A 56,065-nucleotide genomic window follows, 5' to 3' on the forward strand; every position below is an offset into this window, starting at 1 on the left:
AGGAAAAGGTCAGGGAGTGGGATTACCCGGTGAGCTGCCAGGTCAGAAGGGTTACGAAAAATGGTGCATTACGGTGGCGATCGACCAAGTGGGTCATGGTATCGACGGCATTAATTGACAAACATGTTGGACTGGAAGAGATTGGTGAGGGAATATGGCGAGTGTATTTTCGGCAAAAGTTGTTAGGATACTTTGACGAAAAGAGCCTTCGAATCCAGGATGAAAAAGGCCGTTTAAAGAGAAACTATGTGTAAGCGATGTGGTGACATAGTTGTAAATGATGTCCAGTACTGAACAGGGCTGGCTGGCTGGAATGCGCATTGCCGAGTGCTCTCTGCGCAAAGAGGGAATCAGTGTTCTCGGGATCAACCGGGTGCACGGAGAGTATTTGGGCGTACCCGACGGCGATACGGTTATCGAGGCGGGCGACACCCTCGTGCTCTACGGCAGAGCGGATACCCTGCGCAACTTGAGCCAGCGCGAGGAAGGGTGGTCGGGCGATATCGAGCACGAACAGCAGGTGCAGGAGCAGAAAACAGAAAAAAAGGTCGAAAAACAGAAGGATGAATCAAGGCAACCGGAAGCTGAAAACAAAAGGTCCTGAGGTTTACGGCCTGAATGGTTTTCGCTCCGATATACGACGTCCAAACCGATTTAAAGGGCGCGAAAGGTGATGACAATGCAAAAGGTCGATCTCAAAGAAAAGTTTACACTCTTTACCGAGCAGTGGCGGCCGAAGATTGTTGGCGAGTTGAACGGTCAATATGTGAAAATCGCCAAGTTGCAGGGTGAGTTTGTCTGGCATCTTCACGAAGACGAAGATGAATTGTTCTTCGTCGTGCATGGGCAGCTCACGATTAAGTTGAAAGATCGGGATATCGATCTGTCTGAGGGGCAGTTTTTCATCGTACCCCGGGGAGTCGAGCATCTTCCTGTCGCTCATAGCGAGTGCCACGTCATGCTGTTTGAGCCGAAAACAGTGCGCAATACGGGCAACGTGCAGAACGAAAGAACGGTCGAGCACAGCGAGAGGATCTGATCTCGACTGGCCAATGAGTGCTTGGTACGTGCTTGTTCATGAAGAAGCTAAGGGATGTCGCTGTTGCACTCATGATGTCGCAATGAGACCCGAGCTTCCCGCCATGCTATTTTTCGGACTTGGCCTGATAGGCCTGAGCCAAATAGTAAAAAGGAAAAAGAACACTCCTCAACAGTTCTGAACAACATCTCTGCAGCAGTTTCTATCCCGCTCCTCGTTCGCACAACAGGCGGCAATAAGGGCTCCTTTTTCGGTAGTTCGTTCCAACATTCAGCGAACGATGATACCAGGAGATGGTTGCTCGAGAGCGATTGGGATCGGGTAAGGCGGATCTCGATGCAGAGGTATATCCAAAACAGCGTTTATTCGTCTTCATCGCCGGCCACAACGATAAAGCTACGAATCAGTCTGGATATTTCCGTCGGAGATGCCTAGGGTATGGCGGTAGAGGGTCATTTCCATTCGTGGACTTGCGGGAATGGCAGAACGGGATCGATCAACGCTGCCGACAGCAGGATGAAACCGCAGTACCTATGTCTGTGCATCTCTTGTTTTGGCAATCGCGGAGGAGATCATGGCGAACTATCGAGATATAGATGAACTGCTCCTGACAACCAACAAAGGCTCATTCGAGGCCGGTCCGGATCCGGGCGATGGTGTCGTGGTTTCTTTTGTCGGTCGGGGCGTGCGCGAGATACTTGTCCATTATGTCGACCGCGCTTCCAGAGTGTGCCGAGGAGAAACACGGGACACGGTGTTTGGCGGGGATGGTACGCAGCTGCTGGACAAGGCAGATTACGTGCAGTTCTCGATTTCAAAGATTGCCGGCATCAACCGGCGCTAGAGGCTTTATGGCCCCATCGGCTAAATCTTGTCCTGCCATGGCTCTTTGCACCAGAGAGCGAATTCCTCGCACAGAACATGTTTCGTGTTCGGTTGGAAAGACGAGGGATAACGTCTTCCCCTCATGTCCGGTTGTTACATAAGGGGAGCATGAAAAATGTGAAAGGAGATACGAGATGAATATTTTTCGATGTATAGTTTTGGTTGCAGGACTTATCCTTGCCACGACCGTTTTCGCTGCCGACGGCTTGATTACCATGAAGAGTCAGCGCAGCGCCCCGGAGACCATGGACCGGCTTGAAGAGATCGTCAAAGAGCGTGGGCTCAAGGTTTTTGCGCGCATCGATCATGCCGCCGGTGCGGCCTCGGTCGGCAAGGAGCTTCGGCCGACCGAGGTTATCATATTCGGGAACCCGCAGGGCGGTACTCCGTTTATGGAATGCGCCCAGTCAGCGGGAATCGATCTTCCGCTTAAGGCGCTGGTATGGGAGGACGAGTCGGGTCAGGTGTGGCTTGGTTATAACGATCCGGTGTATCTCGGGGAACGCCATGGTGTCGGCCAATGCCCGGTTATCGAGAACCTGGGCAAGGCGCTTGCCGGTATTGCCCAGGCGGCAGTGACACCCTGATCTCAGCGAATCATGAAAGCGGTTGTGTTCCATCTGTCGTTGCTTGTGCTGCTGGTTGTTGCCGGTTGCCGGGATGCCACGGCGGCTACATCGCTTGAAACAGCCTGGCAGGCACTCCGCCAGGGTGAAGCGGTGGCCTTGATCCGCCATGCCGTCGCACCGGGGATCGGTGATCCGCCGAACTTTAAGATCGGTGATTGTGCCACGCAGCGCAATCTTTCCGAGCAGGGGCGAGTCCAGTCCCGTCGCATCGGTGATGCCTTTCGGGCTCGGGGCATCATTGAGGCAACGGTATTTTCCAGTCAGTGGTGCCGCTGTCTGGAGACTGCCGGATTACTCGGTTTTGGACCCGTTGACGCGGTCCCGGCCCTTAACTCGTTTTTTGCCGAGCCGGCGCGGGCCGAGGAGCAAACAGCGGCATTACGAGATTTTATCGCGGAACTACGGCCGACTCGGCCATCGATCCTGGTGACCCATCAGGTCAACATAACCGCGTTGACCGGTGTTTATCCCGCATCCGGCGAGATCATTATTGTTCGAGCCGACGGCGAGCACGAAGTGGTGCTGGGTCGGGTCGTGCCGTGAAATACATCTGCAGTTCGGCAGCACCGGCTGCCGGAAACAACGGACAGGTGATGCGATGAGCGACAAGGTGATGATCGTTACCGGCGGCAGCCGCGGTATCGGTGCGGCCACTGCGAAACTGGCGGCGGTGCGGGGGTACGTCGTCTGTGTCAACTATCTCAGCAACCGGACTGCGGCAGATGGTGTGGTTGAGGAGATCACCGCCGCCGGCGGGCGGGCTCTGGCGGTGGCCGCCGATGTGTCGCAAGAGCCTGACGTTATGGAGTTGTTTGCCACGGTCGATGGCCGGCTCGGCCGGCTCTCCGCCCTGGTCAACAACGCCGGTATCCTGGAGCGGCAGAGCCGAGTCGATGAGATTGACGGCGATCGATTGCAGCGTGTCCTGGCGGCCAATGTGGTCGGTCCATTCCTCTGCTGCCGAGAAGCGGTGCGGCGGATGTCGACCAGGCATGGCGGGCGTGGCGGGGCGATCGTCAATGTTTCGTCGGCCGCGGCTCGCCTCGGATCACCCGGCGAGTATGTCGATTATGCTGCCTCGAAAGGAGCTGTCGACACCCTTACCATCGGGTTGTCCCGGGAAGTGGCTGCCGAGGGGGTTCGCGTTAATGGTGTTCGTCCCGGCTATATCCATACCGACATCCACGCCAGCGGCGGCGAACCGGGCCGGGTCGAACGACTGCGGACATCTCTGCCGATGCAACGGGGCGGACAGCCGCACGAGGTAGCGCAGGCGATTCTCTGGCTGCTCTCCGCCGAGGCGTCCTATGTTACCGGCTCGTTTATCGATGCGGCGGGCGGAAAATAACACCGATTGTGAACGGTTTTATATAAAAATCGGCGGCACAGGTTTTAACCTGTCCCCCGCTGACTTTAAAAAACCAACCGGCCCTTCCGACCAGGAGCCGATTTTCATTGTTTGTTGTGACGTCCCGTCATGGGGGGTATGATACAATCGGTGCAGGTGGGTGATGGTTGCCCATCATGCTCGAGGTACCCGTCGGGCGAGAGATGGTGTGAGCAGGGAACGATATGAAGCGCATCTATTCGGCACAGCACTCGCCCGAGGCGTATTACGTCAAGGGCTTGCTCGAAGAGCAGGGAATTGCCTGCGAGATTCGGGGCGAGTCCCTGTCCGCCGCCCAGGGTGGGGTGCCGATTACCACGGAAACGGCGCCGACTGTCTGGATTCGCGACGGTGAACAGTATCAGACGGCCCGGGCGATCATTGCCGACTACGAGCGACTGCAGCGCCGGCCCGTTTCTTCCGGGCCGACCTGGGTGTGTCCCGCCTGCGGTGAAACATGCGAGGCGCAGTTCGGCCAATGCTGGAACTGCCTTGCTCCACGAGATGACGGTTAAGTGGGGGCTGCTGCCCGGACGGTGCGGAACGGCACTGTGCAGGGGGAGAGGCTCTCCACCGGCCATGATCGAGACAGAGGGGGCGTGACGCGATGAAGACACTCTTGTTGCCCGGCCTCGGAGCGGATGCGGCGATGTATCCGAGCCGGGACTACTCCCATCTGGATCAGCTTGTTATTGCCGAATGGCCTGCCTACAAAGGGGAAAAGTCGCTGACCGCAGTTGCCAGACGGGTGATCGACGAGCACGCTGTCGGGCCCGAGATGGTGGTCGGTGGAGCCTCTCTGGGAGGCATGGTGGCCTTGGAGATTGCCAAGATTGCCGGTAATCGCACGGTTCTGCTGATCGGTAGCGCCACATCGCCAAGCGAGGTCAACCCGGTTCTGCAGAAGGTGAGCCACCTTGCCGATTATACGCCGATACGGATGGTCCAGGCCCTGGCCGGCAAGATCAACGATCATCACGGCAGCGAACTGCTGGCAATGTTCGAACGGGCCGACAGCCACTTTGTGACGGCGATGTGTCGGGCCATCTTCAACTGGGAAGGCCGGGCCGATTATCGCGGCGCGGTTTGCCGAATTCACGGTCGGAAGGACAAGGTGATCTTGCCGCCGAAAGATGACGGCAAACTGATCGCCGATGGCGGGCATCTGATCTCCATGACCCATGGCCCCATCGTTGCCGCTTTTGTCGAGCGGTGTACGGCAAACGTCGCGTGACCGGCCACCGGTGATTGCCGCGACAGAAGCATCGACCTGCCGGGACGAGATCATCATGGATTCATCTGTTCATCGTGCATGCCGGGAACTAGTGCAGCAACCGCCGGAGCCCCGCGTTGTGGGAATCGGTGGCAGCCCTCGGCACGGGGGTAACTCCGATCACCTGCTCCGCTCGATTCTTGCCGGGGCGGCGCCTCTCGGCCTGGTCGCCGAGGCCGTGTATTTGCGGGATTTCCAATTTCAGGGGTGTATCGGCTGTGAACAATGCAGAGCGGCGGGCATCTGCACCGGTCTGCGGGACGGGATGGCCCTGATCTATCCGGCCGTTATTGCTGCCCGAGGGCTGGTACTGGTCTCGCCGACCCATAACTACAATGTGACCTCGTGGATGAAGGCCTTTATCGATCGTCTCTATTGTTTTTATCAATTTGACGACGATCGGCCGCGCGGCTGGTCGAGCCGTTTTGCCGGCCAGGGACGAAAAGCCGTCCTGGCGGCTATCTGCGAACAGCCGGACGAGCGGGATATGGGCTTTACCCTGCCGGCGATGCGCCGGCCGCTTCAGGCGTTGGGCTACGAGATCGTCGGTGAGCTGGCGGTTTTCGGCATCTTTGACCGGGCCGGGGTCAAGGAGCGGGGCAATGTCCTTGACCGTGCGGCACAACTCGGTGCCGATCTCGCTGAGGCAACCCGTTGATTTTCTCAGTGGTTATGCTGGCCGGTGGATACCGGTCTCCAGGCAATGATCTCTTTTTCAGCACCGGACTTGATTCGTTGCTTTTTTTCGACAGCACTGCGAAATAGTATCCAATACATTTCTCACCTGCCGCCTTCTTGTGGTAAGCTAACGTCTGACACGCCGATGGATGGTTAGCCCGCACGGCTGACTCCCAATCGGTCGATCTGCCCGTTCATCGCTCAAGAATGCACTGTTCAAAGCACTTCACTTCGACAGGAGCATCAGAAGATATGGAAACGTTTTTTGCACCTGCAGAAAGAACGACCGACGATCAGCTTGCCGAAGAAATCCAGATTATCAGCAACAACCCCATGATTTCCGGGTTGCTTCAGTCCGCCGGCGGCATGCTGGCGGTTCTCGATGAGCGCCGACAACTCGTGGCGCTCAACGATTCGCTGTTGAAACTGCTTGGCGTGGATGACCCTGCCCAGGCCTTCGGGCTGCGTCTCGGTGAAGCACTCAATTGCATCTACGCTGCCGAGGAACCGGCCGGTTGCGGTACAACCAAATGGTGTTCGAGTTGTGGCGCGGCCATCGCCATCGTCGCGAGCCTATCCGACAACCAGCCTGCCGAAAGGATTTGCGCACTGTCGTCTCGCCGGGGTGCGCGCCAGGAAGATCTGGCCCTGCGCGTCAAAGCGCAGCCCTTTTCACTTACCGGCAGCAGATACCTGCTGATTTTCATCCAGGACATTACCAGAGAGCAGCAGCGGGCAGCGCTCGAGAGAATATTTTTCCACGACGTCAACAACCTCTTGTGTATGCTCGTCGGCGCCAGTGAATTACTGGTGACCAGAGACCCCTCGGAGCTGGCTCTGACGATCAACCGCGGAGCCCACCGGTTGCACAAGGAAATAGCTATTCAGCGCTGTCTGTCAGAGGATGAAGCTCATAGCTACCGGCCGCTCAATGAAGAAATCTCGCCGACTGAGATGTTGGCGGAGTTGCAGGCGCAATTTGTCAATCATCCGGCGGCTGGCAACAGGAAGCTATGTTTCCAGAATGGTCCGTCGGAGGTGACGATTTATACCGATCGATATCTGATCTCGCGGATCGTCAGCAACATGATAATCAATGCGCTGGAGGCATCTCATGAACAGGACCCTGTCAGCGTGTGGGCGGAAAGGAAAGAGGGACAGGTGGTGTTTAGCGTGTGGAACGGTCAACAGATCCCCGAGTCTGTCGTCGGCAGAATTTTTCAACGTAATTCCAGTACCAAGGAACAGCCGGGAAGAGGGGTAGGCACGTATTCAATGAAGTTTCTCGGTGAGGATGTCCTCGGTGGCAGTGTTTGGTTCACTACGTCTGCACTGGACGGCACCACCTTCAGGTTCGCTCTTCCTGAAGGGGAAGGGAGCTGTTCCAGATCGTAATGCGGGTTTTAATGTTCGATCCGGTATTAACAGCACATATGTGATGAGATGAGCGGCAAAAAACACCTCTATGTCCTGTGGACCAGTGACAACCGGATTACTGCCGACAAGATGGTCTTCATGTACACGGTCAATGCGCTTGCATACGGTTGGTGGGAGCAGGTGACCCTGATCATCTGGGGAGCGGCGGCCAAATTAGTGGGAGAAGACGAACAGGTGCAGGCCATGGTCGGGGAGGCGATTGCTGCCGGAGTCCGGGTTTCGGCTTGCAAGGCCTGTGCTGACCAGTTGGGCGTGGTGGAACTGCTGGAAAGCCTCGGTGTCGAAGTGATCTATTGGGGCAAGCCGCTCACCGATATTTTGCAAAAAGATGAAAAACTTCTCGTCATCTGAATGGCGCTGATTACAGGACATGGACTGACTATGCTTTCTGCCGGAGCGTTGTGGCCGGAGAAGAGGTCGATTTTTGCAGCCTGATGAAACGGCCTGTTGCGATTGCCTGGGTCACGCCGGCATATTTTGTGCAAAATAGCGTTTCAGGAAGTCGTCAAAGGACAGATCGTCGCCCTCTTCCAGCTCTTTCTGTTTGGCGTGGGAGCGCTCAGCCATGTCCCGGAAGGTTTCCCTTCGTGCGGGATCAAGCCGGCGGCTGCGGAAATATCGTTCATGTTCGGCGGACATCTCCAGTGCAAAGGAGGCATAGGAAGAGTTCTTTTCTCTCATGGCGCGGAGCATGGCCGCTGAAGGCGTCAGTTCCGGATTGTGCACGGCATCGCGTTGCTGAGCGAGGCTGGCGGTATAGGGCCTGTTGCTGTTGTCGCCGTCGAGCAGCGTGCAAATCGGTTCCATCTCGGCAAAAATCCGTTCCGCCCAATCCCGCAGAGGGATTGGTTTGCCCGCCGACGTCAACTGCAGCCCCGGTTCGCGGCCCCGCCGGGCGACAGTAATCAGGTTGGTGTTATTGGCGCGCCGTTCTTCACCGGTGGTCAGCGGGCTTGATTCGAGCAGGCAGGAGAGCAGGAGTGCCTCTACGAAGCGGGCCGTCTGCCGGGATATGCCGACCGGGCAGAACGGGTCCAGATCCAGCGAGCGTAGCTCGACATAGCGGACGCCGCGGCGCTGCATGGCCAATGATGGTTTCTCACCGGAGCGCGCGATTTGCTTGGGTCGGACGATGCAGTAGAATTCGTTTTCGATCTGCAGGATATTGCTGTTGAGTTGGCGGTATTCTCCGTTCACCTTGACGCCGATCTCCTGGTAGGGGAGGAATGGAGTCTTGGTGGCGCGGTCTAGTGCGGCGACATAATCCGGCAGGGAGTTGTGGTTGATATCGAGAATCGCCTGATTGTCGCTTTTATAGCCGATATCGCTCATCCGCAGAGATGTCGCCCAGGGATGATAGACGGTATGTGCGTCGAATTCATCAAAGCCGTTCATCAACTCCGGGCGACTGCTGAAAAAGCGTTTGCAGACGGCGGACGAGCAGCCGAACAGGTAGAGGATGAGCCAACCCCGTCGCTGCAGGTTCCGGATCAGTGAAAAATAGCCGTCGGAGATGAATCGACTGAGCTCCAGCGGACTGTTTTCCATCCGGTGGAGCTGTTGCCAGAGCCGCTCCGGTACCGCATAGTTGAAATGGATACCGGCGATGGACTGCATCGCCCGACCGTAACGATACCAGAGCCCGCGGCGATAGATATGCTTCATCCGGCCGATATTTGACGAACCATAGTCGGCGATCGGGATGCTCTCGTCGTCGTCGATGCCACAGGGCATACTAGCTGCCAGCAGCAGCTCTCCGTCGAGTTGTTCGTAGACGAAGCGGTGAATGTCACACAGGAAGTGCAGGGTTTCGTCGCAATCAGTAAACGGCGGCGTGATGAATTCCAGCAGGGCTTCGGAGTAGTCGGTGGTAATGTGCGGGTGCGTCAGTGCCGAACCGAGCGCCGTCGGGTGCGGCGTCTGCGCGATCAGCCCATCCCGGCCGATCCGCAGGCTCTCTTTCTCGATGCCGATCGTGCCGCCGCTGAGCAGATCACCGGCACCGCGGTCGAGCAGACGGGACAACCGTTCAGGCAGTGATGATTGATCTGTGGCCATCGTTGATTGGTACGGCGGTAAGGAGTTGTTTGGTCGTCCGGCTCAACGGAGCAGGGGTGCCGGTTCGGCTTACCACACCCCTTTGTTTTCCATCGACGCCCACGGCTCGGTGACCGGAAGGCTGTCGCCCTGTTGGAGCAATTCGATGGAAATCTGATCCGGCGTACGGATGAAGGCCATCCGGCCATCGCGCGGCGGCCGCAGGATCGTTACCCCTTTGTCCATCAGTCGCCGGCAGTAATCGTAGATATTTTCCACGCTGAAGGCGAGGTGGCCGAAGTTGTTGCCGACGGTATAGTCGTCTGTTTGATCCCAGTTATAGGTCAATTCGATTTCCGGTTCTCCGGGGGCCGTTGCCAGAAAAACGAGCGTGAAGCGCCCCTGCTCATACTCCTTTCTTCTCGTTTCCACGAGACCGAGTTTGCTGGTAAAGAAATCGACGGAGTGATCGAGATCCTTGACCCGGATCATGGTGTGCAGAAATTTCATAAAGCTGCGCCTCCTCACTGCTTCATATCTGCAGCTTTCTCTTTGACCTCTGTGGCTGCTTTCTCGGTGGTCGAAGCAGCGTCTTCAGTGACCTGGGCGGCCTTATCTTTGACGTCGCCGGCGACTTTCTTGGCGGTTTCTGCAGCCTCTTCGCCGATCTGCACTGCTTTGTCTTTCGCTTCAGCTGCGGTTTCCTTGGTGGCCGATACCGCGCTCTTGCTGATTTCAGTTGCCCGGTCGGTTACCTCGGCAGCTGCCTGCTTGGCGGCCGTTACTGCTTCTTGGGCTTTTTCGGCGACGTTTTCTTTGTCTTCGTTGCTGCAGCCGGCAACAATCAGTAGCGCGATGACGGCAACGACACCTAAAATCTGTTTCATGGTATCTCTCCTTGCATGAAAAGAGCAGATGCGCCACAACGAGCGATATCGTTGAGCTCGTTGCGCCGCCTGCTGGCGGGAAGATTATTCCGTCCCTATCAACAGGTAGACATTGATTGGGACAAGTCAAGTCGAGACCAGGCCGGCCTGTCCGGGTGACTGTCAGGCCAGGGGCGGCTACCGGCGCGAGATGAAGCGCGATTTCATCAGAGCTCTGCTTGTTTCGGCTGGTTCTTCGGATCATGAATTCAATGACAATTCGATCGTTGAACGGTAACATATGCCGTGAGACAAATGTGGTGCAGTTTGCAAGGAGTTTTTACGTGCTGGATATTTATGTCGATGCCGATGCCTGCCCGGTCAAGCAGGAGGTATACCGCGTTGCCGAACGTTATCGGTTGGCAGTGACCCTGGTGGCCAATAGTCGGCTGACTGTCCCCAGAGAGCCGTGGCTTACACTTGTCGTTGTCGATAGCGGCAGCGACGTGGCCGACAACTGGATTGTCGAGCACTTGGCAGAGGGCGATATCGTGGTTACCGCCGACATCGGACTGGCCGACCGCTGCCTGAAGAAAGGGGCGCTGGTGATCGGGTCGACCGGAAAGCCGTTTTCCGAAGACATGATCGGGGTTGCGCTGGCGACTCGCGATCTGCTTTCCGATCTGCGTGGCGCCGGTGAAGTGACGGGTGGACCGCCACCATTGACCAAACGTGATCGGTCCCGATTTCTTCAACATCTTGACCAGGCCATCCAAACGATCAGGCGTCGCCGACCGGAGGCACCATAGATAGCAGCGAAGCAAGAGAAGAGCGACAGCGGCACCGCTATAGGGAACCTTGAAAAATTGTCATTCCATCCAATCTCATCGTTGCGCAATCAAATTTTATCCTCGGAATATCATGTATATTCCTGCGGAATTTTTTTTGCGCGCTTTGATCTTGAACGAAATTCCGATTTTTTCAAGCTCCCCTTTCGATGGACAACAGTTCATAAGCCTGTGGAGGAATCATGAAGATCGCAGTGATGGGAAGCGGAGGCGTCGGGGGTTATTTCGGGGCAAAACTCGCCGCCGCTGGCTGTCAGGTGACTTTTATCGCCCGTGGAGCGCACCTGGCGGCGATCAGACAAAATGGCCTGCTGGTGCGCAGCCCGCTGGGCGAGGTGCTGATCGAGCAAGCGTCGGTGGTGGAAGACCCCCGGGAAATCGGTTCCGTCGACCTCGTCCTGTTCGGGGTGAAGTTGTGGGACACCGAAACGGCCGCCGAGGCGATCAGACCGCTGATCACCGGTGATACCGGCGTCATCTCATTTCAAAACGGGGTAATCAAGGACGATATCCTGGTGGAGATGTTCGGTCCACAGGCCGTCGTCGGCGGGGTCTGCTACATAGCCGCCACCATTGCCGAGCCCGGTGTCATCGCCCATACCGGCACCATGCAGAAGCTGGTCTTCGGAGAGTACGAAGGACGGCTTTCCGAGCGAGTCAAACGGTTCTACGAGATGTGCCGGCAGGCCGGGATCGACGCGGAAATCAGCGACGACATCCGCCGTTCGATCTGGGAGAAGTTCGTCTTTCTCGTTGGTTTCTCGGCGGTGACGGCGACCACGCGCTGTCCGATCGGTATCGTTCGGGCCAACCCGCAGGCCCGGCACCTGCTGGCAGGGGTGATGCAGGAGGTTGTCGACGTCGGTCGGGCCGAAGGGGTACCCCTTGCACCAGGTTTTGTCGAGGACCGTATGGCCTTTTGCGATCAACTACCGGAGTCGATGACCGCTTCGATGCATCATGACCTGGAGCGGGGCAACCGGCTGGAGGTCCAGTGGCTCAGTGGCGATGTCAGTCGGCGCGGGGAAAAGCTCGGGGTTCCGGCACCGTTCAACACGGCGGTGTACGACATCCTGGCAGTCCATGCGCAGGGTCTGGCCGTTGCTAAAAGTTAGTGGGGGACAGGTTAAAACCTGTCCCGCCGTTGGTTATAAATAGTAGCTTGGGATACAACCATGGCCGAGGACAACAAGATCGCACTGTTGATCGATTGTGATAACGTCAGTCACCGTTCCGTCGAGGGGGTGATCGACGAACTATCCAAGTATGGCAAAGTAAATATCCGCAACGCCTACGGTAATTGGAAAAGCGAGAACATGAAAGGCTGGGAGGAGAAACTGCACCCGCACGCCATTAAGCCGATCCAGCAATTCGCCTATACCACTGGCAAAAATGCCACCGATGCGGCGATGATCATCGACGCGATGGACCTGCTCTATACCCAGAAGCTCGACGCCTTTGCGCTGATGACCAGCGACAGCGATTTCACCCCGCTGGTCATGCGGATTCTTGCCAACGGCATCACCGTTTATGGCTTTGGTGAAAAGAAGACGCCGGGAGCTTTCGTCCGCGCCTGTTCGCAGTTCATCTATACCGAAAATCTCGAACCTCTCGATGATGAAGAGGAAAAGCCGCAGGAAAAGGGCGGAACGAAGAAATCGCGTAGCGAGTTGAAGCAGGACGCGACACTGGTCAAGCTGCTCAGGACGGCGGTCGAGCAGGCGGCAGACGAGGACGGCTGGTCCCATCTCGGCCGCATCGGCCAGTATATTTCCAATAAGACATCGTTTTCACCGGTCAATTACGGTTATAAGAAACTCGGCGACCTGATCAGGGCCATCGATCTGTTCGAGATCAAGATGAGGCACGACAATTCGGTGATGTATATCAAGGATTCGCGGAAATAATAGATTGCTCGAACGGCCGGACTGTGCTCGCAGTGTCCTGCGGCGATCGGCTGCCGCCCTCACCCTTCCCGTCAATCCTCTCTGGTGCAATCGGCGAGAGTATGGTACGATATTGTAATTGAGAATTTGTCTCAAATATTTGTGCTTGTATTTTCGGGATGATGGAACTATTCTGAGCTATTTCTTTGTCAAAGGAAAGAAGCCAGGACCTTCACCCGGCATCCGCATTGTGGACACGGGGACAACCAGAATCAGTGGAGGAGGGATACATGGAAGACATCCATGAAATCCGTAAGCGTCGAAGGACGTTACAGGAAACGATGAACTTCATGGCGGCGCTGTCGGCCGGTATCGAGCCGATCCTCGGTCGGGGGGCCAACAGCATGACCATGTCCGCCGGTCGCAACCTCGGCAGGAAATTTTCCGAGAACGCCGCAAAGACCGATGATTTACTGACCGCGATCAACGAGGTTCGCCGGGTTCTCGAGGAAAACCACTGCCTGTGGGGCTTCGAGCCCTTCCAGCCGAGCGGGCAGCAGGATATGATCACCACCAATGAAAACGGTGAAACGCAGCTACTACTCGTCTTCAAGGACTGCATGATTCGTCAGTCCCTTTTCCGTTTCGGACATCCCCAGCAGGGGTCGCTGTGCAACATGATGTATGGCTTTTTCGCCGGCGCCCTGGAGAATATCATGGGTAAGAAAACTCGGCTGGACATCAAGCATGCCGGAGAAAACGCCTGCCTGAAGGTATTGACTGTTACCGCCTGAATCCGGGCACAGAGAATGAGGAATCCATCATGAGTGGTGAAAAAATACGCCTGAACACCGAGTGGCTCTGCGATTGCGGCGGCTGCCACGTGGCGCTGGTGGATCTGCACGAAAAGATCCTCAATGTCCTCGATTCGGTGACCATCCAGCACTGTCCGGTTCTGACCGACATCAAGGACTATCCGGAGGCCGATATCGGCATCCTGACCGGTTCGATCCGCACCGAGCATGACCGTCATGCCGCCGGAGAGATGCGCAAGAAATGCAAGACGATCATCGCCTTTGGCACCTGCGCCGTTTACGGCGGGCTGCACGGCGCCGGGCTGGCCCATTCCCGGGAAGAAATCGTCGACCGTGTCTATCGGCACAACCCGACCACCCGGACCGACACGGTGCCCGACAGCGAAGTGACGGAACTAGCCAAACTGGTGACGCCGGTTGATGAGGTGATCGATGTTGATCTCTACCTGCCGGGCTGTCCGCCGCATGCACATTTTATCTTCGAGAGCCTGGCCACCCTGATTGAACAGCGTGCGCCGCGAGTCACCCAAGACACGGTCTGCGCCCGGTGCAATCGTCAGATGGTCAAAAGCGAGGTGAACGCCATCAAGAAGTCTCTCGACGGTGTACCGGACGACAACATCTGCTTTCTCAGCCAGGGCTATATCTGCCTCGGTTCGGTGACGCTTGACCGCTGTCTGGCGCCGTGCCCTAACCACGGCGTGGCTTGCACCGGCTGTGCCGGACCGACCATGCAGATCCTGACCGAACCGAATCGCGATATCAGAACCGAGGTCAGCGACCGGATGTCGCGGCTGACCGCGATCGATGGCGAGACCATCAAGACCCACATGGAACGAACGGCCAAGACCCAGTACGCCTACGCGATGGCCACCAAGATGATCGGCAACAAGCCGACCTTCCTGATCAAAAAATGGATAGCTGACGTGGAGGCAGGAGCACATGGCTAAAACAATCAATATCGATCCGGTAACACGGATAGAAGGGCATGCCCGCATCCTGCTGGAGTGCAACGATGCCGGCACCGTTGAGGAGGCCTTCTTCATCGTTAACGAATTGCGCGGTTTCGAACGCATCCTGGTCGGCATGGAGGCACACACCATGCCGCAGGTGACGGCTCGAATCTGCGGGGTCTGTCCGACCGCTCATCACCTGGTTGCGGCCAAAGCGCTGGACAATGCCGCCGGCGTCGAGCCGCCGCCGGCCGGCCGGCTGCTCCGCGAGCTGATGTATATGGGGCACATGATCCATTCGCACAGTCTGTCTCTCTATGTTCTTGCCGGTCCCGACCTGGTCTTCGGACTGGGTGGCGCTGCGGCTAGCCAGAACATCGTCGGCATGGTCGAGCATAACCCCGAGTTGAGCAAAAAAGGACTTCGTTTGCGCTCGCTCGGTCAGAAAATCAACGAGGTGATCGGCGGACGCGGCATTCATCCGGTTACCGCCATCGCCGGGGGCATTGCCGCCAAGCTCACCGACGCCCAGTTCGACCGCCTCAAGGAACTCACCGACGAGGCACTGACGCTGGCCTGTGAACTGGCACCGGTGACCAAGGAGCTGCTCTTCAGGCTGTTTGACGATAACCCGGTGCTGCTCGACAAGCTCAACGTGCCGAGCTGGTATCTCGGAACGGTTAACGGCGGCAAGCTCAATGTTTATGACGGCACCCTTCGGGCCATGGATGAAGATGGCCGGATCCGTGCCGAATTCAACGCCACTGACTATGTTTCCTATCTGGCGGAGCGGACGGTCAAGCGCAGCTACGCCAAAGAGGTCTTTCTCAATGTCGATGGCGCCGAGCATATGTATCGGGTCAGCACCCTGGCCCGGATGAATGTCGTCGACGGCATGGAAACGCCGCTCGCCCAGAAAGAGTTCGAGGAGTTCCGCAATCGTTACGGCCGGCCGAGCCACAATGCGATTCTCCAGATGTATTGCAAGTTGGTCGAGTTGGTCTATTGCTGTGAAAAGGCTGGCGAAATCATGGGCAACCCTGAATTGCGCGGACCGTCCCGGGTCGCTGCCACTATTAACGGAAAACACGGTATCGCCCATATCGAGGCGCCGCGCGGCGTGCTGATCCATGACTATAAGATCAGCGAGGACGGCATTATCCAGGCGGCCAACATGATCGTGGCCACCCAGCAGAACACCGCGGCGATCAACAAATCGCTCAAGGAAGGGGCGATCAATCTGCTCGAGGGCGGCGATGACGAAAAGATGCTCAACGGGCTCGAATTCGTGGTCCGCTGTTATGACCCGTGCCTGGCCTGCTCGACCCATGCGATCGGTCACATGGAGTTCGCTGTGGAAGTCAGGTGCGGCGGGCGGATGGTTCGACGTATCAGGAGGACGTGATCATGGTGCAGATGGAAATTCGAGAAAAAGCGTGCCGGGGCTGCAAATTCTGCATCGATGTCTGCCCGACCGACGCGTTGGCCTTTGACGAGGCTACTCAGAAAGCAGTGGTAAAAACGGTTGAAGATTGCATCGGTTGTCTCAGTTGTGCATATCTTTGCCCGTCCGGGGCGATCAGCCACAGCGGCCATCACGTGGTAAAGAATTTCTACCGCAATCTCTATTTCAGCCAGCGTATGGAGAAATTCCTATGATTGATACCATCGAATTACGACAGACCATGGAGGATCACGACAAGGCCTTTGTCGAGGTATCCTTCCTGCTCGATATGTTCGTCGACACCATCGAGACGTTTGTCGGCAAGTCGACCCCGTCGCTGGCGGTGGCCGCTGGGCGGAAAATGGCGAAGAATATGCCGATCTACCTCGATGAAGCCAACGCTTCACTGGCCTTGAGCGAGATGGTTCGGGTTTTTTCCGAGGGTTTTGATATCACCGGCAGTTTTGCCGGCAAAGAGGCGACCATTACCATCGATCACTGCCCGATAAACTCCGTCTGCAAGGAGCGTAATCTGGCACTCGACGGTCCGACCTGCCAGATGTTTCACTACTATATCGCCGGTATCATGGCCGAACTGACCGGCAGTCCGGCTCGTCCGACGACGGTCGAGGCCGGCGACCGCTGTGTGTTCAAGCTGGCGTTCAGCGGCCTGAAGGCGTGACGATGCGGACGCTGGTCGTCTGCATCGGCAACGACCTGGTCGGCGACGACGGCGTCGGGCACGAGATTTTTAGACAATTGAGCAAACGCGCACTGCCGTCCGGCGTGCGCGTTTGCTTGTTGGGCCTTGGCGGGATCGATATCATCGACCATCTCGACGGAGAGGAATTGCTGATTGTCGTCGATGCCGTGCAACTCGGCCAGCCCGCCGGAACGGTGCGAGTCCTGCCGTGGGAAGATATTCCGGCGAGCGACCTGCGCCCGGTTTCAGGCCACGGCATCGGTATCCGGGAGGCGTTGCAGGTCTGCCGCCGGCTCTATCCAGACAAAGCGGCCCAAAACGTCTATCTGGTCGGGGTCGAAGGAAGCTGCTTCAACGAACTCGGCACCGGGTTGACCGATATTGTTCGGCGGGCGGTACCGGAAGCGGTTGGGCGAGTCGTTGAATTGATCGATAGCGGACCGGTCGATCAGCCTGCTGACCGGTAGCGGGGGACCACGTACGGTCCTTCCGGAATGACGGCGATCTCGCTGTCTCCCTGCCGGTGGACACTTTCCATGATCGCCTCGCGCAGATCGGTGACCGGCTCGATACCGGTTCGGGCCAGATCCCCTTCCGAAAGCCCGGTCGTATAGAGCTGAATGGAACCGTGGCGGAGCGGTTTGATGAGCATCTCCGTCTGCCATTCGTCGATCAGGGCCACGCTGCGCCTGGCCAGCATTTTCATGAAGCCGTCTGTGCCGCGGCGGCAGAACTCCTCCTGGGCGGTGACAAATTCCCCGCTGCCCATGCCTTCCGAGCATTCGCTGGCAATGATGATCGTCCCGCCTTCCTGGAGGATGTCCAGCGGGCTGACCATACCTTTGACCGTCTGGTAGTATGTTCGATCAAGCGGATAGCCGCCGGCCGATGTGATGATGGTGCCGAACTTGCGGTCGACGTCCACCTCGGCATAGCGCCGCATGAACCTTACTGCCTCGAGGTGGCTCGTCTCGATTTCGCCGAAGGTGATCCGGCCGAGCAGCCGTTTGTCGTCGATTGCCACGTTGACGGCGTAGATTTCGCCGATTCTCCGGATGATCTCGATCTGCGCCTCATGCAGCGGGTTGCCGTCCATCACGCAGTTGACGGCTCGGGGATGTTCAAGCACGTGCGCCGTGTGGAACGATAAAATGGTGTCCTGGTAGGCGACGCCGGGAGCGACGACCTTGCGGCCGCCGGAGTAGCCGGCCATGAAGTGCGGTTCGACGAGACCGGTGACCAGGCGCAGATCGGCCTCGACGAAGCGACGGTCGATACCGATCGGGATGCCGGCTGAAGTAACACCGAAATCGACGTGAGCTTCACGGTCCCGGGCGAAGTGATTCTCGATGCGAATCGAGGAGAAAATTTCATCAGAACCGATTAACTCGCGCAGTTCCTCGCCTTCGTTGGGGCGATGCAGGCCGGTAGCCACCAGGATCAGAATCTGCTCGTGATCGATACCGGCCTTGATCAGTGTATCGATCAGCGGGGGTAAAAGGCGGCCGTTGGGGACCGGTCTGGTAATATCACAAATCAGGATACAGGCGTTTTTCCTGCCGCGGGCCAGTTCGGACAGCGGCTTGCACCCTATTGGGTCGGCAAAGGACTGGAGAATCGGGCCGTCGCCGTCCTCCACAGTCGGCATCGGATACTTGACGATCTCACGAATGCCGATCGATGGCGGCAGGTTGATAGTCAAATCGGATCGGCCGTAGAGTAAGCTGAATTCCATGGTTTTGTTCCTTGTTAAAAGAGTGCTGCCGTCGTCAGCCGTCGGTCAGGATCGCCGTGACGAGACGCTCGGAAGTGGCATGCAGGTGTGATTTGAGGGCCTGTTCGGCAGTAGCGCCGTTGCCGTGTTCAATGGCCGTGATGATCGTTTCGTGCTGTTCGAAGACCCGGTCGTAGCCCCAACTGTGCCGGGCCTTTTGTTCCATCCAGCTGCGGATCGGCTGGCGCATTTCCTTCAGGAAACGGATCAGCACACTGTTATGGCAGGCGCCGGCGACGGCCAGATGAAAAGCGAGATCCTGAGCGATCGGGGATTCACCGTTTTGAAGAGCAATGCGTAACGAGAGGTGGGCCTCTCGGATTGTTTCCAGATCTTCTGTGGTGGCGCGCGCCGCAGCCAGCCGGACGATGGTGCATTCCAACTCGAGGCGGGCCTCCACCAATTCCCGGATCTTGTCCCGGCCGATACCGAGAAGGCCGATCGACCGGCGCTGATCGCCTGCGGAAAACGGAGCAACATGGGTGCCCTGGCCGGGACGGACGGTGACCAAACCGATCAGGGACAGGGCCCCGACGGCTTCCCTGATCGAGCTTCTGCCGACTTGAAACTGCTTCATCAGCTCCGGTTCCGGGGGCAGGCGGTCTCCAGGTTGCCATACGCCTTCGGCAATCATTGACATCAGACGATCGGCCACCTGGTCGGCCAATCGCTTGCGGTGCAACGGAACAGTTGTGTCAGCCATGGTCAAGTCGTTTTTACAGGCCGAGCCGTGTGGACTCCCGGCGCCGGCGGTTGTCTCCATCCCTGTCGCCGCCGTGCCGGTTGTCGTTCGGCGGGAGTTTTCTGTTGACAGCAGACGGAAAGTGCAATAGTGATACGGTAAACATCAGATGATATGCTGATCTGATGGTTTTGCTATTGTAGGACAATCCCGGGCAATATGCAATCGTCAATCGCGGGCATGCCGATGATGCCTGCCGTACGCTATTAAAAGAGAGAACATTATGCCGAAATTCAGTGCCAATCTGTCCATGCTTTTTCAGGAAGTCGACTTCCTCGAACGCTTTGCCAAGGCGGCTGACAACGGATTTTCCGCCGTGGAGTTCATGTTCCCCTATGACTGGCCGGCCGCAGAAGTGGCAGAGCGTTTGCAGCGTCACGGTCTGCGTCAGGTATTGCACAACCTGCCGGCCGGAAACTGGGGGGCCGGCGAACGCGGTATCGCCTGTCTGCCGGGACGGGAAGGTGAGTTTCAGGACGGGGTGGGCCGGGCTATCGAGTACGCCAAGGCCTTGCAGTGTCCGCAGCTCAACTGCCTGGCCGGCTTGATGCCCACCGGCGTGGACGCCGAGAAAGTACTCGAGACGTTAACCGCCAATCTGCGTTTTGCCGCCGAGGCCTTGGCCCGCGAGGAAATCGGACTGCTCATCGAGCCGCTCAACAGCAAGGACATCCCCGGATTTCTGTTGACCACTTCGGCGGAGGGTTGCCGGGTGATAGATGCGGTCGGTCATGCAAATATCAAGTTGCAATATGACATCTACCACATGCAACGCATGGAGGGTGATCTGGTCAACACCATGACGGCGCTGATCGGGCGGATCGGCCATATCCAGCTGGCCGATAATCCCGGTCGTCATGAGCCGGGTAGTGGCGAAATCAATTACGACTATCTTTTCAGAGCAATCGACAACCTTGGTTACCAGGGCTGGATCGGTTGCGAATATATTCCGGCGGCGGGCACCGAAGCGGGGCTTGGCTGGCTGGATCCCTATCGTTAACAAGGAGGAAAAAATGAAAATAGGTTTTCTCGGAACAGGAATCATGGGTGGACCGATGGCCGGCCACCTGCTCGATGCCGGCCACCAGGTCTTTGTCGATGGCTCCCATACGGTGCCCCCGGCCTTGAAGGAAAAAGGTGCCGTCTTGCACAATTCGGCAAAAGAGGTGGCCGAGGCGGCAGAGGTGATCATTCTGATGGTGCCTGACACCCCTGACGTGGAGGCGGTTCTTTTCGGTGAAAACGGTGTGGCCGACGGTTTGAGCAGCGGCAAGATCGTCGTGGACATGAGTTCGATCTCGCCGGTGGAAACCAAAGAGTTTGCCGCCAAGATCAACAAGCAGGGCTGTGATTACCTCGATGCCCCGGTTTCCGGCGGCCAGGTCGGCGCCGAACAGGCGACATTGACGATCATGGTCGGTGGTGATCAACAGGTCTTCGACAAGGTCTTGCCCCTTTTCCAGTTGATGGGCAAGAATATCACGCTGGTCGGGGACAACGGAGCCGGCCAGACCTGCAAGGTGGCAAACCAGATCATCGTCGCCCTGACCATCGAGGCGGTCGGAGAGGCGTTACTCTTCGCCTCCAAGGCCGGGGCCGATCCGGCCAAGGTTCGCGAGGCGCTGATGGGCGGCTTTGCCTCTTCGAAGATTCTCGAAGTCCATGGCGAGCGGATGATCAAGCGAACCTTCCAGCCGGGGTTTCGGATCAATCTGCATCAGAAGGATCTCAACCTGGCTTTGGCCAATGCCCGAAAATTGCAGATCGCGCTGCCCAACACGGCCACTGCCCAGGAATTGTTCAACGCAGTAGCGGCCCAGGGTGACAGTGGGCTCGATCATTCGGCGATGGTTCTGGCCCTGGAGAAGCTGGCCGAACACAAGGTTAAAGAGTAAAAAGCAGCGTCTCGCTGTTCTCCGATCATGCAGGCCGCTGTCGCCGTGTCTGCATGATCGTTGTCCTTTGCCGGTTTTCAGCTCTGCTGTTGTTTCCTTTTCTTCTGCTCAAGGACCCCGAATAGGGACCGATCAGCCCTTCCGACCATATGGTGCCGATTTGCATTGTTCGTTGTGATGTCCCGTTATGGAAATTAGCAGAAATTTATTTCTGCCGTTAAAGTTATCTGAAGTGAATCTTTGCTTTGCAGTGCCGTCGCTTTTGGTTACAATGATACCTTGAAAAACCATGGATAAACAACGACTTTACCTGCAACCAAGGAGCCGGTTTCCTGCTGTCCGATCCGGGGGTCGGCCGGCAGGGCCGAGAGGAGACGGTATGTCGCGAGACAATGATGCAGTTCAGGTTCTGGCCATTTTGTCGGAAAATCTTGTCAATCCTCAGCCACAGCTGGTTCCCACATCGGCTATTGCCGGCCGTCTGGAATGCGGCGTCAATCAGCTTCGGCCGCTGCTGAGAACCATGGAGGGGATGGGAGTGATCCAGTCGGACCCGGATCTTCGCTATCACCTGATTACCGCCGAAGGGCTTCGCTGGCTGCGGCAGCGCCAGCCTGTCCGCATCGGCGGCGAGCCGGCGGTCGGCGCGGCATAAGCGCTCCCCTGTCGATCGGGCGTGATCGGCGACAGGCATATTGATAACCACCAAAGAGCGATGAATCAATCGAACCAGCAGACCTATGATAATTATATCAAGGCCCTGATGGACATCAGTCAGGCGATCACCTCGGATCTGTTTCTTGAGGACCTGTTCAAACTGATCGTCATGGTCACGGCCAAGGTGACCGGGGTGGAGATCTGCTCGCTCTGGCTGGTCGATGAAAATGTCAATCCGCCACTGATCCGGCTGAAAGCGACCCAGGCACTGGAGCCTGTCTATATCAAGGATCGAGCCCTGCGACTCGATGAAGGGGTGGTCGGCTACGTGGTCTCGACCCAGCGGCCCTATGTCATCGAAGATGTATTGCGCAACGAGCGGTTCAAGGAAAAGGAGATGGCCCGCACCCTCGGTCTCGTGTCGATGGTCGGGGTGCCGCTGCAGGGACGGGAAGACCGGGTAATTGGTGTGCTCAACTGTTTTACCGCCGTCCCGCATCACTTTTCAGAGACCGATATCAATATGTTGACCGCCGTTGCCGGACAGGCGGCCATTGCCATCCATAACACCGAGTTGATCATCAAAACCAGGGTGGTCGAGCGGGAGTTGCAGACCAGAAAGCAGATAGAGCGGGCCAAAGAGATCCTGATGGATCGGCGAAAGATCAGCGGCGAGGAGGCCTATCGCTGGATTCAAAAACGAAGCATGGACAGCCGCAAATCAATGCAGGATGTGGCCGAGGCCATTATCCTCTCCGACGAGTGGTAACTGATGCCGGCCAGCTTGGCGGTGGCTCGGGCGAACCGATAATCAACACTTTTTTATTGACAAGGTAATTCAGTCCAGCTAAAAAACTGGCTGACTATTGATGCTCGGTCATTCGTACAACGGCGTACGGATCGGCCGGGGAGAAGACAACGGTGTCTGATTTCCCTTTCGGGGACAGACGCCTTTTTTTATGCGGACTAACCGCCGTCGGCACTGTCCTCGGGATGAACGAATATACGAAGGAGACAGTGATGATGAGGGTCGAAAAAATCAATGATGTATTGGGTACTGCTAATCGTGGCAATCCCGCCGAATCGGGGCTATGTACGTTGTGCCGCGCCGATTGCAGCGGCAAATGCGAGACCTGGAAGGCCAGCCTGGTAGGTCGGAAACTTCTCTATCCCCGCGATTTCGGGCTGGTAACCGCCGGAGCGAACAATACCACCCATGTCGGAGTTTCTTACAACTCGCTGCGTATCCAGGGCTATGCCTACGGTTCCGCGGGCCTGGCCCAGGGATTGAGCAGTGACCCGGATGATTGCATCTTTCCCAATGTCGGCTTGACCACATCGTTTGGCAACGCGACCAAGACAAAGGTTCGCCTGCCGCTGATGACCGGCGCCCTCGGTTCCACCTTTATTGCCGCCAAGTATTGGGATTCGTTTGCAGTCGGTTGCGCACTGACCGGCATCCCGATCGTCATCGGGGAAAACGTGGTCGGTGTCGACAAGGAGTCGGAACTCAGCGGAGGAACGATCAACAAGGCGCCCGAGCTTGACCGGCGGATCGAGATCTACCAGCGCTATTATGACGGTTACGGCGCAATGATCGTCCAGCTCAACGTCGAAGACACCCGTAATGGGGTGGCCGAGTACGTTGCCGAGAAATACGGGGACCGTTGCATTATCGAGCTTAAGTGGGGTCAGGGCGCCAAGAATATCGGCGGTGAAATTCAGGTGACCAGCCTCGATTATGCGATTTTCCTGAAAGAACGCGGCTATGTGGTAGACCCGGATCCGACGCTGCCGGAAGTTCAGCAGGCCTTTGCCAAAGGTGCGATCAAGTCGTTTGCCCGGCACAGCAGGCTCGGTTCGACCAATCTCGCCTCGCTCGAGTTGGTGCGCGAGGATTTCATGAAGTCGGTGGACTACCTGCGCAGTCTCGGTTTTTCCAGGATTTCTCTGAAGACCGGATGTTACGGCATGCAGGAACTGGCCATGGCCATCCGCTTCGCTTCCGATGCCGAGCTCGATCTGTTGACCATCGACGGCGCCGGTGGCGGTACCGGCATGAGTCCCTGGAATATGATGCAAAGTTGGGGAGTTCCGTCGATCAACCTCCATGCCAAAGCGTATGAATACGCCAGTCTGCTGGCCGGTCAGGGCAAACGGGTGGTGGATCTTGCCTTTGCCGGCGGGTTTGCTCTGGAGGACGCTATCTTCAAGGGTCTGGCCCTCGGTGCGCCGTTCGTCAAGCTGGTCTGCATGGGGCGGGCCTTTATGATCCCCGGTTTCCTCGGCGCCAACATCGAAGGCGCCCTGCACCCAGAGCGGAAAAACTGGATCAGCGGCAATTGGAACAGTTTGCCGAAATCGGTCAGCGACCTCGGCTCATCGCCGGAAGAACTGTTTGCGTCTTACTACGACGTGGAGAAGAAGGTCGGGCGGGAAGAGATGCGCAATATTCCCTACGGCGCCATTGCCATGTGCACGATGGTCGATAAGCTGGCGTGCGGCCTGCAGCAATTGCTGGCCGGGGCGCGCAAGTTCTCGGTAGACCAGATCAGCCGCAACGATCTGTTTGCCGCGAATCGAGAGACTGCTCAGGAGACCGGAATCACATTCATTACCGATGCCAACAACGAAAGCGCCCGGCAGATCCTGCTGGCTTGATGAACAGGTAGCGCCGGTTTTTGCCGGCGCCGCCGCGGATCGAATGGCCAGCGAACCTCCTCGGTCCGCGGTGGCATACCTGGAAACGGTGATCAGGGAAAGATTATCCAGAGCAGTTCGGCAACGTTGTCGGTGGACGGATTGAGCCAGCGTTCGGGTGTGTCTCTGGGTAGCAGGACGGTATCACCCGGTGCCAGGGTCTCGCTCCGTCCGTTTATCTTCAACTCTAGGCAGCCGCTTACCAAGTAGCCGAACTCCTTGCCTTTGCGGGCGGAAAAATGACCGGGCAGTTTTTTGCCCGGCTGAATCCTGATCAGAATGATCTCCGCCGGCAGGTCACTATCCGGCGACAGGAGCCGCTCCGCCTCGACTACTTCCCTGGAAAAACGGGGGATCGAAATAGGTGAGCGGGTCGCTGCCGGATAGATCAGGGCGCCCCGATCGCTGCCTGTTTCCCTGAACAGTGTTGCGGGGTCCACCGACAGACTCTCCGCCAGTCGAAACAGGGCCGGCAGCGACGGATAAATAGTGTTTTTTTCGACCTGCGAAATGGTGCTCGGTGTGACGCCGATCAGGTCGGCCAGTTGTCTCTGCGACAATCCCTGTTTCAGCCTGATGTCCTTGATGCGCGCGCCAAGATCGAACGTGGCGATTGGTGGTTTCTGGCTCGCAAAAACGATACCCGTCTCTTCCGCGGAAAAGGCGTGTTGCTCGTTGAGGTGTTTACACTGGCGTTTCTCCGCCTTGATGATTTTCAGACTCGAGCTGCCGCGGCGCACCGCCAGGTCGATAACCACCTGGGCGACCTTGTTGATATTGGCCTTGAGTTTACCGGAATGGGCACCTCTCTCGATGAGCCAGTAAGCGATGGTGTCCAGCTCGTAGAGGCGCGGGCAGGTGCGAACGTAGAAATCCAGCACCGATTCCTCTCCCCAGAGAGACTGCATGCCGGTCAAGCTGTCGATGATGAAGTGGACATCGCCGGACAGGGTGGCGTGCAGGCCGTACATAGCCTCGGCAACCTGGCCGGCATCGGCCGGTTCGTTAACCTTGATCACCTGATACGGCCACATCGCGCCGTCTTTTTCGTAGAATTTATTAAAGACGTCGCTTCGGTCGCCTTTGCCGTTGGTAAAGCAGTCGAGAATCGTCAGTTTCTGGCTCTCGGCCAGCGGGCCGAGATACGACACGAGATTTTTCGGCGAGCGATCGAAGGTAACATAGATCAGCGGCTTTCCAGCCTGCAGCGTCTCGTTGATGAAGCACAGGCAAAATGTAGAGGAAAAACTGCCGGCCTCTTCGTACCACAGGACATTGTCGCCGATAAACAGGTTGCCGAGCAACCGGTCTAGTTCGGCAATACCGGAAGAGACGCGCCGTTTCTCCATCGTTGTTGCCATCGTTCTCACTGGTGGAAAGCCTGAAAAATTGTTATTTCGCTCAATCTCATCGTTGCGCGATCAAATTTTATCCTCGGAATATCATGTCTATGCCTGCGGCAAAATTTTCTTGCGCGCCTCGATCTTGAACGAAATCCCGAATTTTTCAAGCTCCCCTGATGATTCAGAGCTTAGCCATTTTTCGCTGCTTTGGCCGGTCGAGAGAGCGCTACCGCACCTCAGACCAGCGGCCAATCAACTATCGGCAGCGGCCGCTGCGCCTCGATTTCGAGTAGGCGGTTGTACTTGGCGAGGCGTTCGGACTGGGTAATCGAACCGTTCTTGAACTGGTCCGCCGCCCATCCTACTGCCAGATCAGCAGCCCAGTTGTCCTCGGTCTCGCCGCTGCGCACGCTGATTGTTACCTGCCAGCCGGCCGCTTTGGCCAGCGATCGAGCTGCTGCCGCTTCGGACAGCGTACCGATCTGATTCACTTTGAGCAGCAGGCCATTGCAGGCCCTGCTGTCGATGGCCCGGCGGATTCGTTCCGGATTGGTGCAGAGCAAGTCGTCGCCGAGGATCAGTATCTTCTCGCCCAGTGCCTGCTGCAACAGCGGCCAATGTTGCCAGTCATCCTCGGCCAGACCGTCTTCGAGACTGACGATCGGATATCGTCGGCACCAGTCGCTGAGATGGTCGATCATTTCTAACGGGGACAGCCGGCGGTCGTCGAGCAGATACCGGCCGTCGCGGTAAAAGTGGGAAGCGGCGATATCGAGGGCGAGATGGACATCGCGGCCGGGCTGCCAGCCGGCGCTCTCGATAGCTGCGACGGCGGCCTGCAACATTGCTTCGGAATCTTCAAAAGGCGGCGCCAGGCCACCTTCGTCGGCGGTCAGCAGCCGCATGCCGTAGCGGGCAAAGGTCCGGTCGGCTGCGGCGTGATATATGTCATTCATCATCACCAGGGATTCATCGATGGATCGGGCCGCTGACGGGACGATCAGTACGTCCTGGATGGCCACCTGTTTACCTGCGTGCCGGCCGCCGCTGAAAAGATTGATGGTCAGGCGCGGAAAACGGGTTGGTTGATACGCTTGTTCCCGGATCAGATAGGAAAAATATTCGTGGAGCGGGCGTTTTTGCTGGGCCGCAATGGCCCGGGCGAAGGCGATGGAGACGGACAGCAGCGCGTTGGCTCCGAGTCGCTGCTTGTTGGGCGAGCCGTCGAGAGCAATCAGGGCCTGGTCGAGTTCCTGCTGGCTGGCGAAGGCGGTGGTTCTGAGAGCCTCGTGCAACGTCGTATTGACGTTGGCGACCGCCTGTCGGCAGCCCTTACCGCGATAGCGCGCCGGGTCGCCGTCACGCAGCTCGCAGGCTTCGGCGGCGCCGGTTGAGCGCCCGGATGGGATCGAGGCGGAGGCGCGGGTGCCGTCGGCCAGCGTGCAGGTGGTTTTGATGGTCGGCCAGCCGCGGCTGTCGAGAATTTCCAGGGCTGTCAGGGAAGTAATGCTATTCATAGTCGCTCAATCGTGACGTGAATTGTTGGATCAGTGCCGTCATGGTGGCGGGTGGCTTATCGATCAGCTGCTGGACAGCCATTCGCTGCGCGGCCTTCTGTGAAGAGGATAGATACTCCAGAATCGATTTTCCGGCAACCCGGGCGAGCAGGCAGCCGAGCGTATGGTTGATGCTCCATCGCTCCAGATCCACCGCCCAGGGGCGGCCGGCCACCTGGTGGCAATAAGACTGCCAATAGGTATCGGCCAAAGCGGCGAACTGGTGGCGCAGCGAAACGCGTGCATGGGCCTTGCTCAGAAAGTGGGCCATCGAGAAACCGACATCGAAGGCGGGGTCGCCAAAATGGATGACCTCGTGATCGAGCAGGATCAGCCGATCCCGGTGGATGAGGATGTTCTTCGGGCTGTAGTCGCCGTGTACCAAGGTCAAACGCCGCTTACGTGTGCCGTCGATCAGTCTGAACAGAAAGGGGGCGGCTGCGGGCAAATGGTGGCCGGCATAGATGTAGTAGGGATCGATGCGCAGGTTTTCAAAAAAAGTGGTGTCGGCGAATTCCAGAGACAACTCCTCCCGATAGGCGAAAGCGTTGTCGTGCAGCCGGGCGAGTAATGTGCCGAATTCGGCGGCATGGTGCGGCGCGGGCAGGCCGGTCAACAGGAGCTCTTTGTAATTCTGGTGCGGTTCGGGGACTGCCGACATGATAAGCAGACGTTGCTCGTGGCTTTCGAAGACGAACGAGGGAACGGCCGTTGTCCCGATCAGTCGGGCCAGCCACCTGAGGCCTGCCGCTTCGATGTGGATCCGTTTGGGATCCGAAAACCAGTCGGCTTGAACGCGGAGTTTCTCCAGGGCCTGTTTGGCAACCCAGCCGCTGCCGTCGGCCCAGGAAATCTTGACGGTTCGATTTGATACACCGCCGTGCAGGGTGGTGCAGAGCGGCTGCGACCGTTCTCCCAGCAATCCTGATTGAACAAGAAAATCTAGAAGTTGAGCATGATTCTCGATATCGATCATCGCGGTCGAGGAAGCGATATACGTATGCACCTGTTGAGAATGGACAGTGCCGCAATGAAGCCTCGCGCACCGTAATGGGTTGCCGTCGCCTGGTTCAAGCAATTGTACTGTTCCACTCTAACTGATCGTTTGGCTTTGATAAAGCGATAGTTGCGCGGGTTTGCCAGGCACCCGCCGGGGGGATTGTGAGGTTTCGGGTTAATTATCTGATTCGGAAAGAAAAAGATTGTTTCGCAAGCACCCTTTGTTATGATTGTGACGCGGTGGCCCTGATTTTCACTGATACAGGGGGCTTGAAAAATTCGGCATTTCGTTCAAGATCGAGGCGTGCATGAAAATTTTACCGCAGGCATATAATTGATATTCAGAGGATAAAATTTGATTGTGCAATGATGAAATTGGGTAGAATGGCAATTTTTCAAGGTTCCCTACAGTATTGATCTGGCGGCGCCAGACGGGGGTGAAATGGGTCGTTATGCAAGGAGCTCGGCTGATGAAAGGTTTTGCTGGATATCTTCCCCACCTGTTGTTGAGCGGCTATCTCATCCTTTTTGTCGCGCTTGCCGTCGATCCACCCAGCGGGCGGGAGGTGTGGCTGGCCGAGAACCTGCCAATCGTCTGTATCGTCGGTTTTCTGATACTCTGTCATCGATGGTGGTTTAGATTCTCTAATCTGAGCTATCTGCTGATGTCGATACTCGTCGTGATGCATACCATCGGTGGCTACTATACCTTTGCCGCGGTACCCTTTGACTGGTTCACCGATTTTTTTGGTTTTGAAAGAAATCACTACGATCGGATCGCCCATTTTTCCGTCGGTTTTTATGCTTTTCCGATCGCCGAGTTCCTCAGCAGGAAACAGTTGTCCACGGCCCGTCCCGTCACCTACCTGTTTGCGCTGTTCGCCATTATGGCGGTGGCGGGAACGTATGAAATCTTGGAATGGCAATTCGCCATTCTCGGTAATCCGGAGGCGGGCATCGAAGTCCTCGGTTCTCAGGGCGATGTTTGGGATGCCCAGAAAGATATCCTGGCCGATACCTTGGGTGCTGTCGCCGCCCTGTTTGTCTTTCATTTGCTTCGCGGTCGGCGTCCCGTCGCCGCAGGGGCGGCATAACGGTCGACCGTTATGCCGCCCGGCGGTAAGGAATGGGGAGTCTCTCAGGGGGAATCGGTAATGAAGACCAGTTCGTCTGCGCTCGATTCCTCACTGGCTAATCGGTAACCGGCTCGATCAAAAGCGGCGAGGTCGCTCGTCCGGTCGATCCGGTTGACGATCAGCCAGTCGACAAAGCTTCCGCGCGCACGTTTGGCGTGGATCGCAACGGTCCTAACGGTGTTGTTTTGCCGTTGTTTGAATGAAATGGTGAGCATTCGCGCCGCCAGGCGCTTGGTGTCAACGACCCGTGCGTACTCCCGTGAAGCACAGTTGACGATGACCTGTTCGCGGTGATCGGCGACCGTTCTGTTGAGTTTGTCGGTTACCGCTTCCTGCCAGAATTCATAGAGCTGCGCCGCCTGACCGACGGCGAGCTTCGTTCCCATTTCGAGTCGATACGGCTGCATCAGGTCGAGCGGGCGGAGGAGCCCGTAGAGGCCCGACAGGATGCGGAGATGGCCGTCGGCAAAGAGCAGATCTTCTTTGGTATACTGGATCAGTTCCATCATCGAAAAGACATCCCCGCTGAAACTTGCCAGGGCGTGACCGGCCGAATCCGCGGTGTGCGGCAGAGAAATCCGGCGATGCCTCTCGTCGGTCGTGGCAGCCAACTGTTCGCTGATACCCATGAGCTTTTGCAGTCCCTGCCGGTCGAGGTGAAGAAGGGTGTTCAGGAGGACAGCCGTCTTGTCGAGCAGTGCCGGCTGCCGATGGGAAAGACCGGGGAGAAGCCGGCACTGTAGCGTCTTTGATGAAGAGAGGATGGTCAGCATCGCCTTGTTTTCTCCCAGAACACCGGTCGCAACAATCGGCCCAGGCTATACCGACCAGCCCGGTGAAGTGATTTTAATATACCCCCCATGACAAGACATCACAACGAACGATGAACATCGGTATCGTGGTCGGATGGCCTGATTCTCCGCCCCGCCGGGCCTATGCGATGCAGCCTACGAGAGAACCAACTAGCCCGGGAAGTTCAGCCTGTGGAACTGATTTCATATAAAAAAATGAAGTGTAACCGGGCCAGCGGACAGGGGCAAGACATGCATCGTCATTTGACATAATTGTTCGGTATCGGTAATAATGACAAAAGGATATCTTTTGCCATGCCGAGCCCGACACGGCGTGCGCCCCAGAGGACCAGGAGAAAGTGATGACGACCGAGAACGCATGGGGACCGGATTCCAGCGGCGATGCCCTGGCGCAGAGAATCAGGAGTCTGGCCGCTGCGGGTGCTTTTGCCGAAGCCGACGCACTCCGGGAGCAGCTGCTGCGCGCCCATCCCGGAGCGATCAACCTGATCGTATCGACCGGTGAGTATATCGAAGAAGAAAAGACGAAACGGCTCGACTCCGAACATCTGGCGCTCTGGCAGGATCTCTACGATGAGCTGAGCGAAGAGGAGACCAATACGCTGTACTATCGCCTCAAGCAGGACCGGATTCCGTCCGGTAAGGTCATTTTTTTTCAGGGAAAGCCGAACAATCGTCTGTTTTTCGTGGAGGAAGGCGAGGTAACGCTCTTTTTTCGGACCGCGGCGAAAAATGTGGCCCTGGCTACCGTTGGAAGAGGTTCGATCCTCGGTGAGGACACCTTTTTCGGCATATCGTTTTGCACCTTTTCGGCGGTGACTCGTTCGGAAGTCTCCTTCCGCCACTTAAGTCGCACTGACAGCGCCGGCTGGCCTGACGACCAGCCCGGTCTGTTCGACAAGCTTCGGGACTGGAGTCATCGCGTCGGCAGGGCCGAAGAGGCGGTCAAACAGAAGAACCTGGAGCGACGGACCCATCCGCGGTATCCGTTGACGGCACTGGCTACCGCCGTCATTCTGGACCGCGACGGCAGGGCTACCTCGTCCTACTTCAAGGGCGCAGTGGTCGACCTGTCGCGCAGCGGTATCTGCTTTTCGATGAAATGTTCCAAGAAAGAAACCGCACGAGCCCTGCTGGGCCGGCAGGTTCAGATATCTCTGACTGTTGAAGGTCGGCAGGAGCCTCTGTTGCAGGAACGGGGTACCATCGTCAAGCTTTCATTTCTGCTGCACAATGATTACCATGTGCACGTGAAGCTGGCGACGACCATCGACCAGAAAGTGTTCAAAACCTTTCCCTGTTCCTGGTCCGAGCCGGTGGATCGCTGAAGGTCCGGGTGGTTTGGCGGTAGTCGTTCAAACCTTTGAAATTATTTCAGGTAAACACGGCAGAAAACGAAAAGGAAGGTATCTATGGCAGCAGAAGCAAAAGTGGCGGTGCGGCAGGTCTCCGATTCAGCGTCACGAGGCCGGGCTCGTGAGTTTGAAATTTCTTGTGATCGTCCCGAGGCCAAGGGTGGTTCCAATGTCGGGCCGATGGGCGGCGAGTTGTTTCTGCTCGGCCTGGGCGGCTGCTTTATGAGCAACCTGCTAGCGGCGATCAAGGCGCGAGAGGCGCGCATCAGCGATGTCGAAATCGCAATCACCGGGGTCCAGGACGGTACGCCGACACGTTTCACCGAAGTGAACATGAATATTTCGGCACGCTATGAAGATCGTGGCGAGATGGAAAAAATGGTGACCATTGCCGAGCGTGGTTGCATCGTCGCCAATACCTTGAAGTCAGCCGTTAATCTCTCCATCACCTTAGTGTGACCGGCCGGCGGTGCGACCGCCGGCCGACACCCATCCCCGGGGTGCCTAAAAAATCCCTGCTCGCCTGGATTTCAAAAATTTTTGGGTCGGGATCTGCTATCACTCATGTTCGAAGTGAGATAACCCCGTTCAACCCAGTACTATCCGGAGCTATTCGTTTTTCTCGGCAATAACAGGAGGAAAGCGGTCGACTCCCGGCTGATAGGATGTCGTCGGAGGGACATCGTCTGCCGGCCGGGCAGCCGATTCTGCCGCGATCCGAAAGAGCACGAAACCGCCGTCCCGGGACAGTTCTTCGATGTCGAAGGCTTTGTCACGGAGTTGCTGCAGGTAATAGACGGTGGTGATGCCGATGGTGCTTTCCGGTGCTCGGAGCAGGCTCGGCAGATCGTCCGCCTGCCGTTCGGGCCGGTAGATGGTGGTGCGCCGGGAAACGAAATTGATACTCGGCCGATCATCGACCGCAAAGAGAACGATGGAGTTATCGTTTTCCGTTATTTCTGCAGCCCGCTGGGCGATCCGAGCCAGGGGCGCGTTCATCAGCCGGTCATAGAGCGGGATTACCAGGTGGAACAGACCGGTGGAGACGATCAGCGAGCAGAGTAGCAGGGTCTCGAACACGACCCGGAGCTCGCTGTTGTTTCGGACACGAAAGATCAGGTAGCTGCACGCAAAAAACAGGGCGGCGATAAGCCATGGAGTCATCCCCAGTTCGACCGATTCCGCTAAAATAGGCGCTTTTCTGGCGTCTTTGCCGAGTAGTTCGTGCAGGTACGGAAAGAGCAACGGCAGGGCCGCAAAAACGAGACCGAGCAGGCTGACGGTTACCGTGGCAAACCAGCCGGCCAATCGCCAGGACACGCTCTGCGCGCCACCTTCCCGGTTGAACAAGACGGCGATGCAGATTGCCATACCGGGCAGGGCCGGCAGGATATAGTTGGGCAGTTTTGTGGCGGCCACCGAAAAAAACAGGAAAACCAGAACGGTATAGATTGCCATGAGGCTCAGGAAACGAGCAGCCGGCGTCTGCCTGCCGAGTGTAACGGCAGGGATGGCCAGAAACAGGTAGGCGAACCAGGGCAGAAAGCCGATGGCCAGTACGATCAGGTAATAGAAGAACGGCCCGGAATGACCTTCCATCGGTGCGGAAAAGCGGCCGAAATGATGGGTGAGGAACAACTCTTTCATAAACGAAAAACCGCCCGGGTGAACCAGGCCGAGGGCGAGGTACCAGGAAAAGCCGACCAGGGCTAGAATCAGCGTGCCGGGCAGCAACCAGGTTTTCTGAAAGAGCAGGCCGGGGCGTCCGATTGAGATCAGGTAGGTCAACGCGGTGGCCACGGGGAAAACCGCGCCGATCGCCCCTTTGCTGAGCATTGCCAGGGCTGCGGCCAGACAGCCGAGGGAGAACAGGACGGCGCCTCCCTGTTGCCGCAGAGCCCGTTCCACGCCATGCCAGGAGACGATCAGGGAAAGGGTCAGAAAAAGGGTCAACGCCATATCGGTCATCGCTATCCGGGACAGATAGGTAAAAATGATCGAACTGCCGAGTACCAATGCGGCTTGCAAGGCGACGCGTTCGCCCAGCGGGCCGCGGGCACCGAAATAGAGGGTCAGCACGGTCAGCAGCCCGCAGCAGGCGTTGAAGAATCGCGCCCCGAAAGCGGAGACGCCGAACATCTCGTAACCGAGCATCTGCAGCCAATAGAGCAGCGGCGGCTTTTCGAAGAAGTCTTCACCGTTGAGCGTCGGTTGCAGCAGCTCATCGGCCAGATACATCTCCCGGGAGACCTCGGCGTAAACACCTTCGTCATAGTCGATAACCACCGGTCCGCCGAGGCCGGCGAAGAAAAAGACCGAGAAAACGATGAAGAGAACAATGGGATTCATAACGCGACTGAGGAGCTGCATGGTCAGGGCCTCTGGAGGTGCTGTCGATAGTGGCGGTGGATGCGCCATAACTCGAACGGGATTTTCGGCAAATACGCCGGGGAGATTTTTGACGTACCGATATCGGTCCAGTGGGTCAGCGGGTATTCGTGAATGATGCGGGCTGCCTGGTGGCGGCCGACCAGTCTGATGGTCCGGGCAAACAATTCGACATCGAACAGCCAGCGTGACAGAAACGGTTCGGCGAAAATCTGTTCGGCCAGGTCCCGGGCGAACACCTTGGCACCGCACTGGCTGTCGTAGACAGGCAGGCCGAGCAATGCACTGATGGAAGTGGCGATGATCCGTCCGGGATAATGGCGATACCAGTGACGGTGGATAGCGGCGCCGAGTCGTTGCACGCGGGCTCCGCAGACCATTTTGACGGCCGGATCGGCGGCCATCACACCGGTCAGGCCGGCGATAGCCGGCAACGGTGTAGCCAGATCTGCATCCCAGAAACCGAGCTGTTCGACCGGGTGCTGCAGACCCTGCAGAACGCCCTGTCTGATCGCTTCCGCCTTGCCGTGGTTGTGCGGCAGGGCCAGGATGAAGACGCGATCGCCCGTGCCGGTTTCAATGCTGTGCAGCTTCTCCAGAGTCCGGTCGGTGGAACCGTCGTCGACAAAGAGGAACAGGGTTTCGCTGTTTTCGGTCAGATATGAACGAAACACGTCGGGTTGCAACCGCTGTGCCTCGTTATAGCAGGGGACCACGATGAGGATCAAAAAAGCTTCTCCTGATTTGCAAAAGGGGCGCCGACTGGAAGGATGACAAACGGGCGTGTCTGCCAGACATTATCGGAATCGGCCGGGAAGCGCAACTATTTCACCAGAAAACCGGCACGTTTCGGCGATTGGCGGTGCCGGAAAAGTGTTGCATTGTAGGATGTAATACGGTACGTGGAGATGCAGTGATCCCACGGAGACGGCAACAATGATGATTTCCATGTCCACCCGCAGCAGGCGCGTTCCCCACCACACCATTCTGTTGGCAGCCATCATCCTCTCTGCTGCCGCGGCGATGATGGCGCTGGTTCCTTTTGAGATCCCGCTGACCAGGTTTGTCTCGGCCCATCGAGTCAACTGGTTTGTCGAGTTGATGGGTGATTCGATGTTCGAGCTCGAACAGCCCGGCGGCGGCGACCTGGTCGTAATTTTCCTGATTGTATCCGTGCTGCTCTATATCGGCTCCTCCCTGGTTGATACCGATTGCTCCCGCTGGCCGGTGATCCCTCGACTGCAGCGGGCACTGCTGGTCCGGCCGATGATCTGTGACGCGTTGCGCCGGCATCGTTTGCGGCTCGAATTCCTGCTTGTCTCTTCGTTCTGTTGCTCGATCCTGATGGTCAAAACCCTGAAGTGGATCATGGCCCGGCCCCGGCCGAAACGGATCCTGTTCGGCGGGGAACCGTTCAGCAACTGGTATGAGTTCGGACCGTATTTCCTCGATCACGGACTCTATCGCGCCAGTTTTCCAAGCGGCCACGCGGCGCTGGCGATCACGCTGATCGGCCTGGCCTATGTCGTCATTTACAGCGGGTCATGGTACAGGAGGCCGGCGCGAGGCACCCTGCTGTTATTGTTGATACTAGTCTTTGCCGCAGCCATGGCCACGGCCCGGATCATGAGTATCGCCCACTGGCCCACCGATGTGGCCTTTTCGCTGTTCGGCGGCTGGCTGCTGATCCATTGCCTGTTTTTTTACGGTCTGCGGGTCGCTTCTGTACAAGGCGATTCGTATCGCTATCGGGGGCAGACAGATATTCCGCCTGCCTGGCGAGCGTTTCGTCTCTGCGGGTATCTCAGCCTGCTGTGTCTGGCCGTCGTGATGATGGTGCTTGGCCTGCGCCATTTCTTCTTCGATCACTGGCCCTGGCTGGTGCTGAGCATCTTTGTCGCCGTTCCGCTGTTTGCTTATGCCTGGCGCAGGGTATGTCGGGAAGGGCTGTTCTGCCATGCCCGATAAGCGGTTGAACCGGGTGGATGCCGGCAAGGTGCGGGTCGGTCAGCGCGATGGGGCGACCAGGTTGATCGGCAACCGCAACTGCGGGTCGATCCCGGCGCTGCGGCAATAACGCCGATTCAACTCGGCCAGGCGGCTGTTGAAACGATCGAGAAAGAGCAGGTCCTCGTGGACCAGTTGGTAATCCTCGGCGAAATTGAGCGGACAGGCGGACACTTCGATCTTGCCTGCCGTCTCATCGATATAGGCGTTCGGCAGCCCTTGTGTCCGACAGATGATCGGCCGCTGTTCGTAGACCAGACAGCGTTCCTCGAACAGCAGGCGACAGCGATCGTCACCGACCATCGCCTGGATGGCTTCCCTGTCGGGCATGGCCCGGCGGAGCAGCGCCGCTTCCAGCGGTAAAACGCGAAACGCAGTGCAACAGGATGTGCAGCCGGGCCGGCAGTGGAGCAGATTAACGAATCGTTTGTCGATCAACTGGCTGACGGCCAAATCGATTTCGACGACCAGTTGCCGGTAGTCGGAGCACAAGGACTGGTCGGGCTGGGGGAGTGGATCACGTGACATATCTGGTACCGATATTCGGATTTTCTTTTATGCTGCCTTCCCCGTCGATTGTAGCAGGTTTCTCCCGTGCCTCAAATCGAGTTCGTGTCGACGGTCATTGTTTTCTCGCTGAACATGGCGGCGTCTTTGTTCCAGCCGGTGTTGCTGACGGTGCAAGGGAATGATACATCGATTTCGGGTTGCGGCGACCGAGCCACAGTGTCGCCTTGACATCTTCCTGCACGAGCGGTTGCCGGACATGTCGCGCGGGGCGATTCGCGGGGTGATTGATCTCGGCGGGGTGCATGTCGACGGACGACGGGTGCGCAAAAACGGTCTTCAGCTTGCACCCGGGCAGGAGATTGAAATGCACCTGGATCGGGGTGATCGTGAACCGTTTCGTTTGTCTCCGGCGACCATTGTTTATCAGGATGCCGATTTGCTGGCCGTCAATAAACCGGCCGGGATCGATACGCAACCGACACCGGCCCGCTATAAGGGTACCATGTACGAGGCGGTGCAGATCTGGCTCGGCCGGGACCGGAGCTTCGGACGAAAGCTGGAAATCGGTATGGTCCAGCGCCTCGACCGCGATACCAGCGGCGTCATGGTCTTCTCGATCCACCCGCGCGCTCACGGACCGCTTGCCGACCAGTTCCGCAGCCGGCGAGTGCGTAAATTCTATCTGGCCCGTGTTGCCGGGGTCCCAGAGCCGGCGCAAGGGGAGTTTGTCAGTACCCTGGCGCGGGATCGCCGGCGCAATCGGGTCAAGTCGGTTGATGCCGGTGGCCGGCAGGCCCTGACCCGCTATCGCGTCCTGCAGAGCCGTGGATCGTCAAGCCTGGTGCTGGTGGAACTGGTCACCGGCCGAATGCACCAGATCAGGGCCCATTTCTCAGAGGCCGGCTATCCGCTGCTTGGCGATGTCCGCTATGGCGGCCCGGCGGTCGTCGATGGTCGGGAGTTTGCTCGTCAGTGTTTGCACTCATGGGTGATCAGGCTCCACCATCCGCGAAGCGGCGCGGCCATGGATCTGGCGGCAGCGGTGCCTGCCGAGATGTGCTGGCCGGTCATCGGCGCGACGGACCATGACCGGGAGAGGCTGCTTGATCTCAGTTTTTGAAACTGTGGATCGGTGCCGGGATCCTGCCGCCCCAGCCGATGAATCGGCTCGACTTACCGACGTTTCTGACGGTCATGATCGGGCTGGCGCCGAACAGGCCTCCGAAACTGACCATCTCCCCGGCTTCCTTGCCGGGAACCGGGATAATACGGGCGGCGGTGGTCTTGTTGTTGACCATGCCGATGGCCATCTCGTCGGCGATGATGGCGGCGATGGTGTCGGCATCGACAGAGCCGGGAATGGCCACCATGTCGAGGCCCACCGAACAGACGCACGTCATCGCTTCCAGTTTCTCCAGGCATAGCTCGTTCCTGCCGACCGCTTCGGCCAGCACGGCGTCTTCCATCACCGGGATAAATGCACCGCTCAGGCCGCCGACCGTTTTCGAAGCGAACAGGCCGCCCTTTTTGACCGCGTCATTAAGCATCGCCAGGATGGCGGTGGACCCCGGGGCGCCGATGGCGTCGACCCCGAGGATATGGAGGATCTCGCCGACGCTGTCGCCGATGGTCGGAGTTGGGGCGAGTGACAGGTCGACGACGCCGAAGGAGACGCCGAGGATTTCGGAAACCTGGCGTCCCACCAATTCGCCGCAGCGGGTGACGCGGAAGGTGGTCTGCTTGATCTCTTCGGCGATCTCGTCGAGGCGCAGTCCCTGGCCGTTGCCGTTGCGGCTGTCGATCAGCCGTTCCAGCGAACGGGCGACGACGCCGGGTCCGGAGACGCCGATGTTGAGGACCGTGTCGGCCTCTTCCACACCGTGGATGGCGCCGGCCATAAAGGGGTTGTCGCCGGGTTGATTGCAGAAGACCACGAATTTGGCGGCTCCGAACCCGCCCTGATGGCTGGTCCGGATGGCGATGTCCTTGACGGTCCGGCCAAGCAAGGCCAGCGCGTCCATGTTGATTCCCTTCTGCGATGAGGCGATATTGATCGACGCGCAGACTTTTTCGGAGACGGCCAGGGCTTCCGGCAGGCAGAGGATGTATTCCCGGTCGGTCTTGGTCATGCCTTTTTCAACTTGGGCCGAAAAGCCGCCGAGGATGTCGACGCCGACCGAGGTGGCGGCCCGGTCCAGGGCAACGGCCAGTTCGACGAAGCCGTCCCGGTCGAAACCGGCGCCGACAAAGGCGATCGGCGTGATCGATATCCGCTTGTTGACCACCGGGATGCCGAGTCGCCGGGACACGAGGTTGCAGGTTTCCACGAAGCTGCCGGCCCGCTCCAGGATCCTCTCTTCGATGGCCCGACAGGTTTCTCGCACCGTTGCCGCCCGGCAGTCGAGCAGGTTGATGCCCATGGTTACGGTGCGGACGTCGAGATTTTCCTTCTGGATCATCTCCACGGTCGCCAGGATCTGGTCGGAACGCAACATGATTTAAACTCCCTGGTAGTGACGACGGATGCTGACGGCCGCCGTGAGCAATAGCATTTCCGCCCAATCCCGTCGTGGTTTGGGGTTACGCATTTTTCAAGTCGGTCTAAAGAGGTATCTCGTTGGTTACCTTGAATAAGTCGTGGTGCTGCAGCATCACCTGCAGACCGCTCTGCGCCGCAAGTTCCTGCAGAGCCGCGCGAACATCGGCGATGGCGACGACCTTGCTCAGGTCGAGTTGCAGGATCATCGTATAGGTGTCGTCGGTTCTGGTGGTGGCTAGGTCGAGAATATTGATGTTGTGCCGGTAGCAGAGCGAACTGATGCCGTGCACCAGGCCCTTCTTGTTTCGGCCTTGGGCGGTCATTACGTAGGTCTTGTCGGGCGGACCGGACGGCGGACAGCCGTCGGGGGCGGCGATGTCTCTGACGATAAAATCGTAGCTGGTCGGGCTGTCGATCGCCTCGAGTCGGGACAGGAGCAGGGAGGCAGTGACATCGTCATCGAAGGTGGCGATCAGGACCATGGTCAGGTAGCCGCAGAGGATCGACTGATTCAATTCGGCAAGATCGCCGCCGAGTTCATAGACGGCACCGGTAATGTCGGCGATGATGCCCGGACGGTCTTCGGAGAGAACCGAGATGATGTAGTGGTTGCTCATCGGCTGGTGCACCTCGGAAAGTGGATGACGGGTGAGTGGATTGTGGCCTGGGGCCTTTGCATATACTCCAAACGAAAGCGGAAGACACGCATTTTCTGCCGGTTGCTGGTACCGGTCAGCGGACTGGAACAGCCGGTTTCGGGCGGTGCGCGGCAAAACGGCGTACACCCTCTGACAGCGGGGCGACCTGCCGATACACCTTCGCCAGGTCGATGCTGAGGATCTGCCGATCGTGCATGACCACGGTGCCGTCGATGATGGTCGTGGTCACATCACTGCCGGCGGCTGCATAGACCAGCAGGTCGCCACTGTAGAACGGGGTCAAATGCGGACTGCGCTGATCGAGCATGATCAGGTCGGCCGGTGCGCCGACGGCCACGGTGCCGACCTCCGCCAGACCGATGACCCGAGCCCCTTCTGTGGTGCCACAGCGCAGCACTGCGGAGGCCGGCAGGGCGGTGGCGTCGAGCGGTCTTAGTTTCATGATCTTGGCCAGCAGGTCCATTTCCCGGAACATGTCCAGGCTGTTGTTCGACGCGCAGCCGTCGGTGCCGATACCGACCGAAATGCCGCGCCCGAGCAGATCGGGTATTCTGGCAATGCCGGCCGCCAGTTTGAGATTGCTGTGCGGGCAGGCGACCACGGCGGCGCCGCTGTCCGCCAGCAGGTCGAGATCGTAGTCGTCGAGCCAGACGGCGTGCACGCAGACGCAGTTCTCGTCGAGAATGCCGAGTTCGGCGAGATGGCGGACCGGGGTTGAGCCCTGGGGATCGATGATCAATGCCTGCTCGGCCTGCGTTTCGGCGAGGTGGATGAAGAACCTGGCGCCCTGTTGATCGGCCAGTTCTTTGGCCCGGCGCAGGGTTTGCGGCGAACAGGTATAGGGAGCGTGGGCGAACACCGCCGGCGTGATGCGCGGCGAACGGCCCAACCACTGATCGAGAAAGGCCGCCACCGTGGTAACGTTCTTGCTCGGGTCCGGCACGCTCGGCGCCGGGAAATCGACGATGCCGTGGGCTACCACCGCCCGCATGCCGGCATCGTGCAAGGCGCGAGCGGCCTGGCCGGAGAAGAAATAGCCGTCGGCGACGGTGGTGGTCCCGGAACGAATCATTTCGGCGGCGGCCAGCAGGGTGCACCAATAGACCATCTCCGGGTTGACATGGGCCGCCTCGGCCGGAAAGATGTGCTCTTTGAGCCAGGTTGCCAGTTCCAGGTCGTCGGCCAGTCCGCGAAACAGGGTCATTGCACAGTGGTTGTGCGCATTGACCAGACCCGGCAGCAGCAGCTTGCCGGCTGCATCGATAACGGTGTCTTTTGCAGGCTCCGGAGATGACGACATCGGGCCGATCGCGGTGATGCGACCGGCACCGATTTCGACAAAACTCCGGTGGCCGATCACGCCGCCGGGTTCGGAGAGCAGAGAACAATTGGTGATCAGCAGGTCGTTGGCCATGGGTACGATAGTATAAATACGAGGAGGGTTAGTCCCGGGTCATCGGTTTGGAAGACTGATTGCAACGGGATCGTTTCAGACTACAAATCTGCAATTCGAGCTTCAGCTAAAGTAATCCTTTTTGCCACTTTCTGAAAGCTGTATTGTGGAAAAAAGGGCCATAGAGCAGATAGTTATCGATATAAGCGACGTTCTGGTGGGCGCTCGACGATAGAGAGCTCGCTCCTTTTGCGCGTAATCTCGCCCTTTCATGTTTCAAGACCAGGGATAGGAAAACAATTGCTGATTAGTTTCAGGAAGAAGCACCGGCTTAGAGTCGACTAGCGGTTTATAGAAGACAATACCTTTGACAAAAGATACCGAATTCTTTATACTTCCAGGTTGTTAATCATTTTGTTTAGAGCGTAATATGGTGGATAGAGAAACAAAATTTACCCACAGTTCTTATGTCACTCCGGGCATATTGCGCTGTTTACAGCTCGTCTGTCAGCCTGACGACAAGTATCAGAAAAATGTCATCAATTCCATTTATTTTGATACCCACGATTATCGCTTTGCCATGGAGAAGGCCGCGAGTGATTATTTGAAGACCAAAGTGCGTCTGCGATGGTATCAAGATCCTTCAGGAGCAGAATGCGAAGCGGGTTGTTTCCTCGAGATCAAACAAAAAATCGGTTCCATGAGAAAAAAAAAGCGAATTCATTTGGAACTGGATACAAATCGCCTGCCGGGGGCTGTTTTTGACACAGGAATTCTCTCGCCGATCAGAAAGACAATACGTGCACTCGAGCCCGAGTTATCTATTTACGATCTGACTCCTCAGGTGCTTGTGTCCTATACCAGATATCGCTTTGTCGATCCGGTCACTGCTAGTAGGATTGCGTTAGACACTGAAATAAAAGCAAAAAGTAGTCGATCCCGTTTTCGTAGGCATGCTGGTGAAGTCTGGTTGAAACAGTCGGTGCTGGAAGTTAAAGGATTCCATCAGGAATTACCCCGATCATTGAGGGCAGTTCTCGGAATGCAGGTGAAAAAGGATTCTTTCTCAAAATACTACGAGTGCTTCCGTCGCTTGTATAATTACCACCAATAAGTGATAACGCATCTTCCACGAGAACCCCTTTATGGACAATTATGATCTTTTTAAGTCGATACTGACGACAATTCCAGAAGATAGTCGCAACGTATCGTTTGCAGGGTTCGCACTGCTCATGGTGATATCTATCATCATGGCGATCCTAGTTTCACAATTATATGTAAAATTCTTTGACGCCCATGCGACGGGATCTAGAATTCACCGGTCTTTTCCGCTGCTTGGTCCGGCGATTACGGCGATTTTTATCACGGTCCAGTTTTCTCTGCCGCTTTCGCTTGGCTTGCTGGGTGCATTGTCGATCGTGCGTTTCCGTACGCCGATAAAAGAGCCTGAGGAGATCGGTTTTATCCTGCTGGTTGTGGCCTGTTCGATAACCATTGCCACCTTCAATGTTGCTTTCGCGGTCATTCTCTATCTGTCGGTTCTGCTGATGCTCTTTTTTCTTCGCTTTCTGCCTGGATTTAAAGATTCCCAGGCCGAGGCGAGTATACTAAACATCCTTGTCGATAATGGAGGTGAGGTGTCGGTCAATGCGGCTTTGGATGTATCGATGAAACTGACGGAACACCGAATCAATCATGTGGTTTCGAGTGTGCATATGGATGAAGAGAAGACCAACATCTCAATTACGATCAGGCGCCATACCGATAATGATCTAGCCTTTATCCAGTCTTTGATCCGTAGTTTTCCGGATTTGCAGATAGATTATTATCGTCGTATGTAAAGTATGTTCTATCGTATTGTCGGTTATGCATCCCTGATCGTGACCGCCCTCTCGGCACTTCTGGCCGCTGATCATTTTTATTTTGCAGGTTTTCGCGATCGGCAGGATGGAGGAGCCGTCAACGAGGCTTTCCTGAGAAAAGGCTCCTTGGGAAATCTTCTCCGTCAAGGGAATTACCTGTCTGTCAGTGATGACACTGTTGAATATGCTATCCATGACATGTGTGCCTCAGACGAGGAAGTCAGACGGTTTAATCCTCATAACAGTTTCAGAATGCGCATGCGGATTGACAGTATTCGCAAGGGTGATCTTGAAGTTGTTCTTGTTGTGAAACAGGATGGGACAGAACGGGAGGGCCAGAGGTATGCCAAGCGTTTCTTTGTTTATCCTGGTCAGCACTATTATGCTTTTACCTTCGAGGCAGATATCGAAGATAGGCTGGAATTGCAGTTTGTCGTTGAATCAGGTGCCGAGCTGATTCTCCGGGATCTTATTGTTGATGGGAGATTCGGCCGCAATCTGACGCTCATTAAAGATGGGCTGCCGCAAAGCGGAACATTTAGCAAGGAAGTAGCCGTGACAAGTATCCAGAGCAATAGCGCGGCCTCTGGAGTCCCCCTCAATACCACTGTCACTCCTCTGTCTTTTGCGTTTGATCAGAGTGCGGCATCTGCTTTGTATCAAGGTGTTTTCCCGGGGAAAAGAAATGAAGGATATTGCCGTTTTGTGGCTAATCTGCAGCCTCTCGATCGGGAACCCATCACTGACGGAATGCCGCCGGTCGTCCAAATTACAGCAACTGCTGAAGACCTTACCGGACCGTCAGGCATTCTCACCAACAAGGAGAACAAAGGAAAGGCCTCGGAAGTTCCGGCTGACATCATTATTCATAACGGCAAGGATAGTAAAAAACAAAAAATCGGACTTCGTTTCCACGGTGGAGGAATCGGTCGAACGAAATACACCGAAAGCTACCGAGTATACGCTCGTCAGCGTTATGGCAAAGCTGATATTGACCCACGGCTTATTTTTGACCAGCCCCGAAGCAAGCCATTGCGCACTATCGTCCTGAAATACACCTATCAAGCCTACTACGAGAAACGGCAGGATTTTAATCCTTTCAATCATTCATTTGCTCTTGATATTGCAGATCATATCGGAGCTCTTGTACCCAGCCATGGCCTGGTTGATTTCCATCTGAACGATGAGTCGAAAGGACTCTATCTGGCTATGGAACATTTGTCGGACAAGACGATCGGCAACTGGCTCGGGCATGATGACTTTACTGTCTATCACTATAGAAAAGAAAACCCCAAGTCCGTCGAGAAGCTGTATACACTCCTGCTGGCCCAAGTCAGGCTTGCCAAGGGAGAGGCCGCCTTCCAGGCGTTTCGCCGAATTTTCAACATCGACAATGTGGTCAATTCAATCCTGCTCAGCATGTATATCGCCGATGACGATTTTTGTCAGGGTGCGGAAGTGATCAAGAATGATTTTGACAGTCCTGGCGCAATCATCACGACGATTAATTGGGATCTGGACCATGGCTTTCTCACCTATGATGATGGCAGGTTCAGAGTGGACCCGTCACGTTCGACCATGTATATCCTGCAGGAACCCAAAGGGATAACAACGTGTCACAAACGATACATGTATGCTTGGTTGTATTCCCAATCGGATCAGTTCAGGAAACGGCTCAGGCAGCGTCTGGAGGATTTGATAAAGAAAGAGCTATCACCCGAGTATCTCTCGAGGCTGCTCGAGCCATACCGAAGGATCAACGAACATTATTTTGCCGGAGAGTTTGCAGGAGCGATCCGGGATCTGGAATCGTTTACCAAGCATCGAGCGACGCTTTTACTGGATCAATTATCAGAATTCGAGCGAAAAACAGAAGAGTCAATCGAATAGATGGTTTTCTTCGACGATCTCTTTGTGTAATAGTGTTTTCTGTCAATCCTTGCTGCCCTTCTCTTGTTCATGGAACGTGCAGTGGGGGCAGATGATTTCAATCGCGGCGCAACAAGTCGTTTGCTGATTTTCAGTTTGGAATGTGGCTCAGCACACTCTCAGGGGCTTTTTCGGGGGGCAGCACGCACGTATAGCTTCGAGGATCAGCCGTCTGGCGCGCTGTAGTCAAAAGCACAATAAGCTTTTGTCACTGCATACTTTTTTGCAATCACCCATGGCCGGTTTTGCTGCCGAGACCAATCGCAAGAAAGTAGATCCTGCCAAGCGTCGGATTAATTGTCGATCAGACCTACGAAGACAGGAAGGGGCGGGCGAATAATGCTCCCGATCTGCAACAAGCTGAGGGTTGGAGGGGAACGAATCGCTAGAGTCTTGAGGAGAAATGGGATATTGTCAAGAAATGTTTCAAGGACAGCTCTACCACCTGTCCCGTCGCCGGGACGGGACACTTTCTTTCGCTGATCGCCCCCGCTGATTGGTTCGCGATGGGAAACGATCTGCCGGCGTGTTTCGTCGGCAGCTATCGACTCGAGACGCCGACCAGAGCTGGACCATCGTTGTCACGCCATCGTGAAATGCGGTAACAACCGTACCATCTTCCGGGATATCGAATCAATCCTCAGCACAATCGCAAGAGTATAAGTAATGGAGAAAAAGCAATTTGTCGAAGCACTTGTTGACGGCGACCTGCTCGACGACCTCTTTCTGGTCAAAAGCGTCCGGCGGGCCGAGACCAGGGCCGGTAAACCCTATCTGCTGCTGACTCTGGCCGATCGGAGTGGCGAGATCAGCGGTCCGGCCTGGGACAATGCCGAGGCCCTGGAGCCGATTTGCGTTACCGGGGCGGTGGTCAGGGTGCGCGGCCAGGCGCAGACGTACAACAACAAGCTGCAAGTACAGATAAGGGATGTCCAGGCGGTCGATGATACGGCTTGGCAGCCGGAGACCTTCGTCGCCACCAGCGCTCGCAGTCAGGATGACATGCGGACCGAACTCGACCGGCTGATCACCAGTGTCCGCACGCCGTACCTGCGCGCGCTGCTCAGACACATCTTCGACGGTGGTGCGACCGGTCCCCTGTTTCAGACGGCCCCGGCCGCCAAGGGAATCCATCACGCTTACCTCGGCGGGCTGCTCGAACACTCTCTGTCGATGGCCAGGGTCGCTGCGCTGCTCGCCGATCACTACCGGGGCATCGATCGGGATCTGCTGGTGACCGGTGCGCTGCTGCACGATATCGGCAAGACCGAGGAGTTGCTCAATGTGACGGGTGTTATCGAGTACACGGATGTCGGTCGCCTGAAAGGGCACCTGGTGATCGGTTGTGAAATGATCGGGCGTGCGGCGCGCGGTATCGACGGCTTTCCCGACGAGGTATTGACCCACCTGCAGCACCTGGTCCTTAGCCATCACGGCCGTCTCGAGTTCGGCTCACCGGTGCTGCCGATGACGGCCGAGGCGCTGCTGCTCAGCTTTATCGATGACCTGGATGCAAAAATGAATCTGGTGGAACAGCTCAGTCGCAAGGTCAAGACGGATATGCCGCAATGGAGCGATTACCAGCGAAGCCTGGAACGTTTCCTGCTGCTGCGACCGTTGTCCGGGGACAGCGAGAAAGCGGCGATCGGCGAGGAGCAGGACATCCCGGTCAAACAGCGGACGCTGTTCTAGCGGGAAAAAAGCCATGGCTGTCAATCGACTATCGCTTTCCGTACTGCAGGGACAGGAGAAGGCCAAGCGTCTGTTGGAGCGGATCTTTGTCTCACAGCGGCTGGCCCATGCCTATCTGTTTCGCGGACCGGACGGGGTGGGCAAGCGCTTCTGCGCGCTGCTCGTGGCGGCGCGGCTTAATTGTCGGCGGCCGACCGAGACCGGTGCCTGCGGCGAGTGTTTGTCGTGTCGCAAGTACCTGTCGGGCAACCATCCGGATTTTATAACCGTCAGTCCGGACGGGGCGACCATCAAGATCGACACTATCCGCGAATTGTGCCGTTCTCTTGCCTATCCGCCCTACGAGTCGCCGGTCAGGACCGTCGTCCTCGAGGATGTGCATACCCTGCGCAGCGAGGCCGCCAACAGCCTTCTGAAGACCTTGGAAGAACCGCCCGAGCACAACGTGCTCATCCTGACGGCGGAATCGAGCCGGGAGGTGCTGCCGACGATTCTCTCGCGCTGTCAGATCATCCCCTTTCACCCGCTGAGCAGCGCTCAGACGACGCTGGTGCTGCGGCAACAGGAGCCGGAGATCAGCGATTCGGAGGCCGAGTCGCTGGCCGCAATCGCAGGTGGCAGTCCGGGACTGGCCTTGATGCTGCGGCGCCAAGGTATTATCGAGGTCTGGCGTGACTTGGTGTCGTTGCTCGCCGAAATCGCGGGCGATTCGGCCGACTCGATCGCCGTACTACTGCAGACTGCCGAGCGGATCGCAGCGCTCAAACAATACCTGCCACTGCTCCTTGACTTGCTTCGCTTCCATATCGGCGACCAAGCGGCGGAGCAGCTGCCTCGGACCGGCCTGTCCCGGAGCGAGTCGGTGCGCGCCCGGCTGGCGGCCATCGATCGCGCCGAGCGCCGACTGGCCAGGAATTGCAACAGATCCCTGGTCTGCGAGGTTCTGCTTTTTGATTTACAATCACTGGAGCCTCGGGTATCGTTATAAGTTCGGCAATAGTTCTTGAAAGACGCCGATTTCAACGGTTTGAGGATAATGAGTCAGCACGACGATACGACGATAGAGCCCCATCACCAGCCTGCCGAAGAGGTACGCTCGTTCTACCGGATCAGATTTCGGGATGACGGCCAGGAATACACCGCTTCCGCCTTCATGGCCGACCTCAAACGCGGTGACACGGTCATGATCAAGACCGATCACGGTCTTGAGCCTGCCCGGGTCTACGGGCCGGCACCGGCTGATCCCGAAGGCGCCGTCAATCGAGCGGTCAGTTGCGAGATATCGCGGCGGCCGACGTCTGATGAGGAAAACCGCTATCTCAATCTTGCCTCGCACGAGCAGGATGCCTCTGCCGTGTGCGAGCGTCTGATCGACAAACATGATCTGGTAATGCGGCTGATCAACGTTGAAAAGTTTTTCAACGGCAGCAAAATGATCTTTTATTTCACTGCCGACAACCGGGTCGACTTTCGAGCCCTGGTAAAAGACCTCGTCCAGGAATTCCGAACCCGGGTCGAGATGCGCCAGGTCGGCGTTCGTCATGAAACCAAAATGATTGGCGGGGTCGGTATCTGCGGCCGGGAACTGTGCTGCAGCTCGTTTATGAAAAAATTCGACTCGGTTTCTATCAAGATGGCCAAAGAGCAGGACCTGCCGCTCAATCCGGCCAAGATATCCGGAGTGTGCAACCGCCTGCTCTGCTGCCTGACCTACGAATACGACATCTATCGCAAACAGCGCAAAGGCATGCCGAAAGTCGGGCGCAAAATCAAGATCGGCAGCGAGATATACAGGGTCAAGCGGCAGAACCCGTTGCAGCAGTCACTGGTTGTCGGTACTTCCGAAGGAGAGGAGCGACTGCTCAGCAAGGAGGAATGGGGTGCCGGAGAGCTGCTTCCGTCCGACAAGAGTCCGAAGAGAAACGGCAAGCGGCCGTCTTCGGCACCGGATACCGATGAAACCGGGAAAAACGGAGCTGACAACACCAACGCACGCACGTCATGACAACCTATATCACGACCCCGATCTATTATGTCAACGCCCAGCCGCATCTCGGGCATGCCTACACTACCATTATTGCCGACACCTATAGCCGGTTCAAACGGCTCTGCGGCGACGAGGTCCGTTTTCAGACGGGGACTGACGAGCATGGCGACAAAATCGTCGAAGCTGCCGCCCGGGAAAACGTCGAACCGCGTGCTTACGCGGACCGGATTGCCGGGATGTTTCGCCAGACCTGGCCGTTGCTGAACGTCGATTATGACCGGTTTATCAGGACCACTGAGTCCGACCATATCCGCACCGTGCGCTCCATACTGCAGAAGGTTTACGATGCAGGCGACATCTATTTCGATAGCTATTCCGGTTTGTATTGCACCGGCTGTGAGCGGTTTCTGATCGAGCGGGAACTCATTGACGGAAAATGTCCCGATCACCAGGTGGCGCCCAAGGAGATCACTGAAGAGAATTATTTCTTCCGGATGTCCAGATACCAGCAGCCCCTCATCGATCATATCAAGGCGCATCCGGAATTCATTACCCCGGAACGCTACCGCAATGAAGTGCTCTCCTTCCTGAGCGAGCCGCTCGAGGACCTGTGCATTTCCCGGCCGACCAGTCGCCTGACCTGGGGGATTCCGTTGCCGTTTGATGACCGGTTCGTCACCTATGTCTGGTTCGACGCACTGATTAATTATCTGACCGGCATCGGTTATCCCGACGGGCCTGATTACGTGCATTGGTGGAGCGGGGCGGAACACCTGATTGCCAAAGATATCCTCAAACCCCATGCCATCTACTGGCCGACCATGCTGCTGGCTGCCGGCGTGCCGCTCTATCGTAAACTGCATGTACACGGTTATTGGAACATCGAAAACACGAAGATGTCGAAAAGCCTCGGCAACGTCATCCGGCCCGGGCAACTGGTCGAGTTGTACGGGCTCGATACCGTACGCTATTTTCTGTTGCGTGAGATGGTCTTTGGGCTTGATGCCTCGTTCAGCGGGGAGGCGATCATCGCCCGCCGCAACGCGGACCTGGCCAATGATCTCGGTAACCTGTTCAGTCGCAGTCTGTCGATGATTACCAAGTATTTCGGCGGCATGATCCCGGCGGCGACGGTACTGGAGGAGACGGACCGCGCCCTGCAGGACCGGGCGCGCGCGATGCTCGACGATTATCGCCGGCAGATGGATGATTTCGCGTTTCATCGAGGTCTGCAGGCCGTCTGGGAATTCGTCGGGGCGGCCAACCGTTACATCGTCCAGAATGAACCATGGGCCCTGGCCAAACAGCCCGAGCGCCGCGCGCGGCTCGAGACGGTCCTTTATCACCTGACCGAAAGCCTGCGTCTGCTCGCCCTCGTCCTGCAACCGGTAATGCCGGAGACGGCAGGGAAAATGCAAGCTGCTCTGGGCCTCGACGGTGATACACCACTGATGCGGACGCTGACCGAGGGCGGTTCCTGGGGGAAGATGCCGGCAGGGGCCAAGATCGGCACGCTCGCTTCGCTGTTTCCCCGAATCGATACGGTCGATGAGCCGGGCGAGGTCCGGACGAATCGAAGCAAGAAGAAAAAAACGGAACCGGGCGCATTACCCGCCTTCGAAGCCGATCTGCTCGACATCAAACGGTTTCAAGAAATCGATGTGCGGGCGGCCCGGATCGTGGCGGCGGAGCGTATCGAGAAATCGGAACGGTTGCTCAAGCTGACCGTGCTGGCCCCGGAGGAGCGCACCGTGGTGGCCGGCGTGGCTGGTTCTTACCGGCCGGAGGAGCTGGTCGGACTGACTGTCGTACTGGTCGCCAATCTCAAACCGGCGACATTGATGGGGGTTACTTCCCAGGGGATGGTCCTGGCGGCCAAGGAAAAAGACGAAAACGGCGTGCAACGATTCACGTTGGCCACGCTGTCCCCGGACGTGGCGCCAGGATCGAAGGTGGCATAAGAACAAGGAGCAATCATGTTTGTTGCAGGTAATTTTCTGGCGGCAGTGGCTGGCATCATTGATTTTCTGCTCACCGTCTATATGTGGGTCATTATCGGTCGGGCGGTGATTTCCTGGGTTAATGCCGATCCCTACAATCCGATCGTCCGCTTTCTTTACGAGGTGACCGAGCCCCTGCTCGGGCGGATCAGGCGAGCGCTGCCGGTCAGTATGGGCGGTCTCGATCTGTCTCCGGTGATCTTGATTGTCATCATAATGTTTTTGCAGAGCTTTCTTGTCCCGACACTGCGACAGCTGGCGCACGGTCTTGGCTGACGGGGCTACCGATGATACCCTTCATTGACTCAACAGGAGGCAGGTTATGGCGATAACTCCACAGGCGATCAAAGACCAGGAGTTCCAGACGAGATTCAGGGGGTACGATGCGGTCGAGGTTAAGGCGTATCTGGAATTGATCGCCGAAGAATTCTTCGAGCTGTTGGAAAGACTGCGCCAGCAGGAAGAGGAAATTGGTGAAATCAAACGGCAGAAGGAGCTTGCCGAAGAGGTTAACAGCCGATTGCAGGGTGACGTCGATGCCTCCCAGCGGTTGGTAGAAGAGTTGCGTGGCAGCCTCGCGGAGAAAGAGACCAGAGAGGCGGAGCGTGCCAAGGAAATCGAAGAGATGCAGACGGCGCTGGACGATTTTGAAGCGGAGCGCAAAGAGTTTGAAGAGGAGCTCAGCGAGGCCGAGGCACGGGTGTCCGACCGGGATGAACTGCTTCGTGAAAGCAGGTCGGAAATGGATAACCTGCGCAACAAGATCGCCTTTCTTGACGAGCAGAATCGTGAGTTGAAAAAAGAGGAAGTGGATTTCAAGCGGACCATCGGCGTGGCACAACGGTTTGCCGATGATCTGATGGAAAAGACCAAAGCGGAAACTGAGGAATTGGTTCGTCAGAGTGAGCAGCGCGCTCAGCAGGTCCTTGCCTCCAGTGAAGAAAAAGCTGCTACGGCACTGCAGGCAGCCCGAGACGAAATCGAGCGTTTGCGCCGGGAAGCCTATGCCGAGCTGTCCCGTCTCCCAGAGGAAATAGAACAACTCAATCGCCAGCGCAAACGGGTCCGTGACGAGTTGCGGTCGATCCTGACCGGTCATCTGGAGCAGCTCGAATCGTTCGCCGTTGACGACGAAGCAGTCGCCCGTTACGACTATGACGAATTATTCCAAAAAATCGATTTTCCCGAGCCGGACGATCTTTTCCAGCCGGAGGATCCTTCCGGGTCGAATGAGTCGGCTGAACTGAACGAATCGGATCTGTCTGACGGGCCGGCCGAGTCGCTTGCTGACGAGTTTCAACCCGCCGACGAACTGGATTCGATTCATATGGAATTACCCATTTCCGAAGGGTTGTTCAACCAGGATGATGACGATTTGCGCCGCAAGCTGGAAGAAGGAGGAGTCGCTTATCTCAGCGACGACGATTGATCCGTCGGCGGGCCCGATCGGGCGGAGCAAAGACGGTACACCAATGATCAGCGTTCACGTACAGCCGCGTGCCGCGAAAAACCGCTGTTGCGGTGTTCACGACGAGGCATTGAAGGTGGCAGTCACGGCCCCGCCGGTCGACGGTAAGGCCAACAAGGCGGTCGCTGCTTACCTGGCCGAGTTGTTCGGCGTGAGTCGCCGGAGCGTGGTTCTGCTGTCCGGTAGTCAATCCCGAAAGAAATTATTTTTACTGGAATCGCTGACCGAAGAAGAGGCGCGGGCCAAAGTGGCGGCGCTTGTCGTGTCGGCCGGTAAGTGAGGCTGACGCATACTTTATATACCGCCATGACGCGACGTCATAACGAACAATAAAAATCGGCGTCATGGTTGAAAGGGCGTCCGATCAGGCCGCAGCTGCTGCGCTGCGGCCTGATCGGACGCCCTCCGGACCTTCGCGATGCAGCTTCCGGCAAGACCGGCCAGCCTCGGAATCTTTGAAAGTGAGCGGGGGACAGGTTGAAACCTGTCCCGCCGTTGGTTGAGATGGGTGATCAGATGGGCAAAGCGACAACCGTAAGCAGCAAACGATTTATCGTTGGTAACTGGAAGTGCAGTAAAAACTTGGATCAGGCGCAGGCCTGGCTAACGTCTTTCGCCCAGGACTTTCGACCGCAGCCGGAACTGCAGGTAATTATCGCGCCGCCGACGATCTGGCTCGTGCCGCTGGCCCGGCAGTTGCAAGACTTGTCTCTGGCCGGCGTCCATTTGGCTGCCCAGGATGTCTCCCCGTTTCCGCGCGGCAGTTATACCGGGGCGATTGCCGCCGACATGTTGACCGGCTCAGCCGACTATGCCATCATTGGTCATGGTGAGCGACGCCGTTATTTTCGCGAAACTTCTCAGGATGCGGTGAACAAGGTCAGCGAGGCGGTCGATGCTGGCATCAAGCCGATTATCTGTGTCGACACTGCCTCGGCGATGTCGCAGCTCGTGCCACTCGGAGATCTGGATTGCGAACAGCTGGTGATTGCCTATTGTCCGGTGGAGGCGATGAGCTATCGAGAGGCGGAAAAGAAGGAAACGGTCGAAGAGGCGGTACGGTTTATCGGCCAGATCCATCCCGCCCGGCCGATCATCTATGGTGGGGCGATAACCCCCGACAACGCCCGCGACTATGCGGCCATTCCCGGTCTGTCCGGTCTCTTTGTCGGTCAGGCCAGCCTCGATGCGGCGGCGTTCGTGGCGATCTGCGCTGCAGTTGCCGGTTAACTGCCTGTTTGTGAGCAAAAAAGGTTCCCCGGGCTGGCCGGTTCTGCCGGAGGCTGCCTCGCGAAGGCCCGGCAGGACGAAGAATTAGGCCCGAAGGGGAGCGGACAGGATGTCCGCTTCCGGCGGTCAGGCCATGGATGGCCTGTCTGCCGGCCTCGGAGGCCAGCCGATCAGGCCGTAGCGCAGCAGCCGGAGGCAGGACCGGCCAGCCCGTCCGACCACGACGTCGCTTGTTACTGTCCGCGGTGACTTCCGGTCGCGGGATTATTTATTCTTTTTTTTCGGCAGTAGAAACGAGGCGACAAAGCCGGCCGAGTAAAGGGCCGCGAAAATGAGTCCGATCATGCCGAGATGGCCGATGAAGCCCTGTTGCTGGGATATTCGGTCGGCCAGCAGCAGGATGGACGAACCGACGATCAGCGCCGCAATGATCATCGCCATGCCCATCAGACGGCTGGCCTGATCGATTTTTTCCCCGAGATGCTCGATTCGCATTAACTCCAGGTTCAGCGTAAAACGATTATGCCGAGCGTGATCGAGGAATCGCTGAATATCACCGGGCATGTCCTCGAGCAGCAGTAGGTAGTCGGTCATCGATTTTTGCAGCCGTTTTCTGATGGCGCCGACGCCGTAGCGATTGGTAACCACCTCTTCGATTTCCGGCTCCACGTGTGACAGGACATCAAATGTCGGGTCGATTTCGGCAGCTACGCCTTCGATGGTCGACAGCGCCTTGACGAGCAGCAGCAGATCACTCGGACAGCGGATCTTGTAACGCTGCAGCATGGTAAAGAAATCGCCCAGCAGTTCGGCAATATCAATATGTTTCAACGGCGTAGCCTGGACCTGATCGATCAGGTGCTGCAGGTCGACGCGAAAATCGCGACGGTCGGTTACCTGCGGGTCGACATCGGTCAGCTCGATAACGACCCGACACAATTTCGGGACATCGCCCTTGATTACTCCGGCAACCAGATCGACGAGCTGTTCCGCGGTTTTCTTGTCCAGATGTCCGGTGGTACCGCAGTCGATGAAGCAGAGACGGCCGCCGTCGAGCAGGAAGATGTTACCGGGATGCGGGTCGGCATGGAAAAAACCAAATTTGAGACATTGCTTGAATACCGCCTTGGTGGCATTGGCGACGATGGTCCGGCGCAATTCCGGTTTGAGCAGGGTCGGGTCGAGCATGGACAGTGAGCGACCCTTGATTTCCTCCAGGGTCAGAGCGTTGCGGGTGGTGGCCTGCCAGTAGACTTTCGGGAAACAGATGTCCGGATCGTCCTCGAAATAGCGGTGCAGACGCTCGGTTGCCTGGGCTTCCTGGATGAAGTTGACTTCGCGCAGCAGTTCCCGGGAGAACTCCTGAGCCACCTCGATCGGGCTGTAGCCGAGGTCGGAGAAATATGATTCAACGAGTTGAGCCATGGTTTCCAGTAGGGACACATCGTCCTCGACCCGTTGCCGGTTGCCGGGCTTGAGGACTTTGATCACCACCTCTTCGCCGCTGGTCAGTCGGGCCCGGTGCACCTGGGCCAGAGAAGCGGCGGCCAGCGGCTCCTCATCAATCACGGTAAAGAGTGTCTCGAGACGACCGGGAAATTCCTCGGCAAGGACGTGTTCGATGTCGCTGAATGCGACTGGGGAGACCTTTTCCTGCAGCAGAGAAAATTCGCTTGCCCATTCGGGGGGAATCAGATCCGGCCGGGTTGACAGGATCTGGCCGATCTTGATGAAGGACGGCCCGAGTTGCTCGAGGACCATGCGAGCCCTGACCGGGCGGCTCAGTTGTTCGTAATGGGGTTGTCGATCCGCTTCGATATCCTCTCTTGTCTTGCCGAGAATCCGATGCAAGCCGGTTTCCGTCACCACTTCCCGAAAACCGAATTGAGACAGGACCTTGATGATTTCCGCCAATCGTTTCGTGTTTTTGAACGTCTTCCTGAGCGAAGTGATTTTCATCGTCCCGGGCGGACAGAGGAGTTAAGACGCCATGATGGTGAGAATGGCCTGGTCCCGGCTGCTGCTGACAGCGAGCGCGTCCTGCCAGCGGACAAAGTCGTCGATGGTCCAGTCGAGATCGTTGTTGCGCCACAACATTTTGAGCTCCGGAAGAAAGTCGTCGATAACGGTAAAAATATCCCGGGCATCAGGTCCTTTCGGATTGAGGTGGGCGAGTGAGAGCAGGTCGGCGATCTGGATTATGATCGGGGCCACCTGGTAGAACGGGGATTCCTGGGGACGGTGGTGGTAGCCCACTGCATTGATTAGGGATCGAGGAAACAGCCAGCGGTTGAAGAGCCGGATGGCGATTTCGTCGTGGCCGATCGAATAGGTTTCGTTTTCCCGAAGATACCTGGTGAAATCGGTCGGGTCCGAAAGCTCGATGATGTCGGTGTGATTGCCGCTGATACCGACCAGAATGATCAGTTTGCCGATATCGTGAATCAGCCCGGCGATAAACATCTCGCTGCCGGAAAGTCCCCGTTCTTCAGCGATGATTTTCGCCGCCAGGCCGCAATGAAATGAGTGGTCCCAAAAACGATTGAGAGCTT

58 protein-coding genes (1 of these 58 cut by a window edge) are annotated in these 56,065 nt (G+C 57.1%); 41 read left to right on the forward strand and 17 right to left on the reverse strand.

Annotated elements, in window-relative coordinates:
* Positions 1–277 precede the first annotated feature (277 nt).
* From BUC26_RS06430 to BUC26_RS06480, 11 genes are all read left to right on the forward strand, one after another.
* Positions 278–604, forward strand: coding sequence for a TrkA C-terminal domain-containing protein (locus BUC26_RS06430; protein WP_084540499.1), 327 nt, complete (start codon positions 278–280; stop codon positions 602–604).
* Positions 605–679: 75 nt separating this feature from the next.
* Positions 680–1,039 carry a cupin domain-containing protein gene (locus tag BUC26_RS06435; RefSeq protein ID WP_073374462.1) on the forward strand — a complete coding sequence of 120 codons (360 nt, stop codon included), beginning with the start codon at positions 680–682 and terminating at the stop codon, positions 1,037–1,039.
* Positions 1,040–1,613: 574 nt separating this feature from the next.
* A complete protein-coding gene (locus tag BUC26_RS06440) occupies positions 1,614–1,883 on the forward strand; it encodes a hypothetical protein (RefSeq protein ID WP_073374464.1) in 270 nt (89 codons plus the stop codon).
* A gap of 175 nt (positions 1,884–2,058) precedes the next feature.
* Positions 2,059–2,511 (forward strand): DUF302 domain-containing protein, encoded by a 453-nt coding sequence (locus BUC26_RS06445; RefSeq protein WP_073374466.1) that lies wholly within the window; start codon positions 2,059–2,061, stop codon positions 2,509–2,511.
* Between the two features lie 12 nt (positions 2,512–2,523).
* Positions 2,524–3,096, forward strand: a complete 573-nt coding sequence (locus tag BUC26_RS06450; protein WP_073374468.1) for a histidine phosphatase family protein — start codon at positions 2,524–2,526, stop codon at positions 3,094–3,096.
* 55 nt (positions 3,097–3,151) lie between these two features.
* A complete protein-coding gene (locus BUC26_RS06455) occupies positions 3,152–3,901 on the forward strand; it encodes an SDR family oxidoreductase (RefSeq protein WP_073374470.1) in 750 nt (249 codons plus the stop codon).
* A gap of 224 nt (positions 3,902–4,125) precedes the next feature.
* Positions 4,126–4,455 carry a putative signal transducing protein gene (locus BUC26_RS06460; RefSeq protein WP_073374472.1) on the forward strand — a complete coding sequence of 110 codons (330 nt, stop codon included), beginning with the start codon at positions 4,126–4,128 and terminating at the stop codon, positions 4,453–4,455.
* A gap of 92 nt (positions 4,456–4,547) precedes the next feature.
* The gene (locus BUC26_RS06465) at positions 4,548–5,174 is read left to right on the forward strand and encodes an alpha/beta fold hydrolase (protein WP_143165932.1); all 627 of its coding nucleotides are present in this window, start codon (positions 4,548–4,550) and stop codon (positions 5,172–5,174) included.
* A gap of 55 nt (positions 5,175–5,229) precedes the next feature.
* A complete protein-coding gene (locus tag BUC26_RS06470; RefSeq protein WP_073374770.1) occupies positions 5,230–5,871 on the forward strand; it encodes a flavodoxin family protein in 642 nt (213 codons plus the stop codon).
* A 272-nt stretch (positions 5,872–6,143) separates the two neighbouring features.
* Positions 6,144–7,286, forward strand: coding sequence for a sensor histidine kinase (locus tag BUC26_RS06475; RefSeq protein WP_073374476.1), 1,143 nt, complete (start codon positions 6,144–6,146; stop codon positions 7,284–7,286).
* Between the two features lie 48 nt (positions 7,287–7,334).
* Positions 7,335–7,679 (forward strand): DsrE family protein, encoded by a 345-nt coding sequence (locus BUC26_RS06480; RefSeq protein ID WP_073374477.1) that lies wholly within the window; start codon positions 7,335–7,337, stop codon positions 7,677–7,679.
* A gap of 111 nt (positions 7,680–7,790) precedes the next feature.
* Here BUC26_RS06480 and gshA read toward each other — a convergent pair whose 3' ends face one another.
* From gshA to BUC26_RS06495, 3 genes are all read right to left on the reverse strand, one after another.
* Positions 7,791–9,386 carry a glutamate--cysteine ligase gene (gene gshA / locus BUC26_RS06485; protein ID WP_073374479.1) on the reverse strand — a complete coding sequence of 532 codons (1,596 nt, stop codon included), beginning with the start codon at positions 9,384–9,386 and terminating at the stop codon, positions 7,791–7,793.
* Positions 9,387–9,455: 69 nt separating this feature from the next.
* Positions 9,456–9,875 carry a VOC family protein gene (locus BUC26_RS06490; RefSeq protein WP_073374481.1) on the reverse strand — a complete coding sequence of 140 codons (420 nt, stop codon included), beginning with the start codon at positions 9,873–9,875 and terminating at the stop codon, positions 9,456–9,458.
* 14 nt (positions 9,876–9,889) lie between these two features.
* Entirely contained in the window at positions 9,890–10,252 is a 363-nt protein-coding gene (locus BUC26_RS06495) for a hypothetical protein (protein ID WP_073374483.1), read from the reverse strand.
* A gap of 323 nt (positions 10,253–10,575) precedes the next feature.
* On the opposite strand from BUC26_RS06495, the gene BUC26_RS06500 reads away from it, so the two are divergent.
* The 9 genes from BUC26_RS06500 (at position 10,576) to BUC26_RS06540 (ending at position 17,347) form a co-directional block, all read left to right on the forward strand.
* On the forward strand, positions 10,576–11,040 hold the full coding sequence (locus BUC26_RS06500; protein WP_073374484.1) for a YaiI/YqxD family protein: 465 nt from the start codon (positions 10,576–10,578) through the stop codon (positions 11,038–11,040).
* A gap of 221 nt (positions 11,041–11,261) precedes the next feature.
* The gene (locus BUC26_RS06505; protein ID WP_073374486.1) at positions 11,262–12,194 is read left to right on the forward strand and encodes a ketopantoate reductase family protein; all 933 of its coding nucleotides are present in this window, start codon (positions 11,262–11,264) and stop codon (positions 12,192–12,194) included.
* Positions 12,195–12,254: 60 nt separating this feature from the next.
* Positions 12,255–12,986, forward strand: a complete 732-nt coding sequence (locus BUC26_RS06510; protein WP_073374488.1) for an NYN domain-containing protein — start codon at positions 12,255–12,257, stop codon at positions 12,984–12,986.
* Positions 12,987–13,255: 269 nt separating this feature from the next.
* Complete coding sequence (locus BUC26_RS06515; RefSeq protein ID WP_143165933.1) at positions 13,256–13,759, forward strand: hypothetical protein; 504 nt, start codon at positions 13,256–13,258, stop codon at positions 13,757–13,759.
* Between the two features lie 29 nt (positions 13,760–13,788).
* Positions 13,789–14,730: an NADH-quinone oxidoreductase subunit B family protein gene (locus BUC26_RS06520; protein ID WP_073374490.1), complete on the forward strand. Its 942-nt coding sequence runs from the start codon at positions 13,789–13,791 to the stop codon at positions 14,728–14,730.
* Positions 14,723–16,138, forward strand: coding sequence for a Ni/Fe hydrogenase subunit alpha (locus BUC26_RS06525; RefSeq protein ID WP_073374492.1), 1,416 nt, complete (start codon positions 14,723–14,725; stop codon positions 16,136–16,138). The genes BUC26_RS06520 and BUC26_RS06525 overlap by 8 nt, the downstream gene beginning before the upstream one ends.
* Positions 16,139–16,140: 2 nt before the next feature.
* Complete coding sequence (locus BUC26_RS06530) at positions 16,141–16,392, forward strand: 4Fe-4S dicluster domain-containing protein (RefSeq protein WP_073374494.1); 252 nt, start codon at positions 16,141–16,143, stop codon at positions 16,390–16,392.
* The gene (locus tag BUC26_RS06535; RefSeq protein WP_073374496.1) at positions 16,389–16,859 is read left to right on the forward strand and encodes a hypothetical protein; all 471 of its coding nucleotides are present in this window, start codon (positions 16,389–16,391) and stop codon (positions 16,857–16,859) included. Before BUC26_RS06530 ends, BUC26_RS06535 begins: the two co-directional genes overlap by 4 nt.
* A gap of 2 nt (positions 16,860–16,861) precedes the next feature.
* Positions 16,862–17,347 carry a hydrogenase maturation protease gene (locus BUC26_RS06540; protein WP_073374498.1) on the forward strand — a complete coding sequence of 162 codons (486 nt, stop codon included), beginning with the start codon at positions 16,862–16,864 and terminating at the stop codon, positions 17,345–17,347.
* On the opposite strand, the gene BUC26_RS06545 is transcribed toward BUC26_RS06540, so the two are convergent.
* Together BUC26_RS06545 and BUC26_RS06550 are read right to left on the reverse strand one after the other, a co-directional pair.
* Positions 17,329–18,615: a nickel-dependent lactate racemase family protein gene (locus BUC26_RS06545; RefSeq protein WP_073374500.1), complete on the reverse strand. Its 1,287-nt coding sequence runs from the start codon at positions 18,613–18,615 to the stop codon at positions 17,329–17,331. The two genes, BUC26_RS06540 and BUC26_RS06545, sit on opposite strands and share 19 nt — an antisense overlap.
* 34 nt (positions 18,616–18,649) lie before the next feature.
* Positions 18,650–19,417, reverse strand: coding sequence for a FadR/GntR family transcriptional regulator (locus BUC26_RS06550; RefSeq protein WP_073374502.1), 768 nt, complete (start codon positions 19,415–19,417; stop codon positions 18,650–18,652).
* Positions 19,418–19,619: 202 nt separating this feature from the next.
* On the opposite strand from BUC26_RS06550, the gene hyi reads away from it, so the two are divergent.
* From hyi to BUC26_RS06575, 5 genes are all read left to right on the forward strand, one after another.
* A complete protein-coding gene (hyi, locus tag BUC26_RS06555; protein WP_073374504.1) occupies positions 19,620–20,396 on the forward strand; it encodes a hydroxypyruvate isomerase in 777 nt (258 codons plus the stop codon).
* 13 nt (positions 20,397–20,409) lie between these two features.
* Positions 20,410–21,291 (forward strand): 2-hydroxy-3-oxopropionate reductase, encoded by an 882-nt coding sequence (locus tag BUC26_RS06560; RefSeq protein ID WP_073374506.1) that lies wholly within the window; start codon positions 20,410–20,412, stop codon positions 21,289–21,291.
* Positions 21,292–21,670: 379 nt separating this feature from the next.
* Positions 21,671–21,946, forward strand: coding sequence for a hypothetical protein (locus BUC26_RS06565; RefSeq protein WP_073374509.1), 276 nt, complete (start codon positions 21,671–21,673; stop codon positions 21,944–21,946).
* 60 nt (positions 21,947–22,006) lie between these two features.
* Positions 22,007–22,717 (forward strand): GAF and ANTAR domain-containing protein, encoded by a 711-nt coding sequence (locus BUC26_RS06570; RefSeq protein WP_073374510.1) that lies wholly within the window; start codon positions 22,007–22,009, stop codon positions 22,715–22,717.
* A gap of 254 nt (positions 22,718–22,971) precedes the next feature.
* The gene (locus tag BUC26_RS06575) at positions 22,972–24,609 is read left to right on the forward strand and encodes a glutamate synthase-related protein (protein WP_073374772.1); all 1,638 of its coding nucleotides are present in this window, start codon (positions 22,972–22,974) and stop codon (positions 24,607–24,609) included.
* Positions 24,610–24,701: 92 nt separating this feature from the next.
* Here the strand turns inward: BUC26_RS06575 and BUC26_RS06580 are convergent, their stop codons facing one another.
* From BUC26_RS06580 to BUC26_RS06590, 3 genes are all read right to left on the reverse strand, one after another.
* Positions 24,702–26,009 carry a helix-turn-helix domain-containing protein gene (locus tag BUC26_RS06580; protein WP_084540502.1) on the reverse strand — a complete coding sequence of 436 codons (1,308 nt, stop codon included), beginning with the start codon at positions 26,007–26,009 and terminating at the stop codon, positions 24,702–24,704.
* 218 nt (positions 26,010–26,227) lie between these two features.
* Positions 26,228–27,508, reverse strand: a complete 1,281-nt coding sequence (eno, locus tag BUC26_RS06585; RefSeq protein ID WP_073374514.1) for a phosphopyruvate hydratase — start codon at positions 27,506–27,508, stop codon at positions 26,228–26,230.
* Complete coding sequence (locus BUC26_RS06590; RefSeq protein ID WP_143165934.1) at positions 27,501–28,553, reverse strand: phosphotransferase family protein; 1,053 nt, start codon at positions 28,551–28,553, stop codon at positions 27,501–27,503. The genes eno and BUC26_RS06590 overlap by 8 nt, the downstream gene beginning before the upstream one ends.
* A 463-nt stretch (positions 28,554–29,016) precedes the next feature.
* On the opposite strand from BUC26_RS06590, the gene BUC26_RS06595 reads away from it, so the two are divergent.
* A complete protein-coding gene (locus BUC26_RS06595) occupies positions 29,017–29,640 on the forward strand; it encodes a DUF2238 domain-containing protein (RefSeq protein ID WP_073374518.1) in 624 nt (207 codons plus the stop codon).
* A gap of 44 nt (positions 29,641–29,684) precedes the next feature.
* On the opposite strand, the gene BUC26_RS06600 is transcribed toward BUC26_RS06595, so the two are convergent.
* Positions 29,685–30,455, reverse strand: coding sequence for a YaaA family protein (locus BUC26_RS06600; RefSeq protein WP_073374520.1), 771 nt, complete (start codon positions 30,453–30,455; stop codon positions 29,685–29,687).
* Positions 30,456–30,835: 380 nt separating this feature from the next.
* Between BUC26_RS06600 and BUC26_RS06605 the strand changes: the two genes are divergently transcribed.
* Positions 30,836–31,822, forward strand: coding sequence for a cyclic nucleotide-binding domain-containing protein (locus BUC26_RS06605; RefSeq protein ID WP_073374522.1), 987 nt, complete (start codon positions 30,836–30,838; stop codon positions 31,820–31,822).
* Positions 31,823–31,906: 84 nt separating this feature from the next.
* Positions 31,907–32,308: an OsmC family protein gene (locus BUC26_RS06610; RefSeq protein ID WP_073374524.1), complete on the forward strand. Its 402-nt coding sequence runs from the start codon at positions 31,907–31,909 to the stop codon at positions 32,306–32,308.
* Between the two features lie 150 nt (positions 32,309–32,458).
* Here the strand turns inward: BUC26_RS06610 and BUC26_RS06615 are convergent, their stop codons facing one another.
* Together BUC26_RS06615 and BUC26_RS06620 are read right to left on the reverse strand one after the other, a co-directional pair.
* Positions 32,459–34,219 (reverse strand): ArnT family glycosyltransferase, encoded by a 1,761-nt coding sequence (locus BUC26_RS06615; protein ID WP_073374526.1) that lies wholly within the window; start codon positions 34,217–34,219, stop codon positions 32,459–32,461.
* Between the two features lie 2 nt (positions 34,220–34,221).
* A complete protein-coding gene (locus BUC26_RS06620) occupies positions 34,222–34,965 on the reverse strand; it encodes a glycosyltransferase (protein WP_161949807.1) in 744 nt (247 codons plus the stop codon).
* A gap of 208 nt (positions 34,966–35,173) precedes the next feature.
* Here BUC26_RS06620 and BUC26_RS06625 point away from each other — a divergent pair, with 208 nt between their 5' ends.
* Complete coding sequence (locus BUC26_RS06625) at positions 35,174–36,205, forward strand: phosphatase PAP2 family protein (RefSeq protein WP_073374528.1); 1,032 nt, start codon at positions 35,174–35,176, stop codon at positions 36,203–36,205.
* A 39-nt stretch (positions 36,206–36,244) separates the two neighbouring features.
* Here BUC26_RS06625 and BUC26_RS06630 read toward each other — a convergent pair whose 3' ends face one another.
* Entirely contained in the window at positions 36,245–36,772 is a 528-nt protein-coding gene (locus BUC26_RS06630) for a YkgJ family cysteine cluster protein (RefSeq protein ID WP_073374531.1), read from the reverse strand.
* A gap of 160 nt (positions 36,773–36,932) precedes the next feature.
* Here BUC26_RS06630 and BUC26_RS06635 point away from each other — a divergent pair, with 160 nt between their 5' ends.
* On the forward strand, positions 36,933–37,874 hold the full coding sequence (locus BUC26_RS06635; protein WP_073374533.1) for an RluA family pseudouridine synthase: 942 nt from the start codon (positions 36,933–36,935) through the stop codon (positions 37,872–37,874).
* Here BUC26_RS06635 and BUC26_RS06640 read toward each other — a convergent pair.
* The 3 genes from BUC26_RS06640 to BUC26_RS06650 all read right to left on the reverse strand — a co-directional run bounded on the left by BUC26_RS06640 (position 37,864) and on the right by BUC26_RS06650 (position 41,366).
* Positions 37,864–39,249, reverse strand: a complete 1,386-nt coding sequence (locus tag BUC26_RS06640) for a PFL family protein (protein ID WP_073374535.1) — start codon at positions 39,247–39,249, stop codon at positions 37,864–37,866. The two genes, BUC26_RS06635 and BUC26_RS06640, sit on opposite strands and share 11 nt — an antisense overlap.
* Positions 39,250–39,355: 106 nt before the next feature.
* Entirely contained in the window at positions 39,356–39,910 is a 555-nt protein-coding gene (locus tag BUC26_RS06645; protein WP_073374537.1) for a glycine cleavage system transcriptional repressor, read from the reverse strand.
* A gap of 115 nt (positions 39,911–40,025) precedes the next feature.
* Positions 40,026–41,366, reverse strand: coding sequence for an amidohydrolase (locus tag BUC26_RS06650; protein WP_073374539.1), 1,341 nt, complete (start codon positions 41,364–41,366; stop codon positions 40,026–40,028).
* 409 nt (positions 41,367–41,775) lie between these two features.
* Between BUC26_RS06650 and BUC26_RS06655 the strand changes: the two genes are divergently transcribed.
* From BUC26_RS06655 to BUC26_RS06705, 11 genes are all read left to right on the forward strand, one after another.
* Positions 41,776–42,459, forward strand: a complete 684-nt coding sequence (locus BUC26_RS06655; protein ID WP_073374541.1) for a VTC domain-containing protein — start codon at positions 41,776–41,778, stop codon at positions 42,457–42,459.
* 31 nt (positions 42,460–42,490) lie between these two features.
* Positions 42,491–43,186, forward strand: coding sequence for a DUF4956 domain-containing protein (locus BUC26_RS06660; RefSeq protein WP_073374543.1), 696 nt, complete (start codon positions 42,491–42,493; stop codon positions 43,184–43,186).
* A gap of 3 nt (positions 43,187–43,189) precedes the next feature.
* Positions 43,190–45,097 carry a CotH kinase family protein gene (locus BUC26_RS06665; protein ID WP_073374545.1) on the forward strand — a complete coding sequence of 636 codons (1,908 nt, stop codon included), beginning with the start codon at positions 43,190–43,192 and terminating at the stop codon, positions 45,095–45,097.
* A 705-nt stretch (positions 45,098–45,802) separates the two neighbouring features.
* Complete coding sequence (locus tag BUC26_RS06670; protein WP_073374547.1) at positions 45,803–46,828, forward strand: 3'-5' exoribonuclease YhaM family protein; 1,026 nt, start codon at positions 45,803–45,805, stop codon at positions 46,826–46,828.
* Positions 46,829–46,841: 13 nt separating this feature from the next.
* On the forward strand, positions 46,842–47,816 hold the full coding sequence (holB, locus tag BUC26_RS06675; protein WP_073374549.1) for a DNA polymerase III subunit delta': 975 nt from the start codon (positions 46,842–46,844) through the stop codon (positions 47,814–47,816).
* A gap of 48 nt (positions 47,817–47,864) precedes the next feature.
* The gene (locus BUC26_RS06680; protein WP_073374551.1) at positions 47,865–48,833 is read left to right on the forward strand and encodes a PSP1 domain-containing protein; all 969 of its coding nucleotides are present in this window, start codon (positions 47,865–47,867) and stop codon (positions 48,831–48,833) included.
* Positions 48,830–50,776 carry a methionine--tRNA ligase gene (gene metG, locus BUC26_RS06685; protein WP_073374553.1) on the forward strand — a complete coding sequence of 649 codons (1,947 nt, stop codon included), beginning with the start codon at positions 48,830–48,832 and terminating at the stop codon, positions 50,774–50,776. The genes BUC26_RS06680 and metG overlap by 4 nt, the downstream gene beginning before the upstream one ends.
* Before the next feature lie 15 nt (positions 50,777–50,791).
* Positions 50,792–51,091: a YggT family protein gene (locus BUC26_RS06690; protein ID WP_073374555.1), complete on the forward strand. Its 300-nt coding sequence runs from the start codon at positions 50,792–50,794 to the stop codon at positions 51,089–51,091.
* Positions 51,092–51,137: 46 nt separating this feature from the next.
* Positions 51,138–52,244: a DivIVA domain-containing protein gene (locus BUC26_RS06695; protein ID WP_073374557.1), complete on the forward strand. Its 1,107-nt coding sequence runs from the start codon at positions 51,138–51,140 to the stop codon at positions 52,242–52,244.
* Positions 52,245–52,287: 43 nt separating this feature from the next.
* On the forward strand, positions 52,288–52,563 hold the full coding sequence (locus tag BUC26_RS06700; RefSeq protein ID WP_073374559.1) for a DUF167 domain-containing protein: 276 nt from the start codon (positions 52,288–52,290) through the stop codon (positions 52,561–52,563).
* Positions 52,564–52,799: 236 nt separating this feature from the next.
* Entirely contained in the window at positions 52,800–53,513 is a 714-nt protein-coding gene (locus BUC26_RS06705) for a triose-phosphate isomerase (protein WP_161949808.1), read from the forward strand.
* Between the two features lie 264 nt (positions 53,514–53,777).
* On the opposite strand, the gene BUC26_RS06710 is transcribed toward BUC26_RS06705, so the two are convergent.
* The gene (locus BUC26_RS06710) at positions 53,778–55,472 is read right to left on the reverse strand and encodes an ABC1 kinase family protein (RefSeq protein ID WP_073374562.1); all 1,695 of its coding nucleotides are present in this window, start codon (positions 55,470–55,472) and stop codon (positions 53,778–53,780) included.
* Positions 55,473–55,493: 21 nt separating this feature from the next.
* Positions 55,494–56,065: the 3' portion of an HDOD domain-containing protein gene (locus tag BUC26_RS06715; protein WP_073374564.1), read on the reverse strand. It continues 316 nt past the right edge of the window; only the last 572 of its 888 coding nucleotides appear in the window; its start codon lies beyond the right edge, outside the window; its stop codon occupies positions 55,494–55,496.

Source organism: Desulfofustis glycolicus DSM 9705 (assembly GCF_900130015.1).
Lineage (GTDB): Bacteria > Desulfobacterota > Desulfobulbia > Desulfobulbales > Desulfocapsaceae > Desulfofustis > Desulfofustis glycolicus.

Coding starts and splice junctions, on each gene's coding strand:
- BUC26_RS06430 (WP_084540499.1), top strand. CDS start 278: ATGATGTCCAGTACTGAACAGGGCTGGCTGGCTGGAATGCGCATTGCC.
- BUC26_RS06435 (WP_073374462.1), top strand. CDS start 680: ATGCAAAAGGTCGATCTCAAAGAAAAGTTTACACTCTTTACCGAGCAG.
- BUC26_RS06440 (WP_073374464.1), top strand. CDS start 1,614: ATGGCGAACTATCGAGATATAGATGAACTGCTCCTGACAACCAACAAA.
- BUC26_RS06445 (WP_073374466.1), top strand. CDS start 2,059: ATGAATATTTTTCGATGTATAGTTTTGGTTGCAGGACTTATCCTTGCC.
- BUC26_RS06450 (WP_073374468.1), top strand. CDS start 2,524: ATGAAAGCGGTTGTGTTCCATCTGTCGTTGCTTGTGCTGCTGGTTGTT.
- BUC26_RS06455 (WP_073374470.1), top strand. CDS start 3,152: ATGAGCGACAAGGTGATGATCGTTACCGGCGGCAGCCGCGGTATCGGT.
- BUC26_RS06460 (WP_073374472.1), top strand. CDS start 4,126: ATGAAGCGCATCTATTCGGCACAGCACTCGCCCGAGGCGTATTACGTC.
- BUC26_RS06465 (WP_143165932.1), top strand. CDS start 4,548: ATGAAGACACTCTTGTTGCCCGGCCTCGGAGCGGATGCGGCGATGTAT.
- BUC26_RS06470 (WP_073374770.1), top strand. CDS start 5,230: ATGGATTCATCTGTTCATCGTGCATGCCGGGAACTAGTGCAGCAACCG.
- BUC26_RS06475 (WP_073374476.1), top strand. CDS start 6,144: ATGGAAACGTTTTTTGCACCTGCAGAAAGAACGACCGACGATCAGCTT.
- BUC26_RS06480 (WP_073374477.1), top strand. CDS start 7,335: ATGAGCGGCAAAAAACACCTCTATGTCCTGTGGACCAGTGACAACCGG.
- gshA (WP_073374479.1), bottom strand. CDS start 9,386: ATGGCCACAGATCAATCATCACTGCCTGAACGGTTGTCCCGTCTGCTC.
- BUC26_RS06490 (WP_073374481.1), bottom strand. CDS start 9,875: ATGAAATTTCTGCACACCATGATCCGGGTCAAGGATCTCGATCACTCC.
- BUC26_RS06495 (WP_073374483.1), bottom strand. CDS start 10,252: ATGAAACAGATTTTAGGTGTCGTTGCCGTCATCGCGCTACTGATTGTT.
- BUC26_RS06505 (WP_073374486.1), top strand. CDS start 11,262: ATGAAGATCGCAGTGATGGGAAGCGGAGGCGTCGGGGGTTATTTCGGG.
- BUC26_RS06510 (WP_073374488.1), top strand. CDS start 12,255: ATGGCCGAGGACAACAAGATCGCACTGTTGATCGATTGTGATAACGTC.
- BUC26_RS06515 (WP_143165933.1), top strand. CDS start 13,256: ATGGAAGACATCCATGAAATCCGTAAGCGTCGAAGGACGTTACAGGAA.
- BUC26_RS06520 (WP_073374490.1), top strand. CDS start 13,789: ATGAGTGGTGAAAAAATACGCCTGAACACCGAGTGGCTCTGCGATTGC.
- BUC26_RS06525 (WP_073374492.1), top strand. CDS start 14,723: ATGGCTAAAACAATCAATATCGATCCGGTAACACGGATAGAAGGGCAT.
- BUC26_RS06530 (WP_073374494.1), top strand. CDS start 16,141: ATGGTGCAGATGGAAATTCGAGAAAAAGCGTGCCGGGGCTGCAAATTC.
- BUC26_RS06535 (WP_073374496.1), top strand. CDS start 16,389: ATGATTGATACCATCGAATTACGACAGACCATGGAGGATCACGACAAG.
- BUC26_RS06540 (WP_073374498.1), top strand. CDS start 16,862: ATGCGGACGCTGGTCGTCTGCATCGGCAACGACCTGGTCGGCGACGAC.
- BUC26_RS06545 (WP_073374500.1), bottom strand. CDS start 18,615: ATGGAATTCAGCTTACTCTACGGCCGATCCGATTTGACTATCAACCTG.
- BUC26_RS06550 (WP_073374502.1), bottom strand. CDS start 19,417: ATGGAGACAACCGCCGGCGCCGGGAGTCCACACGGCTCGGCCTGTAAA.
- hyi (WP_073374504.1), top strand. CDS start 19,620: ATGCCGAAATTCAGTGCCAATCTGTCCATGCTTTTTCAGGAAGTCGAC.
- BUC26_RS06560 (WP_073374506.1), top strand. CDS start 20,410: ATGAAAATAGGTTTTCTCGGAACAGGAATCATGGGTGGACCGATGGCC.
- BUC26_RS06565 (WP_073374509.1), top strand. CDS start 21,671: ATGTCGCGAGACAATGATGCAGTTCAGGTTCTGGCCATTTTGTCGGAA.
- BUC26_RS06570 (WP_073374510.1), top strand. CDS start 22,007: ATGAATCAATCGAACCAGCAGACCTATGATAATTATATCAAGGCCCTG.
- BUC26_RS06575 (WP_073374772.1), top strand. CDS start 22,972: ATGAGGGTCGAAAAAATCAATGATGTATTGGGTACTGCTAATCGTGGC.
- BUC26_RS06580 (WP_084540502.1), bottom strand. CDS start 26,009: ATGGCAACAACGATGGAGAAACGGCGCGTCTCTTCCGGTATTGCCGAA.
- eno (WP_073374514.1), bottom strand. CDS start 27,508: ATGAATAGCATTACTTCCCTGACAGCCCTGGAAATTCTCGACAGCCGC.
- BUC26_RS06595 (WP_073374518.1), top strand. CDS start 29,017: ATGAAAGGTTTTGCTGGATATCTTCCCCACCTGTTGTTGAGCGGCTAT.
- BUC26_RS06600 (WP_073374520.1), bottom strand. CDS start 30,455: ATGCTGACCATCCTCTCTTCATCAAAGACGCTACAGTGCCGGCTTCTC.
- BUC26_RS06605 (WP_073374522.1), top strand. CDS start 30,836: ATGACGACCGAGAACGCATGGGGACCGGATTCCAGCGGCGATGCCCTG.
- BUC26_RS06610 (WP_073374524.1), top strand. CDS start 31,907: ATGGCAGCAGAAGCAAAAGTGGCGGTGCGGCAGGTCTCCGATTCAGCG.
- BUC26_RS06615 (WP_073374526.1), bottom strand. CDS start 34,219: ATGCAGCTCCTCAGTCGCGTTATGAATCCCATTGTTCTCTTCATCGTT.
- BUC26_RS06625 (WP_073374528.1), top strand. CDS start 35,174: ATGATGATTTCCATGTCCACCCGCAGCAGGCGCGTTCCCCACCACACC.
- BUC26_RS06630 (WP_073374531.1), bottom strand. CDS start 36,772: ATGTCACGTGATCCACTCCCCCAGCCCGACCAGTCCTTGTGCTCCGAC.
- BUC26_RS06635 (WP_073374533.1), top strand. CDS start 36,933: ATGATACATCGATTTCGGGTTGCGGCGACCGAGCCACAGTGTCGCCTT.
- BUC26_RS06640 (WP_073374535.1), bottom strand. CDS start 39,249: ATGTTGCGTTCCGACCAGATCCTGGCGACCGTGGAGATGATCCAGAAG.
- BUC26_RS06645 (WP_073374537.1), bottom strand. CDS start 39,910: ATGAGCAACCACTACATCATCTCGGTTCTCTCCGAAGACCGTCCGGGC.
- BUC26_RS06650 (WP_073374539.1), bottom strand. CDS start 41,366: ATGGCCAACGACCTGCTGATCACCAATTGTTCTCTGCTCTCCGAACCC.
- BUC26_RS06655 (WP_073374541.1), top strand. CDS start 41,776: ATGGTGGATAGAGAAACAAAATTTACCCACAGTTCTTATGTCACTCCG.
- BUC26_RS06660 (WP_073374543.1), top strand. CDS start 42,491: ATGGACAATTATGATCTTTTTAAGTCGATACTGACGACAATTCCAGAA.
- BUC26_RS06665 (WP_073374545.1), top strand. CDS start 43,190: ATGTTCTATCGTATTGTCGGTTATGCATCCCTGATCGTGACCGCCCTC.
- BUC26_RS06670 (WP_073374547.1), top strand. CDS start 45,803: ATGGAGAAAAAGCAATTTGTCGAAGCACTTGTTGACGGCGACCTGCTC.
- holB (WP_073374549.1), top strand. CDS start 46,842: ATGGCTGTCAATCGACTATCGCTTTCCGTACTGCAGGGACAGGAGAAG.
- BUC26_RS06680 (WP_073374551.1), top strand. CDS start 47,865: ATGAGTCAGCACGACGATACGACGATAGAGCCCCATCACCAGCCTGCC.
- metG (WP_073374553.1), top strand. CDS start 48,830: ATGACAACCTATATCACGACCCCGATCTATTATGTCAACGCCCAGCCG.
- BUC26_RS06690 (WP_073374555.1), top strand. CDS start 50,792: ATGTTTGTTGCAGGTAATTTTCTGGCGGCAGTGGCTGGCATCATTGAT.
- BUC26_RS06695 (WP_073374557.1), top strand. CDS start 51,138: ATGGCGATAACTCCACAGGCGATCAAAGACCAGGAGTTCCAGACGAGA.
- BUC26_RS06700 (WP_073374559.1), top strand. CDS start 52,288: ATGATCAGCGTTCACGTACAGCCGCGTGCCGCGAAAAACCGCTGTTGC.
- BUC26_RS06705 (WP_161949808.1), top strand. CDS start 52,800: ATGGGCAAAGCGACAACCGTAAGCAGCAAACGATTTATCGTTGGTAAC.
- BUC26_RS06710 (WP_073374562.1), bottom strand. CDS start 55,472: ATGAAAATCACTTCGCTCAGGAAGACGTTCAAAAACACGAAACGATTG.